General features: G+C 60.1%; 52 protein-coding genes and 7 pseudogenes (2 of these 59 cut by a window edge). 33 read left to right on the top strand and 26 right to left on the bottom strand.

Annotated elements, in window-relative coordinates:
• The 3 genes in view from IB248_RS02370 to IB248_RS02360 are tightly spaced (at most 19 nt apart) and all read left to right on the top strand, a layout consistent with a single transcriptional unit that may run on beyond the window.
• Positions 1 to 479, top strand: the 3' portion of a protein-coding gene (locus IB248_RS02370) for a sugar ABC transporter permease (RefSeq protein WP_025658536.1). 412 nt of this gene lie to the left of the window's left edge; 479 of the gene's 891 nt are visible here — the last part of the coding sequence; its start codon lies off the left edge, out of view; it ends in the stop codon at positions 477 to 479.
• 2 nt (positions 480 to 481) lie between these two features.
• Entirely contained in the window at positions 482 to 1,360 is an 879-nt protein-coding gene (locus IB248_RS02365) for a carbohydrate ABC transporter permease (RefSeq protein WP_192240194.1), read from the top strand.
• A 19-nt stretch (positions 1,361 to 1,379) separates the two neighbouring features.
• Complete coding sequence (locus IB248_RS02360; RefSeq protein WP_169679726.1) at positions 1,380 to 1,892, top strand: GNAT family N-acetyltransferase; 513 nt, start codon at positions 1,380 to 1,382, stop codon at positions 1,890 to 1,892.
• A 26-nt stretch (positions 1,893 to 1,918) separates the two neighbouring features.
• On the opposite strand, the gene IB248_RS02355 is transcribed toward IB248_RS02360, so the two are convergent.
• The 4 genes from IB248_RS02355 to IB248_RS02340 all read right to left on the bottom strand — a co-directional run bounded on the left by IB248_RS02355 (position 1,919) and on the right by IB248_RS02340 (position 7,194).
• The gene (locus IB248_RS02355) at positions 1,919 to 3,433 is read right to left on the bottom strand and encodes an aldehyde dehydrogenase family protein (protein WP_192240259.1); all 1,515 of its coding nucleotides are present in this window, start codon (positions 3,431 to 3,433) and stop codon (positions 1,919 to 1,921) included.
• A gap of 112 nt (positions 3,434 to 3,545) precedes the next feature.
• Positions 3,546 to 4,571 carry an ABC transporter permease gene (locus IB248_RS02350; RefSeq protein WP_192240193.1) on the bottom strand — a complete coding sequence of 342 codons (1,026 nt, stop codon included), beginning with the start codon at positions 4,569 to 4,571 and terminating at the stop codon, positions 3,546 to 3,548.
• Between the two features lie 39 nt (positions 4,572 to 4,610).
• Positions 4,611 to 6,152, bottom strand: coding sequence for a sugar ABC transporter ATP-binding protein (locus tag IB248_RS02345; protein ID WP_192240192.1), 1,542 nt, complete (start codon positions 6,150 to 6,152; stop codon positions 4,611 to 4,613).
• Positions 6,153 to 6,231: 79 nt separating this feature from the next.
• Positions 6,232 to 7,194, bottom strand: coding sequence for a sugar-binding protein (locus tag IB248_RS02340; protein ID WP_025658530.1), 963 nt, complete (start codon positions 7,192 to 7,194; stop codon positions 6,232 to 6,234).
• A 437-nt stretch (positions 7,195 to 7,631) separates the two neighbouring features.
• On the opposite strand from IB248_RS02340, the gene IB248_RS02335 reads away from it, so the two are divergent.
• The gene (locus IB248_RS02335) at positions 7,632 to 8,681 is read left to right on the top strand and encodes a LacI family DNA-binding transcriptional regulator (RefSeq protein ID WP_246733568.1); all 1,050 of its coding nucleotides are present in this window, start codon (positions 7,632 to 7,634) and stop codon (positions 8,679 to 8,681) included.
• A gap of 75 nt (positions 8,682 to 8,756) precedes the next feature.
• On the opposite strand, the pseudogene IB248_RS31495 reads toward IB248_RS02335, so the two are convergent.
• Positions 8,757 to 8,867, bottom strand: a pseudogene (locus tag IB248_RS31495) (N-alpha-acetyl diaminobutyric acid deacetylase DoeB); the annotation flags it as partial.
• Positions 8,868 to 8,939: 72 nt separating this feature from the next.
• Positions 8,940 to 11,906 (bottom strand): Tn3 family transposase, encoded by a 2,967-nt coding sequence (locus IB248_RS02325; RefSeq protein ID WP_169680757.1) that lies wholly within the window; start codon positions 11,904 to 11,906, stop codon positions 8,940 to 8,942.
• 164 nt (positions 11,907 to 12,070) lie between these two features.
• On the opposite strand from IB248_RS02325, the gene IB248_RS02320 reads away from it, so the two are divergent.
• The 3 genes from IB248_RS02320 (at position 12,071) to IB248_RS02310 (ending at position 13,645) form a co-directional block, all read left to right on the top strand.
• A complete protein-coding gene (locus IB248_RS02320) occupies positions 12,071 to 12,673 on the top strand; it encodes a recombinase family protein (RefSeq protein WP_192240258.1) in 603 nt (200 codons plus the stop codon).
• 324 nt (positions 12,674 to 12,997) lie between these two features.
• On the top strand, positions 12,998 to 13,147 hold the full coding sequence (locus IB248_RS02315; protein ID WP_169680755.1) for a hypothetical protein: 150 nt from the start codon (positions 12,998 to 13,000) through the stop codon (positions 13,145 to 13,147).
• Between the two features lie 234 nt (positions 13,148 to 13,381).
• Entirely contained in the window at positions 13,382 to 13,645 is a 264-nt protein-coding gene (locus tag IB248_RS02310; RefSeq protein ID WP_113515276.1) for a hypothetical protein, read from the top strand.
• Positions 13,646 to 13,700: 55 nt separating this feature from the next.
• Here IB248_RS02310 and IB248_RS02305 read toward each other — a convergent pair whose 3' ends face one another.
• From IB248_RS02305 to IB248_RS02285, 5 genes and pseudogenes are all read right to left on the bottom strand, one after another.
• Positions 13,701 to 14,201, bottom strand: coding sequence for an Hsp20/alpha crystallin family protein (locus IB248_RS02305; protein ID WP_169680753.1), 501 nt, complete (start codon positions 14,199 to 14,201; stop codon positions 13,701 to 13,703).
• Between the two features lie 25 nt (positions 14,202 to 14,226).
• The gene (locus IB248_RS02300; RefSeq protein WP_169680751.1) at positions 14,227 to 14,631 is read right to left on the bottom strand and encodes an Hsp20/alpha crystallin family protein; all 405 of its coding nucleotides are present in this window, start codon (positions 14,629 to 14,631) and stop codon (positions 14,227 to 14,229) included.
• A 10-nt stretch (positions 14,632 to 14,641) separates the two neighbouring features.
• On the bottom strand, positions 14,642 to 15,076 hold the full coding sequence (locus tag IB248_RS02295; protein ID WP_169680748.1) for an Hsp20/alpha crystallin family protein: 435 nt from the start codon (positions 15,074 to 15,076) through the stop codon (positions 14,642 to 14,644).
• Between the two features lie 1,033 nt (positions 15,077 to 16,109).
• Positions 16,110 to 16,396: pseudogene (locus IB248_RS31490) on the bottom strand (sensor histidine kinase); the annotation flags it as partial.
• Positions 16,397 to 16,428: 32 nt separating this feature from the next.
• A pseudogene (locus IB248_RS02285) lies at positions 16,429 to 16,539 on the bottom strand (response regulator); the annotation flags it as partial.
• Positions 16,540 to 16,794: 255 nt separating this feature from the next.
• On the opposite strand from IB248_RS02285, the gene IB248_RS02280 reads away from it, so the two are divergent.
• Positions 16,795 to 17,097, top strand: coding sequence for a DUF982 domain-containing protein (locus IB248_RS02280; protein WP_246733610.1), 303 nt, complete (start codon positions 16,795 to 16,797; stop codon positions 17,095 to 17,097).
• Positions 17,098 to 17,439: 342 nt separating this feature from the next.
• Positions 17,440 to 17,641 (top strand): annotated as a pseudogene (locus tag IB248_RS31485) (hypothetical protein); the annotation flags it as partial.
• A gap of 81 nt (positions 17,642 to 17,722) precedes the next feature.
• On the opposite strand, the gene IB248_RS02275 reads toward IB248_RS31485, so the two are convergent.
• Positions 17,723 to 18,025 carry a DUF982 domain-containing protein gene (locus IB248_RS02275; RefSeq protein ID WP_169680744.1) on the bottom strand — a complete coding sequence of 101 codons (303 nt, stop codon included), beginning with the start codon at positions 18,023 to 18,025 and terminating at the stop codon, positions 17,723 to 17,725.
• A 402-nt stretch (positions 18,026 to 18,427) separates the two neighbouring features.
• Here IB248_RS02275 and IB248_RS02270 point away from each other — a divergent pair, with 402 nt between their 5' ends.
• Positions 18,428 to 18,790 (top strand): SPW repeat protein, encoded by a 363-nt coding sequence (locus IB248_RS02270; protein ID WP_169680742.1) that lies wholly within the window; start codon positions 18,428 to 18,430, stop codon positions 18,788 to 18,790.
• Between the two features lie 381 nt (positions 18,791 to 19,171).
• Here the strand turns inward: IB248_RS02270 and gatC are convergent, their stop codons facing one another.
• Positions 19,172 to 19,459, bottom strand: coding sequence for an Asp-tRNA(Asn)/Glu-tRNA(Gln) amidotransferase subunit GatC (gene gatC / locus IB248_RS02265; RefSeq protein WP_060585941.1), 288 nt, complete (start codon positions 19,457 to 19,459; stop codon positions 19,172 to 19,174).
• 86 nt (positions 19,460 to 19,545) lie between these two features.
• Between gatC and IB248_RS31480 the strand changes: the two are divergent.
• The 5 genes and pseudogenes from IB248_RS31480 to IB248_RS02240 form a co-directional block, all read left to right on the top strand.
• Positions 19,546 to 19,659: pseudogene (locus tag IB248_RS31480) on the top strand (protein usg); the annotation flags it as partial.
• A gap of 150 nt (positions 19,660 to 19,809) precedes the next feature.
• On the top strand, positions 19,810 to 20,286 hold the full coding sequence (locus IB248_RS02255) for an Hsp20 family protein (RefSeq protein ID WP_169680740.1): 477 nt from the start codon (positions 19,810 to 19,812) through the stop codon (positions 20,284 to 20,286).
• Between the two features lie 69 nt (positions 20,287 to 20,355).
• Positions 20,356 to 20,655 (top strand): DUF982 domain-containing protein, encoded by a 300-nt coding sequence (locus IB248_RS02250; protein ID WP_113472162.1) that lies wholly within the window; start codon positions 20,356 to 20,358, stop codon positions 20,653 to 20,655.
• A 9-nt stretch (positions 20,656 to 20,664) separates the two neighbouring features.
• The gene (locus IB248_RS02245; RefSeq protein ID WP_060585934.1) at positions 20,665 to 20,946 is read left to right on the top strand and encodes a hypothetical protein; all 282 of its coding nucleotides are present in this window, start codon (positions 20,665 to 20,667) and stop codon (positions 20,944 to 20,946) included.
• Positions 20,947 to 21,172: 226 nt separating this feature from the next.
• A pseudogene (locus tag IB248_RS02240) lies at positions 21,173 to 21,316 on the top strand (SPW repeat protein); the annotation flags it as partial.
• A gap of 130 nt (positions 21,317 to 21,446) precedes the next feature.
• Here the strand turns inward: IB248_RS02240 and IB248_RS02235 are convergent.
• Positions 21,447 to 21,713, bottom strand: a complete 267-nt coding sequence (locus IB248_RS02235) for an NADH dehydrogenase ubiquinone Fe-S protein 4 (RefSeq protein WP_113472164.1) — start codon at positions 21,711 to 21,713, stop codon at positions 21,447 to 21,449.
• Between the two features lie 65 nt (positions 21,714 to 21,778).
• A pseudogene (locus IB248_RS02230) lies at positions 21,779 to 22,171 on the bottom strand (Hsp20/alpha crystallin family protein); the annotation flags it as partial.
• A 344-nt stretch (positions 22,172 to 22,515) separates the two neighbouring features.
• Between IB248_RS02230 and IB248_RS02225 the strand changes: the two are divergent.
• The 3 genes from IB248_RS02225 (at position 22,516) to IB248_RS02215 (ending at position 26,070) form a co-directional block, all read left to right on the top strand.
• Positions 22,516 to 22,830, top strand: a complete 315-nt coding sequence (locus IB248_RS02225; RefSeq protein ID WP_058325139.1) for a co-chaperone GroES — start codon at positions 22,516 to 22,518, stop codon at positions 22,828 to 22,830.
• Between the two features lie 53 nt (positions 22,831 to 22,883).
• Positions 22,884 to 24,512 (top strand): chaperonin GroEL, encoded by a 1,629-nt coding sequence (gene groL, locus IB248_RS02220; RefSeq protein ID WP_169680736.1) that lies wholly within the window; start codon positions 22,884 to 22,886, stop codon positions 24,510 to 24,512.
• 205 nt (positions 24,513 to 24,717) lie between these two features.
• The gene (locus IB248_RS02215) at positions 24,718 to 26,070 is read left to right on the top strand and encodes a Do family serine endopeptidase (RefSeq protein WP_246733609.1); all 1,353 of its coding nucleotides are present in this window, start codon (positions 24,718 to 24,720) and stop codon (positions 26,068 to 26,070) included.
• A gap of 143 nt (positions 26,071 to 26,213) precedes the next feature.
• Here IB248_RS02215 and IB248_RS02210 read toward each other — a convergent pair whose 3' ends face one another.
• The 7 genes from IB248_RS02210 to IB248_RS02180 all read right to left on the bottom strand — a co-directional run bounded on the left by IB248_RS02210 (position 26,214) and on the right by IB248_RS02180 (position 32,709).
• On the bottom strand, positions 26,214 to 26,981 hold the full coding sequence (locus IB248_RS02210; RefSeq protein ID WP_192240189.1) for an ABC transporter permease: 768 nt from the start codon (positions 26,979 to 26,981) through the stop codon (positions 26,214 to 26,216).
• Positions 26,982 to 26,983: 2 nt separating this feature from the next.
• Positions 26,984 to 27,802, bottom strand: a complete 819-nt coding sequence (locus IB248_RS02205; protein ID WP_192240188.1) for an ABC transporter permease — start codon at positions 27,800 to 27,802, stop codon at positions 26,984 to 26,986.
• A 24-nt stretch (positions 27,803 to 27,826) separates the two neighbouring features.
• Positions 27,827 to 28,903: an ABC transporter substrate-binding protein gene (locus IB248_RS02200; RefSeq protein ID WP_192240187.1), complete on the bottom strand. Its 1,077-nt coding sequence runs from the start codon at positions 28,901 to 28,903 to the stop codon at positions 27,827 to 27,829.
• 23 nt (positions 28,904 to 28,926) lie between these two features.
• On the bottom strand, positions 28,927 to 29,757 hold the full coding sequence (locus IB248_RS02195; protein WP_192240186.1) for an ABC transporter ATP-binding protein: 831 nt from the start codon (positions 29,755 to 29,757) through the stop codon (positions 28,927 to 28,929).
• 11 nt (positions 29,758 to 29,768) lie between these two features.
• A complete protein-coding gene (locus tag IB248_RS02190) occupies positions 29,769 to 31,124 on the bottom strand; it encodes an LLM class flavin-dependent oxidoreductase (protein ID WP_192240185.1) in 1,356 nt (451 codons plus the stop codon).
• A 215-nt stretch (positions 31,125 to 31,339) separates the two neighbouring features.
• Positions 31,340 to 31,483, bottom strand: coding sequence for a hypothetical protein (locus tag IB248_RS02185; RefSeq protein ID WP_192240184.1), 144 nt, complete (start codon positions 31,481 to 31,483; stop codon positions 31,340 to 31,342).
• Between the two features lie 197 nt (positions 31,484 to 31,680).
• The gene (locus tag IB248_RS02180; protein ID WP_192240183.1) at positions 31,681 to 32,709 is read right to left on the bottom strand and encodes a LacI family DNA-binding transcriptional regulator; all 1,029 of its coding nucleotides are present in this window, start codon (positions 32,707 to 32,709) and stop codon (positions 31,681 to 31,683) included.
• A 182-nt stretch (positions 32,710 to 32,891) separates the two neighbouring features.
• Here IB248_RS02180 and IB248_RS02175 point away from each other — a divergent pair, with 182 nt between their 5' ends.
• From IB248_RS02175 to IB248_RS02140, 8 genes are all read left to right on the top strand, one after another.
• Entirely contained in the window at positions 32,892 to 34,817 is a 1,926-nt protein-coding gene (locus IB248_RS02175; protein WP_025658522.1) for an ABC transporter substrate-binding protein, read from the top strand.
• A gap of 94 nt (positions 34,818 to 34,911) precedes the next feature.
• On the top strand, positions 34,912 to 37,020 hold the full coding sequence (locus IB248_RS02170) for an alpha-amylase family protein (RefSeq protein ID WP_192240182.1): 2,109 nt from the start codon (positions 34,912 to 34,914) through the stop codon (positions 37,018 to 37,020).
• A gap of 102 nt (positions 37,021 to 37,122) precedes the next feature.
• A complete protein-coding gene (locus tag IB248_RS02165) occupies positions 37,123 to 38,109 on the top strand; it encodes an ABC transporter permease (protein WP_192240181.1) in 987 nt (328 codons plus the stop codon).
• Positions 38,110 to 38,119: 10 nt separating this feature from the next.
• Complete coding sequence (locus IB248_RS02160; protein WP_169679762.1) at positions 38,120 to 39,310, top strand: ABC transporter permease; 1,191 nt, start codon at positions 38,120 to 38,122, stop codon at positions 39,308 to 39,310.
• Positions 39,311 to 39,320: 10 nt separating this feature from the next.
• Positions 39,321 to 41,030, top strand: a complete 1,710-nt coding sequence (locus IB248_RS02155) for an ABC transporter ATP-binding protein (protein WP_192240180.1) — start codon at positions 39,321 to 39,323, stop codon at positions 41,028 to 41,030.
• A 10-nt stretch (positions 41,031 to 41,040) separates the two neighbouring features.
• Positions 41,041 to 41,841 (top strand): 2-oxo-tetronate isomerase, encoded by an 801-nt coding sequence (otnI, locus tag IB248_RS02150; RefSeq protein WP_192240179.1) that lies wholly within the window; start codon positions 41,041 to 41,043, stop codon positions 41,839 to 41,841.
• Complete coding sequence (locus tag IB248_RS02145; protein WP_192240178.1) at positions 41,838 to 42,713, top strand: 2-hydroxy-3-oxopropionate reductase; 876 nt, start codon at positions 41,838 to 41,840, stop codon at positions 42,711 to 42,713. Before otnI ends, IB248_RS02145 begins: the two co-directional genes overlap by 4 nt.
• A gap of 106 nt (positions 42,714 to 42,819) precedes the next feature.
• On the top strand, positions 42,820 to 44,949 hold the full coding sequence (locus tag IB248_RS02140) for a beta-galactosidase (protein ID WP_192240177.1): 2,130 nt from the start codon (positions 42,820 to 42,822) through the stop codon (positions 44,947 to 44,949).
• A 158-nt stretch (positions 44,950 to 45,107) separates the two neighbouring features.
• Here IB248_RS02140 and IB248_RS02135 read toward each other — a convergent pair whose 3' ends face one another.
• Both IB248_RS02135 and IB248_RS02130 read right to left on the bottom strand, forming a co-directional pair.
• Positions 45,108 to 45,899, bottom strand: coding sequence for an aldolase (locus IB248_RS02135; RefSeq protein WP_192240176.1), 792 nt, complete (start codon positions 45,897 to 45,899; stop codon positions 45,108 to 45,110).
• A gap of 28 nt (positions 45,900 to 45,927) precedes the next feature.
• Positions 45,928 to 46,632 (bottom strand): haloacid dehalogenase type II, encoded by a 705-nt coding sequence (locus IB248_RS02130; protein WP_192240175.1) that lies wholly within the window; start codon positions 46,630 to 46,632, stop codon positions 45,928 to 45,930.
• A gap of 90 nt (positions 46,633 to 46,722) precedes the next feature.
• Here IB248_RS02130 and IB248_RS02125 point away from each other — a divergent pair, with 90 nt between their 5' ends.
• Positions 46,723 to 47,622, top strand: a complete 900-nt coding sequence (locus tag IB248_RS02125) for a LysR family transcriptional regulator (protein ID WP_192240174.1) — start codon at positions 46,723 to 46,725, stop codon at positions 47,620 to 47,622.
• A 180-nt stretch (positions 47,623 to 47,802) separates the two neighbouring features.
• Here IB248_RS02125 and IB248_RS02120 read toward each other — a convergent pair whose 3' ends face one another.
• Positions 47,803 to 49,731: an adenylate/guanylate cyclase domain-containing protein gene (locus IB248_RS02120; protein ID WP_192240173.1), complete on the bottom strand. Its 1,929-nt coding sequence runs from the start codon at positions 49,729 to 49,731 to the stop codon at positions 47,803 to 47,805.
• A gap of 142 nt (positions 49,732 to 49,873) precedes the next feature.
• Positions 49,874 to 50,551, bottom strand: a complete 678-nt coding sequence (locus IB248_RS02115) for a GntR family transcriptional regulator (RefSeq protein ID WP_169679779.1) — start codon at positions 50,549 to 50,551, stop codon at positions 49,874 to 49,876.
• 319 nt (positions 50,552 to 50,870) lie between these two features.
• On the opposite strand from IB248_RS02115, the gene IB248_RS02110 reads away from it, so the two are divergent.
• The 6 genes in view from IB248_RS02110 to IB248_RS02085 are tightly spaced (at most 18 nt apart) and all read left to right on the top strand, a layout consistent with a single transcriptional unit that may run on beyond the window.
• Positions 50,871 to 51,995, top strand: coding sequence for a BMP family ABC transporter substrate-binding protein (locus IB248_RS02110; RefSeq protein WP_192240172.1), 1,125 nt, complete (start codon positions 50,871 to 50,873; stop codon positions 51,993 to 51,995).
• A gap of 18 nt (positions 51,996 to 52,013) precedes the next feature.
• Entirely contained in the window at positions 52,014 to 53,144 is a 1,131-nt protein-coding gene (locus tag IB248_RS02105; RefSeq protein WP_192240171.1) for an ABC transporter permease, read from the top strand.
• Complete coding sequence (locus tag IB248_RS02100) at positions 53,144 to 54,070, top strand: ABC transporter permease (RefSeq protein WP_192240257.1); 927 nt, start codon at positions 53,144 to 53,146, stop codon at positions 54,068 to 54,070. The genes IB248_RS02105 and IB248_RS02100 overlap by 1 nt, the downstream gene beginning before the upstream one ends.
• Positions 54,071 to 54,080: 10 nt before the next feature.
• On the top strand, positions 54,081 to 55,097 hold the full coding sequence (locus tag IB248_RS02095; RefSeq protein WP_192240170.1) for a formamidase: 1,017 nt from the start codon (positions 54,081 to 54,083) through the stop codon (positions 55,095 to 55,097).
• Between the two features lie 9 nt (positions 55,098 to 55,106).
• Positions 55,107 to 55,808, top strand: coding sequence for an isochorismatase family cysteine hydrolase (locus IB248_RS02090; RefSeq protein WP_192240169.1), 702 nt, complete (start codon positions 55,107 to 55,109; stop codon positions 55,806 to 55,808).
• Positions 55,808 to 56,082: the start of a ring-opening amidohydrolase gene (locus IB248_RS02085; protein ID WP_192240168.1), read on the top strand. Its footprint extends 787 nt past the window's final position; 275 of the gene's 1,062 nt are visible here — the first part of the coding sequence; it begins with the start codon at positions 55,808 to 55,810; its stop codon lies off the right edge, out of view. The genes IB248_RS02090 and IB248_RS02085 overlap by 1 nt, the downstream gene beginning before the upstream one ends.

Genomic DNA, 56,082 nt, shown 5'->3' with positions numbered 1-56,082 from the left:
ACAAGCTACTGGAAGCCCTTGGGTTCATCGACCATGGTGTGGCATGGACTGCGAGTGGTTCGCTGATCATGGGGGTGGTCATTTTCATTGACGTATGGATGACGACCCCTTTCATGGTTTTGCTCATTCTCGCGGGCCTGCAGATGATCTCCCAGGAAATATTCGAAGCCGCCGAAGTGGACGGCATTCCGGCCTGGAAACGCTTCTGGTCGATCACCCTCCCGATGCTGCGACCCGCGATCGGAGTAGCCGTGTTGTTTCGCACACTCGATGCCCTACGCATGTTCGACCTTTCCTACGTTCTGGCGGCCAGCAATGAAAAGGTCATGACAGTGTCGATCTACGCACGCGACCGTCTGATCAGCTTCCAGGAACTCGGTGTCGGCTCCGCGGCCTCGACTTGGGTTTTCCTGTTGGTTGCGCTCGTCGCGATCATCATCATCGGTGCCTTGCGCCTCGACAGGGCAGCGGGGCATTGATCATGACCGACCTTTTTCTCGTACGCCCGGCCCGAAAGTCGAGCGCCTATTACAGGGTCCGGCGCCAGGTGTTGCGGGTACTGCAAATCCTTGCCCTATCGCTGGTGCTGATCTACACGCTGTTTCCCTATTACTGGGCCTTCGTTTCGTCGACGAAACAGGGCGCGGCACTCTACCGTTCGGTCCTGCTGCCAGCGCTCGACTTCACCTATTACCGGGAGTTGATCAACAACCCGGTGTTCATCGGATCACTCCTGAACTCCGCCTATGTCGCCGTGGCGACGACCTGCCTGTCCCTTGTGATCGGTATCAGTGCGGCCTATGCGCTCGGACGCATCGACTTTCCGCAGCGTCGGGCTGTTTTGATGATTATCCTGATGATCTCGATCTTTCCGCAGGTGGTCGTGCTTTCGGGCATGTTTGAGCTCATCAACTGGCTCGGGCTCTTCAACCGTCCAAGCGCGCTCATTCTGACATACCTTCTGTCAACGGTGCCGTTTACGACGTGGATTCTCACAACCTTCATTCGCGAGTTCCCGCGCGAGTTGGAGGAGGCCGCGATCGTTGATGGTTGTTCGCACCTTCGTATCCTCCTGAAGATACTGCTGCCGCTGATGGGACCGTCACTTGCAAGCACGGGCATCCTCGCCTTCATTCTTGCATGGAACGAATTCCTCTTTGCCTTGACTTTCACGCTGACGGACGAAAATCGCACCGTGCCGGTCGCGATCGGATTGATCGCCGGCACCAACCGTTACGAATATCCCTTCGGACAGATCATGGCTGCCTCGGTGACAGTCACGTTGCCGCTGATCGCGGTCGTGCTCATTTTCCAGCGGCGCATCGTTGCGGGGCTGACGGCCGGTGCCGTGAAGGGATGACGATAAAGGGACCAATTACATGGATATGCTTGTCAAGCTCTACGATCTCAAGCCGGACACCTCCCTCGATGCGAAAATGGAACGGCAAGGTGTCACGATCCGTCGCGTCTTGCCGCCTGAACTGAAGGCTTTGACCGATTGGATTACGCCCCGCTTTGGAGCCGGGTGGTCTTGCGAAGCGACCACGGCTGCAATGCGGCAGCCGCCGACGTGCTTCATCGCAATCCAGAACGGAAGACTGATCGGCTTTGCCTGCCACGACGCCACGGCGAAGGGCTTCTTCGGCCCGACTGGCGTCGATAGTGCAGTCCGTGGCCAGGGGGTTGGCCATGCGCTGCTTTTGACGACGTTACTTGATATGTATGCACAAGGGTATGCCTACGGCGTCATCGGTGGGGCAGGACCCATGGACTTCTACCGCCGAAGCGTCGGCGCCGTTCCGATCGAAGGATCCGTCCCTGGAATATACAGGGGCATGTTGGCCGAGGCAGAGCCAGATGAAATCTCGCAATCGCACGGCCAACCTTCATAGATACGCGCCCAAAGTCCTTGAGCGGCTCATGCAAGCCAGGGTGTGGGCCGCCCCAAGGTTACATGAACTCCCTTGAACTGGGAATATTCGTCGAAGCCATAGCGGCCAAGTTCGCGTCCCAGTCCGCTCTTCTTATAGCCCCCGATCGGCAGCTCCGGCGTCCCGTCGATAACACTGTTGATCCAGCAGCGACCAGCGCGAATGCGGCGGATACTTTGCAGCGCGTTTTCGAGGTTGGTTGACCAGACGCTCGCTGACAGGCCGAATTCGGTACTATTGGCAAGTGCGATCGCCTCTTCGGCTGTCTTGAAGGTCAGTGTTGAAAGCACGGGCCCAAAAATCTCCTCACGAGCGATCGACATGTCCGGCTTGACGCCTGCAAAGACCGTCGGTGGGTAATACAGTCCAGTCCCCATGCCTACCCTTTCGCCGCCAAGAAGAAGTTCCGCGCCGGAGGCAATCCCTGCCTCGACGTAAGCATGCACCTTTTGTGCATGCGCCTCCGAAATCATCGCGCCGATCTTGGTGCGCTCGTTCAACGGATCCCCGAACGCTACCTTCCGTGAAATGCCGAGCAACCGATCCATCAAGGCATCCCGGATATCCTCCTGAACCAGCAGCCGGCTCCCGGAAATGCAGCATTGGCCGGCATTGTGATAGACGCCGTAAGCGATGCCGTCGGCCGCCGCCTCGAGGTCCGCATCGGCAAAGACAATCTGCGGCCCCTTGCCGCCAAGCTCCAGCCCCACCCGCTTGACGCTACGAGCGGCGATTTCGCCGAGCTTCGTGCCAACGCGCACGGAACCAGTAAACGCCACCATGTCGATGCCTGGATCCTCCGCGAGCACCTGGCCAGCCGGATCGCCAAAGCCTGTGACAACATTGAAGACCCCGTCCGGAATGCCAGCTTCGCGCGCAAGTTCCGCCATGCGGATCGAGGTGCCGGAGGTGAATTCCGAGGGTTTCAGGACGACCGTGCACCCAGCGCCGATCGCCCATGGCACGCGCTCCGAGGCAATGATGAAGGGGAAGTTCCATGGCGTGATGATGCCGACGACACCTGCCGGTTCGCGCAAGACGAGGCCAAGCCGGTCGTCGCCAATATTGTTGTGCGTCTGTCCCTCAAGCGCCCGGGCCTGGCCGGCTGCATAGGACCACAGATCCGCGCAAAATCCGATCTCGCCCCGAGCCTGGACGATTGGCTTGCCGACCTCGAGGCTCTCGATCAGCGCAAGTTCTTCCTGGTGGGCAAGAATGAGGTCCGATACCTTGAACATCAGTCGCGACCGCTCGGCGCCCGACATGCGCGGCCAAGGTCCGGTGTCAAACGCCCGCCGCGCTGCTGCGATTGCCAAGCGAACGTCGTCCGCCGACGCATCCGGCCATGTTGCGACCACGATACCGGCATGGCCGGGGCTCACCCGATCGATGGTCTTGCCCGAGGCAGCATCAACAGACTTGCCATCAACGAGCATGCGGTAACGATATTTGGATCCCAGCCGCGGATCACTGGAATCAGGCACGATAAAGTTAGACAGCATCATTTCTCCCCGGCCAGACATCACGGTCGGCCTTTTCATCCGCTTCCGGTCTTCAATGACCCGGACGCATTGGTTTAAGTCGTATGGCGCAGCATGGAATGGCCCCGCTGGTCTAGTCCTGACGTGCAACCACCGGCAGCGAACCTTCGTCGTGCAGGCGGCCTTCAGTCTGTCGAGCTGCCGACACGAGGCGGCGCTGTGCCCGGATCGCATGCCATTGCTGGTCGATAAGGACGCCGATGAGGATCACGCCACCCATCACGGCAAAGTTCAACGACGACGGGATGCCGAGCAAGTTCACAAGGTTCTGCAATTCCTGAAGCAAGACTGTACCAAGCACGACACCGACGATCGATCCCTCGCCGCCGCGCAGCGAAAACCCGCCAAGAACGGCAGCGGCGATCGCATAGAGCTCGTAGAACTGTCCATGGCTCGCCGGTGAGATCGAGCGCGTGTACATGGCAAAATAGATCGCCGAGAGCGCCGTGAGCAATCCGCAGATGACATAGGCCGACATGATCATTCGGCCGGTGCGGATGCCTGAATAACGGGCCGCTTCCTCGTTCTTGCCGATTGCGTATAGATAGCGCCCGAAGACAGAGCGGTGCAACACCACCCACATGACCACCGTGATGATGGCGAGCGCAATGAAGGTGTTGGGAACGCCGTAGAAGCGGCCCGCGGTCAGGAATTCGAGGTCGGGGAAATTCTGGCCGAAGGCAAATCCCGCCGTCCCGTCGGCAGTATAGAAGCGCGCGGCCCCACGATAGATCAGCAAGCCGCACAAGGTGACGACAAAGGGTTGCAGATTGAGCCTGGTAATCAGCCAGCCATGAATGGCACCGATGACCGCCCCAAGCACGAGGATGAGCGGCAGCGCCAACATCCAGGACATGTCCTGGACAGCAATGAAATCGATGAAAAGGACGCCAAGAAGCGCGACGAGCGAACCCACGGAAAGCTCGATGCCGCCGGTAATGATGACAAAGGCCTGGCCGATCGAAAGGATGCCAAACAGTCCGATCAGGTTGGCGGTGTTCGCCAGATTGATCGGCAGCAGGAAGCGCGGATTGATGATGGCGACGACGATGCCGACGACGACAATCAAAAGCAGCAGTCCAAGGTCTTTCTTGATCATTCGAGATCCGTTCCCCGATACCTATGATGGCCGCAGCCGCTATTTTACTCTCTTGCCGACGGCAAGCAAAAGGACGCTTTCCTGGCTGAAGTCATCCTCTTCCAGAATCCCGGCGATCTGGCCCTCATGCATGACGGCAATGCGGTCGGAAACGCCGATCACCTCTTCCATGTCGCTTGAGATCATCAGGATGGCGACGCCAGCATCGGCAAGGGCCCGCATCAGCCCGTAAATTTCATTCTTCGCCCCGATATCGATGCCGCGCGTTGGCTCGTCGAAGATCATCACCTTCGGGTTCATCGATAGCCATTTGGCAAGCACCACCTTCTGCTGATTGCCGCCCGACAGTGTGCCTGTCCGGGTCGAAACCGAGGGCGCCTTGATGCCGAGGCGAGCGCGTTGCTTTTCAGCCGCCGCCGTTTCCCGGTCGGCAGACAGCATGTGGCGGTTGGCAAGATTTGGAAGGTCGGCAAGGGTAATGTTCTGGGCAATCGGGAAATCAAGAAGAATGCCGTTGCGCTTGCGATCCTCCGGCACCAGGAAGATCCCGCGAGCCACGGCAACACGCGCGGAGCCGACCGCGATTTGCTGTCCGTCCTGCAGAATGGCTCCGCCGTAGCTCCGGTCAATGCCGAAGAGCACCCTTGCAAGCTCGGTGCGCCCCGAGCCGACAAGGCCGGCAAGTCCGAGGATTTCTCCATACCTGATGTCCAGATCGACAGGGCGGGATGGATAGGCCTCGGTGCGCACGCCGCTTGCCGTCAGCGCAACCGAGCCGGGCGCGCGTTGCGGTTTGGCGGTGCGCGCCGCAAGCACCCGGCCAATCATCAGCTTGACCATCTGGTCGTGCCCGATCTCGGCCTTTGCAAGCGTACCGACGAGCGTGCCATCGCGTAGCACGACCACGCGGTCGGCGACGCGCTCGACCTCGTGGAGGCGATGCGAGATGAAAATGACGCTGATGCCATCTGCTTTCAGCGACTTGATGATGCTCAAAAGCCGCTCGGTTTCGGCCAAAGGAAGGCTGGATGTGGGCTCATCGAAGATGACGAGCCTCGCGTTGATCGACAATGCCTTGGCGATTTCCACCATCTGCTGCTCGGCAAGCGAAAGCGACGCCACGGGCGTGTCGGCGGAAAAATGCGCCCCCACACGCTTCAGGAGCGGCCTTACCATCTCCCTCAGTCGATCACGATCGACGAGCTTGAGAGGCCCGGCCTTCAGTGGTTCGCGGCCCAGGTAGATATTGGCGGCGACGTCGAGGTTTTCGAAGAGATTGAGTTCCTGGTGGACGAAGGCGATGCCGGACGAGATGCTCGATTCCACGGTAAGCGAACGAAGCTCCGCCCCGTCGAGCAGGATCGTGCCCCGGTCGGGCGCGATCACGCCGCCGAGGATCTTCATGAGCGTCGACTTTCCTGCCCCGTTCTCGCCGACGAGGCCGATCACCTCGCCCGGCATGATGTCCATTGACAGGCCGTCAAGTGCGACGACGCCCGGATAAGTCTTGCCCACACCGGAAAGCGAAAGGAACGGTGTCGCGGGCGCGTCCGGTGACGGGATATCGGAGCTGTGGTTCATCGCCTGTCCATGGCTTCTAATGCTGTCGGCACAACACGTCACTTGCGGCGGCGACTGGCGCCACCGCCGCAAGGAAGGATTACTTGCCGGCCATGGCCTTCAGGTTGGCAGCATACTTGTCGACATCATCCTTGCCGATGATGACGGTCGGGATGATGATCAGACCGTTGGCTGGAACGCCAGACTTGTCGCCCTTGAGATAGGCTGCCATCAGCTTCATGCCCTGATAGGCCCATTCGAACGGCTGCTGCACGACGGTCGCTGCAATTGTGCCTTCCTTGACGCCACCAAGCGTGATCGGATCGTCATCGAAGCCGACGACGGTGATCTGGCCGAGTTTGCCTGCGTCACGCAGCGCCTCATAGATGCGCGGCGTGTTGTAGGAATAGAAGCCGACCATGCAGGTCACGTCGGGGCTGGCAACCAGCGCATCCTCGACGTTCTTCTTGGCACGGGTCTGGTCGATGTCGTCGCCGCGAACGTCCGTCAGCTCGATCTTCGTCCCCTTCAGCCCGTCCTTCATGCCCTGGATGCGTTCCTTGGCATTGTCGGCGCCAAGAAGTCCGACGAAGCCGATGCACTTGCCGCCATCAGGCATTGCCTTCTTGGCGATTTCAGCGGCCTGCTTGCCAGCATCGACGTTGGACGAGCCGATATAGGCGACACGGTTGGTCTGGGGCGCGTCGCTGTCGGTGGTAAAGAGTGCGGTCTGCGAACCGATCTTGTTCAGGCCGTCCGTCTGGGTCTTAGGATCGACGGCGGAAACCATGACGCCTTTGACACCAGCGCTCACAAGGTCTTCCATCAGGCGCTGTTGAACGGCGACTGACGCCTGTTCAGGATATTTCAGCTGCATGTCGTAGTCTGGCATCTCGCCCTGAGCCTTCTTCACGCCGGCCTCGGCAGCCTTCCAGAAGTCGGAAGCCCCGTTGACGACGAACGCGAGCGTGGGCTTGTCGGCAGCATGGGACACCGCCACAGGCGCGGCACTCAGCATCAATCCGGCGAAAAACAAGGCTGCATTGCGTTTCAGCTGATTCATAATACACCTCCCGAAGGGCCGCAGTAGCAAGGGCCCGATTGCAACTTGCGGCCGGCCGGATGCGCGCCCCCTCCTAGGGCGGTCGCGAAGCGACGAATGGCATAGGGTTCCGATCGCTCCATGACGGTATACAAGAATTTTAATTAGTAAATAGTATTATCAATGCAGATCAAAACATTTCATAGAATGGCAGCGGAAATGCATTTTCGCGTTCGGATATGGCCACCAGCGGCGCACAAGTATGTCACTTCATGCGATTGCTAACGCAGACTGATCAGTGGTAATATTAATTACCAATGGTGAGCAAATGAACACCTTGACCAAATATGGGTAACGGACCTCCGCGGATGCGAAAAACCAGGATCTTGGACGAACACGAGCCCGCGGCAAGGAAGCCTGCACGCAACCGAAAGGCCTCTCGCCCCGAGCGCGTGACAATGATGGATATTGCCAAGGCGGCCGGTTGCTCGCAGGCGGCCGTTTCCTTCGTGCTCAACAACACGCCCGGCACCCGCATCTCGCAGTTGACCCGCGAGCGCGTGTTTGAGGCAGCGCGGGCACTTGGCTATATGGGAGCGACATATGCAACGCCGACATCTTACTCGGGCCTGGACAATGTGATCGGGTTTGCCGTCGACCAGCTCGCGACCAGCCCGGAAGCGATCGTTGCGATTGAAGGCGCGCGGCAAGCCTCATGGAACGCCGGCAATGTCCTGTTGGTGACGCAAACGCTGAGCGATCCCGTCATGGAGCCGAAGGCCATAAAAGCGTTGACGAGCGGCGGCATATCGGCGCTCATCTACATGACGATCTATACGCGCGAGGTTGAGCTTCCCGCCTATTTTTACAAGCTCAACATCCCGACGGTGCTGCTCAACTGTTATACGGCGGATTACGCCTTCCCTTGCGTTGTGCCGAGCGAGATTGCGGGAGGACAGAGTTCCACCCGACATCTGATCGCCCATGGACACCATCGCATCGCCACGATCACCGGCGAAATCTGGATGCAGGCTGCGCAGGATCGTCTTACCGGATATCGCCGCGCGCTCGCGACAGCCGATATTCCCTTCGATCCCGAACTGGTCATCGAAGGTGACTGGTCGGCCAGCGCCGGCTATGCTGCGACAATGAAGCTGCTGGCTTTGAAGGAGCCACCAACAGCGATCTTCTGCCAGAATGACAGAACTGCGATCGGGTGCTACGAAGCCCTCAAGGATGCGGGTCTTCGCATTCCCCAGGACATGTCGGTTGTGGGTTACGACGACGAAGACATATCGCGACATCTCGTTCCCCCGCTGACGACGTCTGTCCTTCCCCATCTCGCCATGGGCCAATGGTCGATCGAACATCTCAATCCGGAAAGCCTTCCTGGCAAGAAGCGGTATCCGATTACGAAGCTCGAATGCTCTCTCGTCAAACGTCACTCTGTCGCGGCACCTCCGGTCAAAAGGCCAAAAATCCACCACAGCGAGCAAAATGCGCAATAGTGCGGTCGGCGGTGCAATCCTAGCAAATGTGATCAGATACCTTCACCCACTCACATAGGCTCCTCATCGAGGCGGTTATTGCGCGACGACAGCCGCGCAATCCCCCGGTTTGAGCAACCCTTTAAAGTGGCGGGCGATGAGGATGCCATCCATCTTCGCGACGAGCTCGACAGGCGCTTCGCCGGAACTGGCAAGTTCCTGTCCGGCATCACGACACGAAAGTGATGAATCTGTCCGACATTTGAGAACATACGGTGATCACGCTGCGAGGATGGATGTTTCGCGCCGCAGTGGCCTGAGATCGATGCTGTCCGTCGGGGTCCAGATGTAATCGCCGGTGAGACTGATATGCTGCCACCCGAGCGGGGTGATGTGTTTGATAATGTCGGGCGGCGTGGCGATGCCTTCCCGGTTGAGCTCGGCGAAAGCCGGTTCGAGATAAAGCGTGTTCCAGTAGACGATGGCATTGATCAGAAGGTTCAGTCCTGACGCCCTATAGAACTGGCTCTCGAAGGTCCTGTCCCGCAGTTCTCCGAGACGGTTGAAGAACAGCGCGCGGGCCAAGGTGTTCTGGGCTTCGCTCTTGTTGAGTCCGGCGGTCGCGTTCCTGCGCATTTCGGGGCTCTGCCACCATTGGGGCAGGAAGATGGACCGATTGATGCGCCCGATGTCGCGTAACGCAAGCGCCAATCCGTTCTGGCGCGGGAATGCGGACAGCTTCGCCAGCAGGGTCGAAGGCCGGACCTGGCCGGAGCGGATCGTCGTGACGAGGCGCAGGATGTCATTCCAGTTTGCCTTGATCCGCTCGACATTGATGGGTTCGCCGACGAGCGACGCCAAGTTTTCGGGAGGTGTGTCGCCTGGGAAGAGATAAAGCCTGCGATCCTTGAGACCACGTAGCCGAGGCACGAGCTGGAAGCCGACGAGATGGCAGAGGGCGAAGCTCATATCGCTGACCCCGCCGGTATCGACATAGTGGGTTTCGATGGCGAGATCGCTACCATGATAGAGAAGACCATCGAGGACATAAATGGCCTCGCTCGCATTGGCGTTCATGGCGATGATGTAGAAAGCGCCATACTGGTCGGAGGTGAACCGATAGAATTTCGCTCCGGGATTGGGGCCATAGCGGGCGTTGAGGTCGCCGATCGCCTCGGCGTGCCCTCCTGCCGGAAAATACTGACCGTCGGAGGATGACGTGGTTCCGTCGCCCCACAGCTTTGCGAGAGGCAATTGCCTCTGGGCGTTGACGAGAATGGCGTGCGCGGCGGCGTAACCCTCCTCGCGAATATGCCAGTCGTGCGCCCAGGCGAGCTGGCGCATGGTTATTCCGGGGGAAACATCCGCCATTCTGGTGAGGCCGAGATTGATGCCGTCCGCCAGAATGGCGGTGAGGAGCGCAAGCTTGTTGTCAACCGTCCGACCGCTGCGCAGATGGGTGAAGGTGTTGGAAAATCCCGTGCGGGCGTCCACCTCAAGCAACAGATCGGTGATGCGGATCGCAGGCAGACGGCTTTCCACCTTCGGCTTCAGTGACTTCGCGATGTCAGGAAACATGGCCTTGTGCGGCGTGACGCTGAAGCCCGCCCCGGTCAATTCGACATCGTCAAGTTCGCCGGCTGTGGCCAGACGGGAAAGGTCGCTCAGTCCGTCGTTCAGGATCTGCCGTTGCTGGTGGAGGTAGGTTTCCACGTCGGTATCGACGGCAACCGGAAGCGGGCCTTCCTCGCGCATCAGCTCGAATGTCGGCGTGGGGATGAGGAAGCTTTCAAAGGACTGGAAGCGCTTGGCTCCCTCGACCCAGACATCACCGGCATCGAGCCGGCGTTTCAGCTCGCTGAACAGGCAGAGTTCGTAAGCCCTGCGATCGATCTTGCCATCCTGCAGAACAAGGGTCATCCAGCCTTTCGGTGCGAAGGAAATGGGAGCGTTGTCCGGTATCGTCCGTTTGCCGGTACGATAGAGATCCGCGACCACGGAGAGCGCCCGCAAGAGATTCGCCGCCACGGCGTGACCGCGGAACACGAGGGTCGAGAGAAATTCCGGCGCCATTTTCCGGATCGTCGGATAGCGCTGGAGCATTTCGATTTTACCGTCGATGACATCCGGCGCGATCAGCGTATCGACCGCCCGGACACTGGTCGCGAAGACCGGCCATTGAATGACCTGTTCAAGCGCTTTGGCGATATCTTCGCCTTTCTCCCTGGCCTCGATGATCGCATGGCAAGCTTTCGAGACGTCCTTCAGCGGCTTCTGCACCTCCCGGACAGATCGGGTGACGCGAGCGGCTGCCTGGTTGTCGGCTCGCCGAGTCAGGATGCCTATGAGTTTTTTGAACATGTCGATGGCGCAGTCGGTCAGATGGCGGGAAAGGTGCAACACCGTCGCGGCCAGGACGGCATGCCGGCGTTCGGTGTTGAGGTCGCGCAGATGCTGCGCGCTCATCCGCATCCCCTCTGCGGCGAATTCATTGAAGACCTTGACCGGAATGCGCTCCATCAACGTCACCGGCAGGGCCAACGACCGAAGAAGGCGAATGCGCTCGGCGATCCTGTCGAGGTTGACGGCGGCTGGCGACAATGCTGGTGACCTCGCCCAGGCAAGAACTGTCACACCCGTCCCCTCACGCGGGTCGAGAAGTTTATCCAGTTCGACCTTCTGGACCTCTGACAGTCCGCCAGCCAGGGCCCGGTGAGCGATGCGAACACCGCGCCTTATCGCCACATGCGTGATGGCTTCGAGTGCCGCGCGCGCCGGCATAAGGATACATCGGCGTCGTAATTCCTCCACCACCATGTCCGCTAACGCATCGGCCTGGCGCAGGGTTTGGGCGGCAGGCGTCAGCCAGCCGGTCAGCGCCCGCACATCCGAAGGCGCGAACGGGCGAATCTTCATCCTGTCGAAAAGCAGGGTGAGATGCTCGCGTCGTGTCTGCGGACGCTCGAAATAGCGATCTATCTCGCGGTGATCGACGCCGATTTGCCGCGCCAGAAAACGCGAGAGGCCAAGCGGCAGAACTTCGCCATCCGCAAGCGGTCGCCCCGGATATCGCAGCATGGCCAGAACACAGGCAAGTCCCAGCCGGTTGGATGCCTTGTTCTGTCGCATGATCAGATCGAGGTCCTGCCGGTCAAGCGTGTAATGTTTGGCGATCTCCCTTTCGTCATCCGGGATGGTTGTCGCTTGTTGCCACCATGCCTCGCTCAGCAGTGCCCTTCGTGCCATTCCTTGATCCTCCAATTTCGTTGCGGTAGCTGCACCGAACTGGAAAATGCATGTCCGACAAACGACCGTTTCGCGGCTTCCACAGATTTTGTCCGCAAACCTTGCTCTGCGACGGCAAATCGGACATTGTCCGGATCCAACGACAAAACGGACAAATCACCTACATGACCGCTATCGGCTACGCGAGGGTCTCAACCGGGGATCAGGATACGGCACTGCAACTCGACGCTTTGCGCAAGGCTGGTTGCGAGAAGCTGTTCGAAGACAGGGCGTCGGGCGTGAAGACCGACCGTCCGGGGCTGGCCGAAGCGATTCGCTATGTTCGGGACGGCGATACGCTCACGGTCTGGAAGCTCGACCGCCTCGGCCGATCGATGAAGCACCTCATCGAGATCATCACCGAACTGGAAGCCAAGGACGTCGGTTTCCGATCCATCACCGAGAATATCGACACCACGACATCCGGCGGTCGCCTTGTCTTCCATCTGTTCGGGGCGCTGGCTCAGTTCGAGCGTGATCTGATCCGGGAACGAACCCGCGCCGGCCTTCAAGCCGCAGAGGAGCGGGGCCGGCGCGGCGGCCGACAAGCGGTGGTAACGCCGGAAAAACTCGCAAAGGCCCAACAGCATCTGGCGGCCGGTCTCAATGTTCGCGAAGCTGCCGCTCGCGTAAAGATCGGCAAGACAGCGCTCTACGAAGCGCTCAAAGCCGAGAAACTATGTGAAATTCAGAAGACAAATGGAGCGAGCAGAATAGAAGTGGAGTGAGCCTCGGCAAGCACGGCGAGCGCAGCGTCGCAGAAGGGTGGAAAACTGACGATGTTGCCGCCTCCATTTGCCGGGCATGACCCGGAGCGGACTGTCGCCTGATCCGGGCCGGAAGAACGATCGCGCTATTTTTGCGGATCCCCTGAGACGGCACCTCCGAACTGACGCCGCAGCGTAGGCTTACCGCTAAGGCGTCTCATGCCCGCGCATGCTGGTTTTTTCGGGTATTATTCCGTTAGCTGCAATTATGAACTGCGAAACTCGGCCGTTCTCACAGGCGGCTAACCGCTCCTCCCTTCACCTATTAGAGGCAAAATTGCTCTCATGCAGCAAAACAACACCCTCGACCTGATCATCGGCGGCCTGGTTGTCGCCGTCATAGTCCTCGGCGTCTACCTCTATCGCGAGGAAACGAAGCCGGCCGGCGTTGAAGTCCCGCTTGACCAGAATGGCGTGTCCGTTCAGGAAAACTGATGTTGAAGGCAGAGGGGAGAATTGGCAGTGAACCACCGTTCATGAGCCGTTTCCATGGCCGCGACTATCACCCTTGATGCCTCTAGCACACGTCCATCGGCGCCCACCGGTTCGGCGTTTCTCACCCATTTTCGATCCTATCGTTGCCACGCTGACTGTTTAAAATGAGCGCTCTTGGTGGTAGTTTTGCCATTCGAGCATGCACAATGGACCGGTGTGGCCGGAAAAAGATCGATGACCGGGGACAATTCGCGAATAGTCTCCGAAGAGGAGATTGCTCTCTACGATGCCATTGAACGAGCGATCGCGAATGTTCGCGCGGCTCTTGCTGAAATCGATCGCGCCTGGGTTCGCATCACTGCGGAACGGCCCAATCCGACTGCGGCTGCTTTCGCGGCTCTGGATACGGCAGACGCGATGCTGACCGTCGCCCGCGAAGATCTCGCCCGCGCCCGCGCTTCGCTCATGGCGTATCCCCGGACGAGACGCATCCAGTAATCGTAAGAGATGCGACGGATTTCGTCCGCCGCATCTCACGACCGTGAAGTCGATGTCAGGTCGCCTTCACCTCGATCTTCCTCACGCGCGACAGCGCTTCCTCCGTTTTTGGGAGCGTCACAGTCAGGACACCATTCTTGAATTGCGCGGCGGCCTTGTCCGTATCGACGCCCGACGGGAGCGGGATCGAGCGGTAGAACGACCCGTATGAGCGTTCCAACAAGTGATACCCCTTCTTGCTCTCTTCCTGCTCACTCTTTTTTTCTCCCTTGATCGTGAGCGCGCTGTCCGTCAGGGAGACATCGACGTCCTTCTGATCGATTCCAGGAAGTTCCACCGAAACCTCGAGCGCACTCTCGGTTTCGGCGATGTCCGTTCGCGGCCCACCGGTATCCCAGCGCCCGAAAGCGCCGAACGGTTGATCGAACCGCTTCCAGAAGTCCTCGAAGATACGGTTCACATCGCGCTGCAAAGAAAAGACGGGGTTTCCATCGTCTGACTTCGCAATTTCGCTTCCCTTGTTGTTGCCCCAGGGGATCAGATCTCTAATCTGCATGGTCAACCTCCTTTCTCCGGACGAACTACGCCATCTTCAACTGGATCTTTCTCGCCTTGGCCGGCGCGGCCTTCGGGAGGACCAGCCGCAGGACGCCGTTCTTCTGCGATGCCTCGATACTGTCCCGATCGATATCCTCGGACAGCGTGAAGACGCGCTCATAATTGCCCGCGCCATATTCGGCGTAAATTTGGCGATAGTTGTCATGCTGCTGGTCCGTCGCGTAGCCGCGAATCGCCAGCGTCCGCTTCTCGAGGGTGATGTCGACACCCTCCGAGGCGACGCCGGGCATGTCGACGAGAACAACGACATTGTCCTCTGTCTCATAGATATCGGTGCGCGGGACAAACACCGGGCGCGAACGGGTCGGTTCGCCACCGTCAAGCTTGCTTGGGACCCGGCGCTCGGTCGTTTTCAGTTCCTGAGCCATGTTTGCCTCCTTATCCTTTGATCTGGATCTTCTTCGGCCGATCCGTCTCAGGCCGGTGCAGTTCAACTTCGAGTAGCCCGTTGGCGAAACGCGCCTCGACCTGTTCCGGATCGACGCGGAAAGGCAATTGCACCGTTCGAGAGAAGTTTCCGTATACTCGCTCGCGCCGGTGCCAAACGGATTTCTCGTCCTCTGCCGGCGATCCGCGTTCGCCCGTCAATGTCAAGGTGTTCTCGCGAACCGTGAGATCGACATCGTCAGGCGCGATCCCAGGCAATTCAGCAGTCACCGCCACGCTGTCCTCACCCATCCAGAGGTTGACGGGTGGAAACTCCTGGGCGGCTTTGGCTGTCATGTCGGACAAGCGCTGATTCATTTCCTGCTGCATGCGCCGCATTTCCAGAAACGGGTCGAACCCGATGCGGCCAAAATCCGATACCAGCATGTGCTTCCTCCTTCGTTTCCTAATCAGCGATGTTGCTTGCGACGTGCCAAGCACGTGCAGGCCGGGGGCCGAATGGATCGGAGGCTGTCGGGACGAGACGATGAGAAGACCGAGACGGTCGAGCGCACAGCGCGCTACGCAAGTAGGTGGGGGGTCGGGCAGACGCCGGACCATATCCTCCTTGCGAAGCGATATGAACCGAACCCGGTCCAACGCATGAGTGGACCATCGTTCCCGTGCCAGGATCCGAGAGGGGCATCCGGCAAGAATGAGGTAGGTGAGCAAAACGCGCGTTTCAAGGGCCGACGTTGCTTGAGAGTGGATCAATCTTTGCTCGGTCGGCCTCTGATCTCACTGAAACGAGCGGCCTGGCTTTTTGCGCTTTGATCGCTTCCTGGCCGGTGCCTGGACCAGCTTCTCCGTGGCTCGCGGAGACGTGTTCGAGCGCTCGGGCAAGGCAGTTCTGGTGGATGCGCAGTTCGGGCTCTTGCCTCTCGGCGAAGGCTATGGGCGCCTCCCGTCAGGGAAATTTAAGCTCGACCTGGACGTATGATGATCCCCTCCTGTGTAGCCCACCAATGAAGGGTGCGTTCAAACACCAACCCTCGGTTGCCGACGCGTGCCGAAGTCATGACGGAGCGCCAAGCCGGAAAATTCGTGCCGAAATTCGCCCGCTCAGCGATGCCCGATTGGCGGGAAACCTCATCGGAAGGTTGGCGTTCGCAGCCAGCCAGCAATTCAACCGGCTAAGGTTCGTCTCCTCGTTTTGTGTCAGCAGCTCCGTTATCGACCCTTCTCGTTTGAAAGAGGCCGGTCGAGGCCTTGGGGCGCAGAATTCATCGAGCCGGCGAAGCGCATCCATGACGGCATCGAAAGTCACAGGAGCCGCGAGGGGCTTGGAAGAGCAGACGGTCCACTTGAAGACCGGTTCCCTGTCGTGATGCCAGCCTCCAACAAATATGGCCGTCATGCCGTGTGAAGACGTGTCAGCGAGACGCGTGCCGGGGTCGAGCCTACCCCGGAACGAGATCAATCACGGGGAAAAGTCAAGGCTTGCGCGCGTGCCAGCGGATAAGGGCTCGTAGCGCACGATGCTTCCAAGATTCGTCGCCATCGCGCGAACGATCTTGCTGCCCAGGCCGGTCCCCTTCGCATCTCCTTCGCCATTCCAGCCTATCCCGTCGTCCTCGACGACCAGCACGGCGATGTCCTCCCTTCGAACGAGGCGAACCCGATTTCGCCAACGGCTCGCGATTCGTAGGCATACTTGAATGCGTTGGTCACAAGTTCGGTCACAACAACACCAAGCGAGACGGCCTTGGAATCTGCATCACCGAAAAGAACAAGCCGAGCTAGCGGATCGCATGGGCGAAACCGTCGTAGTCGACGGGCTTGGTGATGTAGACGTTTGCGCCAAGATCATAGCAACGTTGGATTTCGCGCTGATCGTCCGTGGTGGCCATGGTGGGCTTCCTTCGTCAGGGTTCGTCCCGATCGGTTCCTCTGTGCGAAGATCGTCGACTGTCAAGGCGCAGGCAAGGATACCCCGTGCCTACACCGTGAACCGGGTGTGTTGAGGGGGGCAGACGGCGATCTGTTCGCTCGGATCGTTAATCGACGTCGACAAGTGGTGGGTTGGAAGACTTGAAATCTGCTCTGTCTGCGCCGATATTTTCTTCACTTCTTTTCATCCGGTTTGAATGCGAAAGGAGGACATCATGCTCAACCCGGAATTGGTTTGGATGACTCCCGTCACCGTTCACATGAAGGACGGGGCGTCCCAGGTCTTCGCTTCTGTCAACGACGTGCTCGATTTCCTCGAAGGGGATTGGGCCATCTATCGCGGCAGAAAATACAATCGGGCGGTTCAAACGTGCCGCCGTGCTCTAAACCGAATGACGCCAGTCGCCATCGCGCGCGAAGCGTTTATGGACGCCTGCCGAGACGCGGGCATGTCGATAGGCGCGGATGGACCGCCCGGGGCGAAAACAGGTACCGGCGGTCAACGCTCGCTTACCTAGAATGGCTGGGCTGGGGCACTTCTTAGTGCCCCAGCCTTTCGAGCATTCGCTCCGGCGCACCGGAGCAATTCGCCATCACCCTTAAAGCGTTCTGATAGAGCCGCCAGACGCGATGTCCGGGCATTTCGGTTGATCGTGTCAGGCCCACGTTCGCCTTTACGGCCCCTGGGCCACCGTGCGGACGGAGGGTGCGGGGCGTAGATCTCGTCACTCATGGTTGGCTGCCCCATCACAGTGACAATCGGGCTCTTGAAGATCAGTTTCCGCAAAAATACGTCGTTTCGACGCCGCCCTCGACGGGTGCGGCCTACCTGCCTGCCGTGCGACCACCTGGGTCCGCTCGTGAAGAAAGGACGGTTGATCCAGGCACTAGCGGACTGGTGTCCCTCGTCCTGGAGATCACCTCTACTATCCGAGCCGCCGCTTGGCATCGCCTGCCTTCGCGCTGCTGCTACTGGTTGAAGCTCTGCGCTATCGATGGCTTCCACGGGAGGAAGGCGGTTTCGGAGGCGGGCTCACTGCCGCCCGCGCCAGCCTACCTTGAAAACCACGCAACAAGCGCTGCTTACCGCGCTAGCTTAGCTAGAGAGGCCGCGAGCGCGGCCCCCCACTCCAGAAAGCCGGTTTACGGGTGTACTCGACCGCCGCCCGGCTTGGCCTTGATCATCCACGGCAACACCGCAGGAGCTTTCACAAGGATGCCCTTCTTGTGCGCAAAGGAGCGGAGCGCGTCGCGCGCCACCTGAACTGGTTTGTGGCCGTCATGTGCCAGGTAGCAGGTCTTCAGCGTCGCGTCATGAATGATATCGCGATCTCCTTTGGACCACTCCTCGAGGAAATCGATCGCGTCGTCCAGGTTTGTGATTTCGAGGATCAGATCCTTCCTTTCACGCAGGTAAACTGGTCGGTCAAACATCTTCGTGTGCATTTCCACCTCACTGAATTCGTTGGTTTTCAACAAGGAAAGCGCTTTTGGATGGCGCCCGTCAAAGATTTATTCTCGCGGCTTGGCGAGTTCAAGGGGTGGAGCGTGCATTATGCATCCACGCTTATATGCAAACTCAAAGGTCCGGGGCGGACCGCGGGTTCGAGAGCATGGCCGCGCTCTTTCGTCGCGGGCTTTCCTCCAAGGGTGTTCCGCCACTATTCGCCTACGCAAAGATCGTCGATCTGCCGAGACAGTCGATCACAATCGCCTTAGTCGTGGTAGCTGCAGCCCACGGAGATAATCGGGCTCTTGAAGATCGTATTTCGCAAAATTACATCGTTTCGCGCAGCGTGCACAGCACGCGAGAACACCGTCGATCAAGCTTCATTCGTGGAGGTTGTCATGGAAAATGGACTGATGGAAAGCAAGAAAGCACAGGATTGGCTCAATCTGGTTCTCGCAGTCGCCCTGTTCGTTTCACCTTGGGTGCTCGGCTTCGCCAGCGAAACCATACCGGCGTGGAACGCATGGATTGTCGGAATCTTGCTCGCCGCTCTGGCGGTCGCCGCTCTGTCGGCGTTTGCTGAGTGGGAAGAGTGGTTGAGCCTGGTGCTCGGGGTTTGGCTGATCGTCTCGCCCTGGCTGCTTCAATTCGCGGCGAACATGAACGCGATGTGGACCCACGTGGTCCTTGGAGCGTTCGTCGCCGCCGTGTCGGCCTGGGCGCTTTGGGACAATCGGCAGAACCCGCATGCCCACGCATGATCGAGAATTGGAGTACGGCCCGCCGTCTCAGCGGCGGGCTCAGACTGCTGACAAACCCGTCGATATTTTCGGCGGGTTTTTGTTTTGGGGTTTGCGCTGTCGAGTGGATTGCGGCGGCTTGTATGTGTCGTCGCGGGGCGCATGACGTTTGCTCAGGCGGGGCTTGGGTTCGGGGCCCTGGTCAGAGGAAGAACCTGATTAAGTGCAAAACGACAGGACCTTCGCCATGACACATCATTCGATCACAAACGAGATCGGCAAGCTTTCGAAGCATCGGATGTGGGCCGGAAATCTCAAGCCGCTAACACGCGCCACGCAAAGGGGCGCATCGTTTGGCGATCGCCGGCCGTGAAATGCTCCAAGGCCCGAGGCTGTCTGTGCTTACTCGAGAATCTTGGGGACCAGGAAGAAGTTGCGCTCACTGAGAGGTGCATTCGCCACGATCTCTTCGGCATGATTGCCTTCGGTCACCACGTCCTGGCGCATTTTCATAGTTGTTGGCACAACCGAGGTCATCGGAGGGATGCCTTCGACATCAACCTCCAAAAGTTGCTCGATGAAGGTCAGAATTTCGTTCAGCTCGCCACACATTTTTTCAGCCTCGTCTTCGCTGAGTGCGAGACGGGCAAGGCGGGCAATACGTCTAATGGTCGCGATATCTATCGACATAGGCTCCGTCCGATTTGATGGCTTCCGTCGCTTGCGCAAGATTTTGCCGATCTGAGCCTTCTGCCGCTAACACTGACTGCCTACCAGAAATCTGGCAAGTCAATCTCGACGGCCCGCTGCATTCCGTTCGCTATACGCATCAGTGCCTGATCCGGCCGAACGAATGGCGCCGTATTGAAGGTGAGTTCAAGCTGCACTGAGATTTGCGAAAATTCTCCAAGGCGGCACTTGAAGCCGGATTTCACAAATACCAGATCATCTGCCGCCAGCCGCTGACAACAGGGCCGGCAATGCTGGAAGCGCCGTCTTTCGGCGCTCCATACCCATGTTGCTTTCAGGAGGATATGGCTATGGCAACATCTTACGACTACACACCTCTCTTCCGATCGAGCGTTGGCTTCGACCGGCTCTTCAATCTTCTGGAAAACGCCCAGCGCGACCGTTCGATCAGCGATTGGCCGCCCTATGACATTGTCAAGACGGGTGACGACAGCTACCGCATCTCGATTGCGGTTGCCGGCTTCGCCGAAGGCGACCTCGACATAACGTTCCAGACCAATCTTCTCACCGTTATTGGCAAGAAGCAGGGTTCTCCGTCCGAAGCCTACCTGCACCGAGGCATCGCCGGCCGCCCGTTCGAACATCGTTTCGAGCTTGCCGACCATGTCAGGGTGAGTGGAGCGGGATTGAACAATGGTCTGCTGACCATCGATCTCGTCCGGGAGATTCCGGAGGCATTGAAACCGCGCAAGGTCAGCATTCAAAGCGGTTCCGCTCTCGGACGGCCGGACGCCGCGCCGCAGATCGAAGCCCAGAGCGCCGCTTGAGCAAGTTTCCACCGGAGGGCGACGCTGTAGTGGCGTGCTGCAACATCGCGGGTTGGAAAGGAGAGAGTTATGAAACCCGATATGTTCGAGAACCCTGTGCGTATTCTCGTCGGCCTTGGATTTCCGACGGAAGTGAGAAGCGTGATGGACGCTTACCGCCATCTGGTCGAGTGGCCGATATCACTCAGGGATGGTCCGCATTCGGTTGCGCTCAAGGCGTGCCGCGCCGCCTTGCGCGGCGAGATCGAAGCTGAGACCGCACGTGGGTTGTTTGCCGCCTTCGCGGAAAAACACGATCTGCTGGCGCCGGAAACTGACCCGGTAACGGCGACTTATCCGAGGTGGAGTCGGGATCCACACGTAAGCTGAGGTGAACCGATGATGGACGATATGTTTAAGCAGATTGCCGCAACTGCCGTGAACATCGGACCGGAAGTTCTAGCATCTCACTGGTCGCCGTTTCGACGTCCAATGGATGTGGTGAAGGCTCCTGCACTTTCTGTCGATGATAAACGGGCCATTCTCGCCGCGTGGGCTTCGGACTTTTACGCGATAGATTCGAAGCCAGCTCTCCGTCATATGCCAGGAACGCCTGAGCCGGTTTCAATCGATGAGGTTCGGTCTGCCCTGCGAGAGCTCGATTCGCGGTACGATATCTGACGGAGTTATCTGGGCGCCTGCTTCAAAGCCTTGCCAGCTTTCCGACGGGCGGTTCTCATATGAGGCGGCCCGTCAAAGATATACGGACTGGGAATTCAGTTCACATTGAGAGAATGCCTTCTTCAGACGGCACGGTGCCAGCTTTCGCTTTTCATTATTGTTCCGGCGGCCGCTTTTAGGCCTGGAGGAGCGGTAGGCTGTGGTGCGGTTGAGCCGCACCTTCTCCTGGCTGATGGTCTCGCCCTGGCTGCTTCAATTCGCGGCGAACATGAACGCGATGTGGACCCATGTGGTCCTCGGCGTGCTCGTCACCGCCGTGTCAGCCTGGGCACTCTGGGACTATCGGCGGAACTCGCATGCACATGTATGATCGAGAAAAGGAGAGCACGGCCCGCCGCTTCAGCGGCGGGCTCTTCCGAAAATTGGCGATGCCGATCGATGCGCCGATCGCGCAGCAACGGGGATTGAATGGTAGAGCTTGCCGGCGATATCAACGAAAACTAGGGACGGCGGCTCCTGTCGTCTACGACGGTGCAATTCAGTTTCTGTCGCTTTGCGTAGGCAATGGCGGCATCGCGGGTTGGGAAATGCAGTTCAACCTGAGTCAGCGTGTCACTCCCGCCAGTGTAGCCCATCAGATAGTCGATGACGGGTGGGGCTTGCCGTTCGAATACCAGCAGCCAAGGTCGCCCCGAGACGCGCGCCGAAGTCATCACAGAGCGTGACGGGCGAAAAATGCGTGCAAGGGGTTCCGTCAACCACGTCATCGGTTTTTGCCACGCGAATAACCAGCCGGGCACGTTGGCACCCGGCTGGCTTGCGGCGGTCGGTATTATTTGGTGCTGTCGATCGTGATCCGCTTGACGTTGGCTCGCGCCTTTTCGGTCTTCGGCAGCGTCAAGGTGAGCAGACCGTTCTTGAACGTTGCGGCGACCTTGTCCTCATCGACTTGGCGACCAAGGGCCAGCCGCCGTTCGAGGCGCCCGTAGTAGCGCTCGCTGAACCGGCGATCCTTGTCCTCAGTCTCCGATTTGTTCTCGCCGCGAAGCGTAAGCACGCCATCTTCCAGCAGCACCTCGATGTTGTCTGGTTCGACGTCTGGTACCTCCGCGATCAGGCGGATTTCGTTGTCATTCTCCTCGATTTCCTCGTGCGGCCACGAACCATTGAAGGGCGACGTGCCACCGAGCAACGATGGCGGGCCGAAGCCGCGGAAGACTTCGTCTCAACATAGGTACGAGGGAGCGCCAAGAAGCTTGGGGCTCCCGGACTGGTGTCGACCCACTTGGGCGTCGATGAGAATGAGGTGGGGATCATGATGCCTTGCGTCAAGAGGCAGCCACACCATCCAACCACCAGCGACGTGAAATAGTCTCATGAATTCATGCCGGTAGCACTCGACCTGGTGGAGTGCTAAAAAATTTCTGATTCCCTCTTGAAACTCGAAAAGACAAAAACCAGATCGATTTGCGCGCGATGCCGAAAGGGTCGGCGCGCCCCGCGTCGGTTCGCTCCGAATGCGGCGCCGAGGACCCGTTGAAAAATCTGTTTGTCGATGAGGAGAGCGAAATGACGTTCCGTCCGTTGCATGACCGTATCCTGGTTCGCCGCATCGAGGCCGAGGAAAAGACGGCCGGCGGCATCATCATCCCAGATACGGCGAAGGAAAAACCACAGGAAGGTGAGGTCGTTGCCGCCGGCCCGGGTGCGCGCGACGACAGCGGGCAGTTGCGACCGCTCGATGTGAAAGTGGGTGACCGCATTCTGTTCGGCAAATGGTCGGGCACCGAGATCAAGCTCAATGGCGAGGATCTCCTGATTATGAAGGAATCGGACGTGATGGGCGTGGTCGAGATCGACGCCGTAGCGAGAAACGCAGCCTAGTGCCGATCCGGACTTGCCAGACAAGGAATGCTGCCTGAGGAAGGAGTAGAAAAATGGCTGCCAAGGAAGTGAAATTCCATTCCGACGCCCGCGAAAGGATGCTGCGCGGCGTCGACATCCTCGCCAATGCCGTCAAGGTTACGCTCGGTCCCAAGGGCCGTAACGTGGTGATCGACAAGTCATATGGCGCGCCCCGCATCACCAAGGACGGCGTGACCGTCGCCAAGGAGATCGAGCTTGAGGACAAGTTCGAGAATATGGGCGCACAGATGGTGCGGGAGGTTGCCTCGAAGACCAGCGACATCGCTGGTGACGGCACCACCACCGCGACTGTTCTCGCTCAGGCGATCGTCAAGGAAGGTGCGAAGGCTGTGGCGTCGGGCATGAACCCGATGGACCTCAAGCGCGGTATCGACAAAGCAGTCGAAGCTGTGGTCGAGGAACTGCGGCGGAACGCCCGTAAAGTCACCAGGAACGACGAGATCGCCCAGGTTGGCACCATCTCGGCCAATGGCGACACCGAGATTGGCCGCTTCCTCGCAGAAGCGATGGAAAAGGTCGGCAACGAAGGGGTGATCACCGTCGAGGAAGCCAAGACCGCGGTGACGGAGCTGGAAGTCGTCGAAGGCATGCAGTTCGATCGCGGTTATCTCTCGCCGTATTTCGTCACCAACCCCGAGAAGATGCGGGTTGAGTTCGAGGAACCCTACATCCTGATCCACGAAAAGAAGCTCTCGAACCTGCAGACATTGCTGCCGGTTCTCGAAGCGGTCGTTCAATCTGGAAAGCCGCTGCTGATTATCGCCGAGGATGTCGAAGGCGAGGCGCTGGCGACGCTCGTCGTCAACAAGCTGCGCGGCGGCCTGAAGGTGGCTGCCGTCAAAGCGCCGGGCTTCGGCGACCGCCGCAAAGCGATGCTGGAGGACATAGCGATCCTCACTGGCGGAACCGCGATCTCTGAAGATCTCGGTATCAAGCTCGAGAACGTGACCCTCAATATGCTTGGCCGCGCCAAGAAGGTCGTCGTCGAAAAAGATAACACGACGATCGTCGACGGCTCTGGCTCGAAAACGGAGATTGAGGGCCGCGTCGCGCAGATCAAGGCGCAGATCGAGGAAACCACGTCGGACTACGATCGCGAGAAGTTGCAGGAGCGCCTGGCCAAGCTTGCTGGTGGCGTTGCCGTCATCCGCGTCGGCGGCTCAACCGAGGTCGAGGTGAAGGAACGCAAGGACCGCGTCGACGACGCGATGCATGCCACGCGGGCGGCCGTCGAGGAGGGCGTGCTGCCGGGCGGTGGTGTCGCTTTGCTGAGGGCCGTCAAAGCACTGGACAACACGCAGACCGAGAATACCGACCAGAGGCACGGCATCGACCTCGTTCGCCGCGCGATCGAAGCGCCGGTGCGCCAGATCGCCGAGAACGCGGGTGCCGAAGGCTCGATCATCGTCGGCAAGCTGCGCGAGAAGACCGATTTTGGCTATGGCTGGAACGCCCAGACCAACGAATTCGGGGATCTTTACGCTCAGGGCGTGATCGACCCGGTCAAGGTCGTTCGCACCGCGCTGCAGGACGCGGCCTCGGTCGCCGGCCTGCTGATTACCACCGAGGCAATGGTCGCCGAGAAGCCGAAGAAGGATGTACCGCTTCCGCCGATGCCGGGAGGTGGCATGGACTTCTGACTGCAACGATAAGTCCGCGCCCCGACGGGGCGCGGGCTTTGGGTAGACTTGTGAAGTAAGAGATGCATTGCGCCTGAATCGGCGCGGCGTTTCGATATCGGACTGGTGCTGGTTTGGCAGGAGCCAAAATCGTGGCTCCGATGAGGCTGGCCCCGAGGGCCCGCCCCCTGCACCGAAGGAGGATCTGAAGAATTCGGGGCCAAAAATGACCACGCGTTCGTCGAAATATGTTGGCGTATTCGCCGCACTCGTCCTCATCCTGGTTCCTGCGCCGTTACCGGCGGCGCGGCCGCAGTCGGCGATGTCGGCAAGCACGCAACCCCCGCTCGCTGATGTCTTGGAGAAGGTCACGCCGGCGGTCGTCAACATTGCAGTAAGGTCTCGCGTTTCCGCCGAAACCAATCCTCTTTACAACGATCCCTTCTTCCGCCGCTATTTCAACCTGCCTGAGCAGGAGCAGCGGCTGAGCGCGGGCTCCGGCGTCATCGTTGACGCCGACAAAGGCTATATCCTCACCAATCACCATGTCGTCGCGGACGCCGGCGAGATTGCGGTAACCCTGAAGGACCGCCGCCGCTTCACGGCCGAATTGGTCGGCACCGACAAGGCAACGGATATAGCGTTGCTGAGGATCGACGCTGACAAGCTGACGGCGCTTCCGTTTGGCGATTCCGGTGCGCTGCGGGTCGGCGACTCCGTTGTCGCGATCGGCAATCCGTTCGGGCTTGGCCAGACCGTCACCTCCGGCATCGTCAGCGCCCTTGGCCGTGGCGGCATCAATCTCGAGGGCTATGAGGATTTCATCCAGACGGATGCTTCGATCAATCCCGGCAACTCGGGAGGCGCACTGGTGACAACAGACGGCATGCTGGTCGGCGTCAACACCGCAATCATCGCGCCCACCGGCGGCAATGTCGGCATCGGCTTTGCGGTTCCGATCGCGATGGCGTCGGCCGTGATGGAGCAACTGATCGAGCATGGCGAAGTGCGGCGCGGCCGGATCGGCATCTTCGTCCAGGACCTGACGCCCGACCTGGCCGAGGCGCTGAGCATTGCGGAAAGCTACGGCGCCGTCGTCGGCAGCGTTGAGCAAGATTCGCCCGCGGCACAGGCGGGCCTTCGAGCTGGCGATGTCATCATCGCCGTCAACAATCGCAAAATCACGGGCTCGGCAGATCTCCGCAATCGTGTCGGCCTGGCTCAGGTCGGATCGGAAGTCGAAATCGAATTTCTGCGCGATCGGGTTCGCAAAACGGTGTCAATGCACATCGAGCCGGACGAGGCAATTGCCAAGCCTGGAGCCATGCCCGCTCGCCTTGAGGGCGCTGAGTTCCAGGATGCGGCCGGCAACGTGGTTGTTTCCAGCGTTGAAGATGGAAGTGCTGCGGCCCGAGCCGGTCTGCGCATGGGCGATGTGATCGTTGCTGCCAATCGCCGGCCTATCGCGACCGTCGGACAGCATCGATCTCAGGCCACTGCGGCGCGAAACATCCATCCTCGCAGCGTGATCACCGTATGTTCTCAAATGTCGGACAGATTCATCACTTTCGTGTCGTGATGCCTGTCCGGTTATGGACCGTCTGCCGGTCCCGGTCCGGATCCGGCTTCGCCGTTGCCGATCTCGACCGGTTGAAACAGGTTCCCAATCTCGTTGCCGACACCACCACTTAAGCCGTACACCAACATCGTGAGGTTTCCGGCTCAGGCCCGCCAGCGCAGCAGCCTGGCTTCTGCCGCACCGGCGAGCCTGTTGAGTGAAAACCCGACAAGGCCGAGAATGATGACCCCGACCATGACAAGTGCCATGTCGAAGCGCTCGCGTCCAGCAATGACTAGGCCGCCGATGCCTGGACCGACCGCAAGAAAATACTCCGCCCCGACGGTCGCCAGCCACGAATAGATGAGGCCGAGATGGATGCCGGTCGCGATCGCCGGGAGAGCTGAAGGCAGGTAGATCCTGGCAACGCGCTGCCAGGGTCGAAACCGCAGCGCCCGACCGACCTCCACCAGCTCTGAAGGCGCGTCCTTGATACCGTCATAGGTGTTGAGGGCGATGGGAATGAAAGCTGCAAGAGCGACAAAGACCACCTTCGCCTGCTCGCCGAAACCGAACCACACGGAAATGAGCGGTATCCAGGCAAGCAGAGAAATTTGCTTCAGGCCGTTGAAGGTCGGCATGACCAGCCTGTCTCCGATCCTCGTCACGGCAACGACCGTGCCGAAACCGACACCGAGGATGCAGCCAATCAGAAAACCTGCGATATTGCGCAACAGACTGGCTGTGAGCTGGCCCGTCAGACCATTGTCGATGATCTCGCGCTTGGCGGTCAGGACGACATCTTCGATCCCCGGCAGAAAGCGGGGATCAACGAGCCCGAGGCGGCTGGAGGCCTCCCACGCGGCGAGAAGAAGAAGAGGAAGGGTGAGGCCACGTCTTATACGGACAAGCCTCGTTGACGCTTCGGCCATCGTCAAAGTCCTTCTTTCTTCCAGCGCTGGATGAAGACCTCGGCGCCATTCAGGCCCTTGTCCATGGCAAAGCCTATGAGGCCGATCACGATCATCGCGATGATCACGGTATCAAGCCAGAACATCTGTCTTCCCCACACGAGCAGGTAGCCGAGCCCTTCGGATGACGCCAGGAGCTCGACCCCGACAAGCGAAGTCCATGCGTGCGTAAGGCCATAGCGGATGCCGGTAAAAATGGAAGGAATTGCGCCCGGCAGGACGATCAGGCGAAGCGTCTGCCACCGGCTGAAACGCAGTGCCTTGCCGACTTCCACGTATTTGCCGGGAACACTGCGGATGCCGGAGAAGGTATTGAGCGTGATCGGCACGAGAGCGCCCTTGGCGATGATGATGATTTTCAGTGTCTCCTCGATGCCGACCAGCAGCATCAGAAGCGGGATCCATCCAAGCGTCGGGATCTGTGCGAAGGCTAGGAACGTCGGCTTAATATAGTCTTCCAAGCGCGCAGACAGGCCCATGGCGATGCCGAGACCCAATCCCAACCCCGCGCCGATGGCGAAGCCGAAGACAACGCGGCGCAAGCTGACTGCGGCATGGTAAAGCAGCTCCCCGCTCATGATCATGTCACCGGCGGTCTGCAGTACATAGGACGGCGCCGGAAGGATCTGCTCTGGCAGCCAGCCTCTCGCGGAGGCGAGCCACCAGAGGGCAATCAACAACATGGGAAGAAGCAAGGCCGAGAGCGAAGAGAACCGTCCCTTGAAAAACCTGCGCCCGTTCGGGATGCCGTCATCACCGGCGATTTCAAGAGGGATTGCCATCAGCCTGCTGCTCCAATGCTCTGCTTACGAGGAGACCGGCTTGCCGTCAGCGCCATAGGCTTGCCAGAAGTGCTGCAGGTTGAGCCGTTCAATGGCGCTTTTGAGGTAGCGAGGCTCGAACCAGCCCTCAAGATCGACATCACGGCGGATGAGGCCGAATTCCTTGCTCTTCGCCGCCTGCTCCTCGTATTGCGACACAAGCAGGTCATCGATCAGCGGCGAGTTGCGGTAGGCGAGCGTGTCACCCTTGAAGTACTCCTCCAGAATTGGAACTGGCGTTCCCGACTTGTGCCACAGCTCGAGAAGTGCGGTGCGGTTCGGCTCGTCCGACGACCATTGCGCCGCCTTGACGAAAGCATCGACGACCCGCTGGGTTATGTCGGGATGGGCATCGATGAACGCCTGGCGGCCGATGACGCCGGCATTGCGGCCGAAGCGCGGATCGTCCCCCTTGGTGGTATAGATGATATCGGCTGCACCCTTGGTGGCGAGGTTGATCAGCTGCGTATCGCCGAATGCGGCGTCGATGTCCTTGCTGGTCAAAGCAGCAACCGTGCCTGCGCTGTCGAGATTGACGACCTGAACGTCGCGCTCCGTCAACCCATTAGCCTCCAGCACCTTGATGGCAGCCAGATGACCATTCGTGCCGCGCTGGAGGGCTATCTTGCGGCCCTTCAGATCCGCGATAGATTTAATACCGCTATCTTTGGCGACGGCGAGATAGAGCGGCTTTCTCGCTCCGCTTGCCAGGAGATACCTGGTCTTCAGCCCGTTGGCACGGCCGATCAACGAGGGAAGATCACCCTGGTAGGCGAAGTCGAGCTGATCATTCGCAAAGCCTTCGTTGACGGCAGGGCCCGCGCCCTTGAAGAAGGTCCATTCAATCTTGATGTCCGGATCCTTGGCAAATTCCTTCTCCAGAAATTCGCCCGCCCGGGCGGTCGCGGCAGACGTGCCTTCCGCGTAAGGACGATTGTCGACGCCAATCGCGGCATAGCCGACATGAATGACCAGCGGTTCCACGGCGTGGACCGTGGCCGGGGCGGTCGCGAGCATCAGTGCGAGGCCGGCGACCACGCGTGGCAGAAATGCGCGTTTCATAGTTTCTCTCCGTTTTTTGAAGCTTATCTGGCGAGTGCGACTGCACGTTCGACGTGGCTGCCGTCATCGGCTGATTTCAACCCCTTGGGCTGCGTGCTTTCGCCCGTCGCATGAAGGCTCTTCAGGACACGATCGCGCACGTTGGCAATATCGCTGGATGTACGCCGGCGTGGGCGCGCCAGCTTGACCGGAACCACTTCGCGGATGCGGCCAGGACGCGGCGACATGACGACGACGCGATCCCCGAGATAGACCGCCTCTTCCACGTCATGCGTCACCAAAACCATCGTGATGTTTTCCTTCGCCCAGATCTCCTGCAGCTCGTCCTGCAGGCGTGCCTTGGTGATGGCGTCGAGTGCCCCGAAAGGCTCGTCGAGCAGAAGGACGTTCGGCCGGCTGACCAGGCCACGGGCAATGCCGGCACGCTGCGCCATTCCCCCGGACAATTGATGCGGGTAGACATTGGCAAAACGGGAAAGTCCGACAAGCTCCAGATGTTCGCGCACAAGCTCTGCCTTTCGCGCCTTGGTCAGCTTGCTGTTCAGAAGGCCAAGAGAGACGTTTTTCTCGACCGTCAGCCAGGGGAAGAGGCGCGGTTCCTGGAAGACGATGCCCCGATGAAGGCTGGGTTCGACCACTTGCTCGTCCGCATGGCGGATGGTGCCGGATGTCGCGATATCCAGGCCTGCGAAGAGACGCAACAGCGTCGACTTTCCGCAGCCGCTGGCACCGACAACAGTGACAAACTCGCCCTGGGCAATATCCAGATTGATGTCGTCGAGCGCGATCAGCGGCTCCCCGTCGATCTGGAACTGCCGGGTTATGTGCTCGGCTGTGAGATGGGGGCGGTTCATGTCGATCACCCCTACTCTGCCGCGGCCTGAACGCGCGCCGGGTGCCGGGGTGTGCTAAGGCCAAGATTTTCGCGCAACGTCCTGCCCTGGTATTCGGTGCGGAACAATCCGCGGCGCCGCAGTTCCGGCAACACGAGCTCCACGAAGTCCCTTAGTCCGACGGGCAGATGCGGCGGCATAACATTGAAGCCGTCTGCCGCCCCGGTCGTGAACCAGTGCTCCATCTCATCCGCGATCCTGCTCGGCGTGCCGACGACCTGCCAATGGCCACGCGCGCCTGCGATCCTCAGATAGAGCTCGCGGATCGTCAGGTTTTCGCGCCTGGCAAGATCAAGAAGCAACTTTTGCCGGCTCTTGCTTGCGTTCGTGTCCGGGAGGTCCGGGATGGGGCCGTCCAGGGGATATTTCGAGAGATCAACGCCACCGGTCATGCCGTTCAACATCGACAGGCCGACCACCGGATGTATGAGATCCTGAATTTCCTGGAATTTCGCCTCAGCCTCTGCCTGTGTCCGGCCGACGACCGGGAAGATCCCCGGCATGACCTTCAACTCTTCCGGCCCGCGTCCGTATTTGGCAAGTCGGTTTTTGAGATCCTTATAGAAGCCGCGAGCATCCTCGATTGTCTGATGCGCGGTGAAGACAACCTCAGCGGTACGCGCGGCAAGCTCCTTTCCCGGTTCCGACGAGCCTGCCTGTACGAGCACTGGCTGACCCTGAGGCGCACGGGCGACGTTCAGTGGCCCGCGTACCTTGAAGAATTTGCCCTTGTGATTGAGGATATGCTGCTTGTCCGGATCGAAGTAGACGCCGCTTTCCTTGTCGCGCAGGAATGCGTCTTCCTCCCAGGTGTCCCACAGTCCGCGCACTACATCGGCAAACTCTTCGGCCCGCTCGTATCGTTCCGCATGTGCATAATGCTCATCGCGACCAAAATTATGCGCTTCGTGCTCACTGGACGAAGTGACCAGGTTCCAGCCCGCTCGGCCGCCGCTGATGTGATCGAGCGAGGCGAATTTCCGCGCGATATGGTAGGGCTCGTTGTATGAGGTGGAAGCTGTAGCGACGAATCCGATGTGCTTGGTCACCGCCGCCAGAGCCGACAGCAAGGTAATCGGCTCGAACTGCGCCACATAGCGGACAGCTGTCCTGCTCAATGCCTCTATGTCCGTCCCGCGCGTTCCAACGCCGTCAGCCATGAAAATGAGATCGAATTTCGCCGCTTCAGCCAGCTGCGCAAGCTCGATATAGTGAGCAATATTGGAACCGGCGTCCGCCTGCGCCTCCGGGTGCCGCCACGCGGCCACGTGATGGCCCGTCGGATAGAGGAAGGCGCCAAGTTTGAGCTGTGGTCGCGCGGCACTCATGTGTGTCTCCTTGGTGAGGGAGACGATAGGCTAGCAGCAACAATTAATATCTATAGAAATAGTATTCTATTTCCTGTGTCGATGCGAGATTTTTGCCGCGTGCAATGGCGCCTATTGAATGACGATGTTCTGCCGTGGCACCGGTCGGAAAGATATTGCGTCGATAGCGCCGCTGGCGCAATTGTCGCCTTCGAAAAGAATTTCTCTACGTAAAATCAATCAGATATTTCTGGACCGAAAAGCCAGCCTGCGGCGAGCGGGCGCAGAAGTACCTGCGCCTGGGCCATTGCGGCGCTCTCGTGGGCTTCGAGTTGACGCACGGCAGCGAGGCCGGACGCCGCTTCGTTGACAGCCTTCAACTGCGCTATCCCGTCGCCGATACGGTGACGCGCGCGCTTTTTTTGCGACAGGGAGCGGGGCTATTTCCGTGCTCGGCAGGTTCGTCCATGAACCATCAGCCATGTGTAGGAGGTGGCGTCCCTGCCCCTGGACAGATCCGGACCAGCATCCATTTTTGCATCTGACGTGCAACTGCGATGGCTTGGAAGCCGGTCGTTTAGCGTGACGACTTCGCAGTATCTTCCGAAATGCGCATGTCCTTGCAGGGACCGGCCGAGCGGCGCTCGATAATGCGCGAGGCGATATTGATGCGGCGAGCGGGGTCGCCTGGTCGCCGCGGCGTCTCGATGCGCTCAAGCAGGAGGCGCAGGCCGACCGCCCCACACTCCTGACCCTCCATTCGCACGGTGGTTAGCGGCGGCGAGATTTGTGTTGCCGGGGAAAAGTCACCGAAACCGATGACAGAGACGTCGTCGGGAATGCGATAACCCTGACCGAGCAATTCGGAGACAACGGTCAGGGCAAGACCGTCATGGGCACAGAAAAACGCCGTCGGCCGCACGCCGCTCTCCTTCAGCGCGCGAAAAGCATCGGCGAAGGCTCCCTGTTCGTCGAACTGCATCACATGAAGCGCGACATCGGGATGACTTTCGGCGATCTCGCGAGCGCCGTAGAAGCGCTCACGGCGTCCCCTGTATCCGGGCGCACCGGACACGTAGGCAATCGAGCGATGGCCGAGATTGATCAGGTACTGGATGACCGCCTGGCCTGCCTCATGGTCCGTGCCAGTGATCTGATCGGCCTGCTCCAGCGGGTCGATCCAGCCGAACCGGACGATCGGAATGCCGGTTGCCGTGGCAGCCGCAATCGCATCGCGATCATGGGGGCCGACGAGAAGCAGCCCGGCGCAGGCACGGGCCAGATCCTCCAACTGACGAGCGCTATGCGTCCAGTGCACGCGCAAACCCATGCCGAGCCTTTGGGCCTCACCCTGCATTCCATTCTGGACCTGCATGTAGAGCTCGCTGTTAACTGGATCGAGATCGTGAAAAACAACGGCGATATCGTTGGAACCCGCCTGGGCCGCCGGTTTGGCATAGCCAAGACGTACGGCCATCTCGCGAATGCGCTCGCGCGTTTCCTCGCTAACGCCGCTCTTGCCCGCCAGTGAACGCGAGACCGCATATTTCGAGAGGCCTACCTCCCGCGCGATCGTCTGCAACGTCACTCGTCCCCTGCTCCCCACTCCGCACCTCTGCGTTGTCGTTCCATCTTCGCTTCGCCTACACTGCCTCAGCTGAAAAAGCAAACTTCATTGATAACGAAACATAACGCTTTACCTAACAGTATCCAAGTGTAATCTTCCCGTCATCCAAGCCTGGGAGCAAAACAACAATAAAGGGGCGCGGATCTTTGGAGGAGATATCCATGATCAAGCTGAAACGTCGTGCGTTTCTGGCCGGGACCTCGGCCGTTCTGATTTTGCCTGCACTGCCGGCGCTTGCGACCGGCTACACGGAAGCGGACGTCCTCAAGGAAAAGGTTTCGAGCGGCGCGCTGCCACCGGTCACGGATCGGCTGCCGGCAAACCCGCTCGTCGTCAAACCGGTAGAAAGTGTCGGAAAATACGGCGGCGACTGGAATATGGCACTGGTCGGCGGCGGATCGCTCTCCATGCTCTTCCGCTATCAGGCCTATGAGCCGCTGCTTCGTTATACGCCGGATTGGTCAGGCGTCACCCTCAACGTCGCGGAAGCCTTCGATGGCGATGCCGAATCCAAGGTCTATACGATTCGCCTTCGCAAGGGCATGAAGTGGTCGGATGGCCAGCCCTATACGACGGCCGACGTCAAGTTCTGGTATGATACAGTCCTGACGGACAAGCGCGTCGCCGTTACCAGCCAGGGCCACTGGAAGACAGCCGGCAAGCCGGCCAAGCTTGAAGTGGTCGACGAACAGACCTTCAAGGTGATCTTTGAAAAACCTAACGGTATGTTTCCGCTCCAGGTGGCCTGGGCCAACAACGACCACACGACCCGCTGTCCGAAACACTATCTCGAACAGTTCCATATTGACTACAATCCGAAGGCCGACGAACTCGCCAAGCAACGCGGTTTCGAAAGCTGGATCGCAGCCTTCCAGGCGGCGTCCGGGTTTCAGGATGACAACGCATTCTTCCTCAATTCCTCGAAGAAGCCCTGCCTCAACGCCTGGATGTTCACAACCGCGCCCGGCGAAAATACCGAACGCGTCATTGCCGAACGCAACCCCTTCTATTGGAAGGTCGATACCGCGGGCAATCAACTGCCCTATATGGATCGGATCGTCTACCAGATGGTGGCGGATCCGCAGGTATTGCTTCTCAAGGCCATGCAGGGCGAGATTGACCTGATGGACCAGTATATCGCGACGCCGAATAATAAATCGGTGCTTTACGATGCCCGTGAGCAGGGCGGTTACGACTTCTACACGCTTTCCTCGACAGAGGCCAACGTGATGAACTTCATCTTCAACCTGAACCATAACGACGCGACCAAACGGAAGCTTTTCCGGAACAAGGATTTCCGCGCGGCTCTTTCGACGGCGCTTGATCGCCAGACGCTGATCGATGCCGTCCTCGTCGGCCAGGGTGCGCCGGCCCAGCCCTCGATCAAGCAGGGAGATCCGCTCTATAACGAGCAGCTCGCCACGCAGTTCACCTCGTATGATGTCGACAAGGCGAATGCCATGCTCGACCAGATCATACCGAAGCGCGATGACCAGAACTTCAGGTTGGACGACCAGGGTCGGCGCCTGACGATCATCTTCGAGATCGACCAGGCTCGTGCGATCTTCCTCGATCTCTTCCAGTTGGTCATCCCGATGTTCCAGGCAGTCGGTATTGATGCGCAGATGCGCACGATGGACCGGTCGCTTTGGGAAACACGCGTCCGCCAGGGCCGCGATTTCGATGCCACGGCCCACCAATTCGGCGCCAATGGCGGTGTCGCCGCAATGCTCGACCCGCGCTACTACGTGCCGACGGATTCAAACGCGATGTATGCCCCGGCCTGGCAGCTCTGGTATCTCGACCGAAACAATGAAAATGCGGAAGAACCGCCGGAAGAGACCAGGAAGCTGCTCGAGCTTTACGACAAGCTGAAGGCGACCGCCGACCCCGCAGGTCAGCAGGAAGTCATGAAGAAGATCCTGCAGGGTGCTGCCGACAACTTCTACGTCTTCGGTATTTCGCAGCCCCCGGACGGCTACGGCATCGTCAAAAACAACATGAAGAATATCACGCGGACGATGCCGAATTCCTTCGGTTGGCCCACACCCGCTCCCACCATGCCGGAGCAATTCTACAAGGCCTGACGGTCTTTCAGGATCAGACATGTATCCGACGCCGGCCGGCCTGGGCCGGCGGCAGATCCCTCGTTGACTTTTTGCCAAACGATTGGATGAACCGATGCTCGACGCCAGAAGACAAAACACCGGAACGCTCCGGACACCGGACTGGTTCAAGGACGCGACCCGCTGGACCCAGCTGACCTTCGTCGAGGACGACCCGGAGAAGTACGACCCCGCCTTCTGGGTCGACGTCTTCAAGCGCACGAGATCCAATGCAGTCTGCCTTAGCGCCGGCGGCTACATCGCCTACTATCCGAGCGAAGTGCCCTATCACTATGTCAGCAAATATCTCGGCGACAAGGATATCTTCGGCGCGCTCGTCGATGCGGCCCGCAAGCTCGACATGCATGTCATGGCTCGTGTCGACCCACACGCAATCCATGACGATGCCGCCAGGGCCCATCCGGAATGGGTGATGATAAATGCCGACGGGACACCGCGCCGCCATTGGGCCTATCCCGATGTCTGGGTGACCAATGCCTATGGCGACTACAATACCGTCTTCATGCCCGAGGTCGTCAAGGAGATCGTCCGCAAATACGATATTGATGCGGTCTTTGCCAATCGCTGGCAGGGGCATGGCGTCGACTATAGCGAAGACAGTGCCCGCCGCTTCAAGGACATGTTCGGCCATGACCTGCCAAAAAAATCGGATGCGGAAGATCCGGCTTGGCAGGCCTGGGTACAGTGGCGCCGCCGGGTCCTCACCGACATGATCGCCCAATGGGACGATGCGGTAAAGGCGATCCGCCCGCATGCGAGCTTCATTCCGAACATGGGCGGTGCTTCGCTGATGGAATTCGACCTGTCGGTCATTGCCCGCCATTGCCCCTTCCTCGTTGTTGACCACCAGGGCCGCAAGGGCCTGGAACTCGGCTGGTCGGCCGGACGCAACGGCAAGCGCATCCGCGCCACCTTTCCGGATCGTCCTGTCGTCCTCATCACCTCGATCGGTCCGGAGGAGGAATATCGCTGGAAGGATGCCGTCACGTCCGGCGAGGAGATGCAGCTCTGGATCAATGACGGCACAGCGCATGGCCTCTATGCCTGGTTCACCAAGTTCAACGGGGTGGTCCCGGACGAGCGCTGGGTCGAGCCTGTCGCCGACGCCTTCGCCCTGCAGGCGGCAGTCGAGCCGGTGCTCGAAAGCATGAAGCCCGCCGCCGAAATCGCCGTCATCGACCCCTCCACGACGTTGCGCCACTGGGCACCGGAGGAGCGGCCCAACGCCGAAAAGCACGATCTCGGCTTCTACCACGCCCTGGTCGAGGCCCGCCTGCCCTTCGAGCTTCTCTCGGACCAGGTTCTGACGAAGGAAAATCTCGACCGTTTCAAGCTCATTATCCTCGCCAACGCCTCCTGCCTGTCGGACGAGCAGAACGCTGCGATCCGCGCCTATGCCGAACGCGGCGGCAGCGTGATCGCTTCCTACGAGACCTCGCTGCGCGACGAAACCGGCAGGCAGCGCCAGGAATTCGGTCTCTCCGAGTTGTTCGGCGCCAAATTCGTCTCCGGACCGCGTGGCATCGTCAAGAACACTTATGTGGCTCTCTCCGGTGATCATCCGATCAACGAAGGCTACGAAGGCGCCGAACGCATCATGGGCGGTACACGGCTTCTCCACGTCGAGGCCACGAACGGCTCCAAGACCCCGTTCCTCTACGTGCCCGACTTCCCGGATCTGCCGATGGAAGAAGTCTATCCGCGCAAGGCGCCGGAGGGTGCCGCGGTCATTGCGCGCGAGACAGGCACGGGTGGCCGCGCAGTCTATATTCCCTGGAACATCGGCGAAATCTTCTGGGAGGTCTTTGCCGTTGACCATGCCCGGCTGATCGCCAATGCCGTCCACTGGGCACTCGGCAAGACGCCGCGCGTCACTGTCATGGGTCCTGGTGTCGTTGATCTGGCCCTTCGTGAAAATTCCGACGGCATCGCGCTTAGCCTCTTCAACCTCACCAATCCGATGATGATGAAGGGACCGATCCGCGAAAATTACCCTCTGGCGGCGCAGACCGTTTCGGTGAAAATTCCTGCCGGCAAGTCAGTGGCGCGCGCCTGGCTCGTCGTTGCCGACCGTGCCGCAAACGTCAGCGTCAAAGATGGCCGTGCACAGGTGGAGGTGCCGGGAATCGAGCGGCTGGAGGTGCTGCACCTCTCCTGGAAATGAGGTGCAGTGCGCAGAGGAGCGCTTTCGGCCGCTGCCGGCCGAGAGCGGATGAATATCCGACGAAGGCGCAGGGGCGCTCTCAACGGGAGGAGATACATTCCGATGCTTGGCTATATCTTCAGGCGCGTGCTCTACATGATACCGACCCTGTTCGGCATGTCGCTGATCTCGTTTCTGATCATCCAGCTACCGCCGGGTGACTATCTCACCTCGATGATCGCGACGATGAGTGACAGCGGCCAGGCCGTCGATCCGGCGCAGATCGAACGGTTGAAACAGATCTACGGCTTCGACGACCCCTTCTACGTCCAGTACCTGAAATGGATGTGGGGAATTGTCAGCCGCGGCGACTTCGGCTGGTCCTTTGAATGGAACCAGCCCGTCTCGGGCCTGATCTGGGCGCGCATGGGCTCAACGCTGGTCATCTCGCTGCTGAGCCTCCTCTTCGTTTGGATCGTATCACTGCCGATCGGAATCTATTCTGCCGTGCGCCGCCATTCCATCGGTGATCACGTCTTCACTTTTTTCGGCTTCATCGGCCTTGCCGTGCCAAACTTCATCCTGGCGCTGACGCTGATGTATATTGCCTACAAGTATCTTGGCCTGAGTGTTGGCGGGCTGGTCTCGCCCGAATATGCAGAAGCACCCTGGAGCCTCGCCAAGATCGGCGATTTTCTCACCCATCTCTGGATCCCGATCATCATCATCGGCGCATCCGGAACGGCGGCGATGATTCGCATCCTGCGCGCCAACCTGACAGACGAACTGCACAAGCCTTACGTCATTACCGCCCGCGCCAAGGGCCTGCCGGAATACAAGGTCATCCTCAAATATCCCGTTCGCATCGCGCTGAACCCCTTCGTGTCGGCGATCGGTTGGGTGCTGCCGCATCTTGTCTCGGGCGTGACGATCACGGCTATCGTTCTCAACCTGCCGACCTCCGGCCCCCTGCTTTTCCGGGCGCTGGTCGCGCAGGACATGTACCTCGCCGGCAGCTTCATTCTGCTGCTCTCCGCGCTGACCCTCGTCGGCATGCTTTTGTCGGATCTGCTGCTTGCGCTGCTCGATCCGCGCATCCGGTTCGATTGAGGAGAGGCCGATGAGCACGCACGAAACGTTCGGAACCCATACCGGCCCTCTTCATATCGTTGCCGATGGTCCGTCGATCAGCCCACTGAAGCAGGGCAAGACGGTCTCGACCGCCGCAGTCGGTCCCTGGCGGTTGATCGCCGGCAAGCTGATCCGCCAGAAGGTGGCGATGGTCGCCGGCGTTATCATTCTCCTGCTTTATCTCGTCGGCCTCTTCGCCGAATTCCTGGCCCCCGGGCTGCCTTCGACCTCCAAGCCGCAATTTACCTATGCGCCGCCGCAGGGCCTGAGTTTCTTCGTGACCAGGCCCGACGGCAGCTCCGAGTTCAACTTTCATGTGAAGGGCTACAAGGTCGAGATCGACAAGGTGGCGCTCAGGCGCACCTTCGTCGTCGACGATACGAAGGTCGTGCCGATCGGCTTCTTCGTCAAAGGCCCGGCCTACAAGCTCTGGGGCCTCATCCCGATGAGCAGACGCCTGATCGGCCCGATCAACCCGAACGATCCAATGTATCTCCTCGGCGCCGACCGCCTCGGCCGCGACGTGCTCTCGCGGCTGATCTACGGCACCCGCGTCTCCATGTCCATCGGGCTTGTCGGCGTTGCCATGTCGCTGATCCTGGGCGTCGTACTTGGCTCGATCTCCGGCTTTTTCGGTGGCTGGGTCGATACACTGATCCAGCGCATCATCGAGGTGGTAAGTGCCATGCCGACCATTCCGCTCTGGCTTGGGCTCGCGGCGGCGATCCCGCTGACATGGTCGCCGGTCAGTGTCTATTTCGTCATCACGATCATCGTCTCGCTGCTCGGCTGGACAAGCCTTGCCCGCGAAGTGCGCGGTCGTTTCCTGGCCCTGCGCAGCGAGGATTTCGTGACTGCGGCAAGGCTCGACGGATCAAGTGAAGCGCGGCTGATCTTCCGCCATATCCTGCCGTCGCTGACGAGCCATATCCTCGCCGTCGTGACGCTCGCCGTGCCGACGATGATCGTCGCGGAAACATCTCTCTCCTTCCTTGGCATCGGTCTGAAGCCGCCTGTGGTCAGCTGGGGCGTGCTGCTGCAGGACGCTCAAAACATCCGCACGGTCGCCACCGCACCCTGGCTGTTGATCTGGCCGTCGCTGGCAGTGGTCGTCGCGGTGCTCTCGTTCAACTTCTTTGGCGACGGCCTGCGCGACGCCGCCGACCCCTATGACAATTGAGGAGGAAGCAATGACCGACCTTCCCGATGACGTTGTCCTGTCCGTCGAGAATCTCTCGATCGATTTTCGGCTGCGCACCCATATCCTGCACGCCGTCGAAAATGTGAGCTTCCAGCTCAAGCGGGGCCAGACACTTTGCCTCGTTGGTGAAAGCGGCTCCGGCAAGAGTGTCACCGCCCGCTCGCTGCTGCAGATCGTCGACAGCCCCGGACGCGTCGTCGGCGGCCGGATCCTGCTTCGCAATGGCAGCGCCATCACCGATATCGCGACGCTTTCACCTGCCAGCAGCGCCATGCGGGCAATTCGCGGCCGACGCTTCGGCCTGATCTTCCAGGAGCCGATGAGTTCCCTGTCACCGGTCCACACTATCGGCTCGCAGATCGTCGAAGCCGTACGCCTGCACAGCAACCTCGACAAGGCGGCGGCGCGCGCCCGTACAGTCGAACTGCTGCGCCAGGTCGAAATCCCGAATCCCGAAAAGATGGCCGATCGCTATACGTTTGAATTCTCGGGCGGCATGCGCCAGCGCGCCATGATCGCCATGGCACTTGCCGGCAATCCCGATATCCTGATCGCCGACGAGCCAACGACGGCGCTCGACGTCACGACCCAGGCTGAAATCCTCGATCTCATCAAGCGCCTGCAGGTGGAGCGCGGCATGGCGATGCTGCTTATCACCCATGACATGGGCGTGGTCGCCGAAGTCGCCGACGAGGTCGCTGTCATGCGTTTCGGAAAGATCGTCGAGCGCGGCCCGGTCGACCCGATCTACCACGCGGCCGAACATCCCTATACGCGCCAGCTCCTCGCCTCGACAGTCAAGCTCACCCATCACGTCGAAGGCAGGTCGCCGGCAATCGCGCTGTCGGCTGAGGCGCCGAAGGCGGTCCTTTCGGTGCGCAATCTCGGCAAGACTTTTGGCTGGCACGGCAACGCCAACACGCTCCGTGCCGTCGACGACGTCAATTTCGATCTCTATCCGGGCGAAAATCTCGGCATCGTCGGCGAAAGCGGCTCCGGCAAGACAACGCTCGGCCGGCTCATCCTGCGCACTGTCGAACCGACCACTGGCAGCGTCATCTACCGCGGCAAGGGCGGAGAGGAGGTCGAGGTCACGAAGCTCGGCAAGAAGGAACTGCGCGGGTTCCATCGCGAGGTACGGCTGGTCTTCCAGGACCCCTTCGCCTCGCTCAACCCGCGAATGACGGTAAAGGAGGTGATCGGCGATCCCCTCATCGTCAACGGGCTCGCCAAGGGCAAGGCGTTGGAACAACGGGTCGCCGAGCTCATGCGGCTTGTCGGTCTCGATCCATTGGGCATGGAGCGTTATCCGCATGCGTTCTCCGGCGGTCAGCGGCAGCGTATCGGCATTGCCCGCGCACTGGCGCTCGATCCACGCATCATCATCGCCGACGAGGCGACATCGGCGCTCGATGTCTCCATCCGCAGCCAGATCCTCGATCTGCTGCTCGATATCCGCCAGCGCCTGAACCTCAGCTTCATCTTCATCTCGCACGACATTTCCGTGGTTCGCTACTTCTGCGACCGCGTCGCCGTCATGCATCGTGGCAGGATCGTCGAACTCGGCGAAGCCGAGCAGATTTGCACCGCACCGCAGGAAGCCTACACCAAGAGCCTCATCTCCGCCGTTCCCAATCCCGATCCGCGCGACAAGCGCATGCTGCACCGGCATCGCTTCATTGCGCCTGCCAATGCATAAGGACCTTCCAGTGCCGAAATTCTCCGCCAATCTCTCCTTTCTCTACCAGGACCTTCCCTTCCTCGACCGCTTTGCCGCCGCCGAAAAAGACGGCTTCTGCGCGCTCGAATATCTCGGTCCCTACGCCGAGCCGAAGGAGAAGGTCGCAGACGCCCTGAAGGCAAGCGGTCTGAAGCAGGCGCTCTTCAACGTGCCCTCCGGCGACTGGGCTGGCGGCGAGCGCGGCATTGCCTGCCTGCCTGATCGCATCGACGAATTCCGCAACGGCGTCACGCTCGCACTCGACTATGCCAAGGCCCTCGACTGCCCGCAGGTCAACGTCATCTCCGGTCTCGTGCCGAAGGGCGCCGATCCCCAAGTGCTGGAGAGGGTTCTGGTCGACAATCTGAAATATGCTGCCGCACGCGCCGCTGATGTCGGCGTGAAGCTGCTGATCGAGCCGATCAACTTGCGCGACATTCCCGACTTCTTCCTGTCGACGACGGAACATGCCGAACGGATCCTCGACCAGGTCGGCTCCGGTAATCTCTACATCCAGTACGATTTCTACCACATGCAGATCATGCAGGGTGACCTGATCCCGACCTTCACGCGCCTGCGCGACAGGATCGCGCATGTCCAGATCGCCGACAATCCCGGCCGCAACGAACCGGGCAGCGGGGAGATCAACTACCGTTTCATCTTCTCTGAACTCGACCGCCTTGGCTACGATGGCTGGGTCGGCTGCGAATACAAGCCGAAGGCCGGCACCAGCGAAGGCCTCGGCTGGATGAAACCCTATCTCGAGTCAGCCGAAGTGGACATGATATGAATATCGGATTTATCGGACTGGGTGTCATGGGCCGCCCGATGGCGGAGCACCTGATCGATGCCGGCCATACGCTGCATCTGAGCCGAGTGAAGGAAAACTCCCAGCAGCTCGTCGCCAGGGGTGGCAAGTCCGCAGCCAGCGCAAAGGCGGTGGCGGAAGCCTCCGACATCGTCATCCTCATGCTGCCGGATACGCCCGATGTTGAGGCGGTACTTTTCGGTCCAGACGGCGTGGCATCAGGCCTGACCGAGGGCAAACTCGTCATCGACATGAGCTCGATCTCGCCGGTGGCCACCAAGGCTTTTGCTCGTCGCATCGAGGCACTCGGCTGCGACTATCTCGACGCGCCTGTTTCCGGCGGCGAAGTCGGCGCCAAGGCCGCCTCCCTGACGATCATGGTCGGCGGTCAGCAGCATGTCTTCGAGCGCGCTCGACCGCTGTTCGAGAAGATGGGCAGGAATATCACACTGATCGGTGGTGTCGGCGATGGCCAGACGGCCAAGGTCGCCAACCAGATCATCGTTGGACTGACAATCGAGGCGGTTGCTGAAGCCCTTCTCTTTGCCCGGTCCGCCGGTGCCGATCCGGCCAAGGTTCGCTCTGCTCTGATGGGCGGCTTTGCTTCCTCACGTATCCTCGAGGTACATGGCGAACGCATGGTCACGGAAGCCTTTGAGCCGGGGTTCCGCATCCGTCTGCACCGCAAGGACATGACACTGGCCGTCGACGCTGCCCGCGCCCTTGACCTCTCGCTACCCAACACCGCTGCAACGCAGCAGCTGATGAACGCCGCGATTGCCAATGGCGACGGCGAGCGTGACCATTCCGCCCTCATCCGAACGCTCGATCTTCTTGCCGGAGGTCCGCGCTAAAGGAACCGCTCAAAACCAACCCCGGACATCATCGTCGTTTGCCCTGACCGGAGCGGGTCTCCGGACGCCGAAGGCATGTCCGGACGTGATTGAAAAGGACAGGACAATGCTCAGAAACGATATCCAGTTCCCTTATGGCGCCGTCTATTTCCGCAAGTCCAACCCGCCCCCCGAAGATTGGGAGCGCGACTACACGACGGCCCGTGAAGACGGCCTCAATATCTTCCGCCACTGGTTCATGTGGAGCGCGATCGAAACCGCACCCGGCATCTACGACTGGGAGGAATACGATCGCCAGATGGACCTTGCCGCAAAGAACGGCATCAAGACGGTCATTGCCGAACTGATCCATGCCGTGCCCGACTGGGCGGTGCGGAAATACGCCGATGCTCTTCAGGTCAATGCCGACGGCACGAAACTCGGATCCTACATGGGCGTCTCGGCGGCAACCGGCGGCTTTTCCAACAATGGCGGCGGCGCGGGCGCCTTGACGCTCAATTGCCCGGAGGTGAAGGAAGCGGCCGGCAAATTCCTGACGGCGCTTGCCTCCCGCTACAAGGATCATCCAGCGATCTACGGCTACGATGTCTGGAACGAGTGCAACTATTCCGCCGATGTCGATTACAGTTCCTACGCCAAGGCTGCCTTCCGCATCTGGCTGGAGAAGAAATATGGCAGCCTGAAAGTGCTGGCGAAGGCCTGGAATCGCTACAGCTATGCCGATTGGTCGGATATCGAGCCGCCGGCTCATATGGCGCCCTACCCCGAATGTATCGACTGGCTGCAGTTCAAGCGCGACAATTTCTACGACCAGATGCAGTGGCGCATCGACACCATCCGCGCCGTCGACCAAAAGAACGTCATCGCCGCACACGGCATCTCCGGCTCGATCCCCAACATGGCGTCGAACGGCTGCGACGACTGGCTTGCCGCCTCCAAGGTCGAGGTCTACGGCTTCACCTGGATCCAGGCCCGCAAGGGCACTGAGCCCTGGAAGACCTGGTACGGTGTTGACATCAATCGGGCTGCGGCCCGCGGCAAGCCCTTCTGGCACGCCGAGCGTCAGGGCGGGCCGCTCTGGCTGCAGCCCCAGGTGATCGGTCGCGACAAGGAGGACGGCCGCGTTGCCGAGCCCGAGGATATCCGCATCTGGAGCATGACTTCGCTTGCCGGAGGCGCGCGCGGCGTGCTCAACCTGCGTTGGCGCCCACTGCTCGACGGTCCGCTGTTCGGCGCCTTCGGCGCCTATGGCATGGATGGTTCGCGAACGTCCCGCTCGGACATGCAAAGCGCCATAGCAAAATGGGCGAACGACCCGGCGCGGGCCGCCCTCTGGGAAACCAAACCTATACGCGGCGAGATCGGCATCCTCGTCGTGCGCGAGACCCAGGAATGGGACTATCTGCTGAACTACGACCGCAAGGAAAAGCCCTATCCGGAGGCCATGTGGGGCGCCTATCGCGCCTTCCTCGACAGCGGACTCCAGCCGGACTGGGTACACATCGACGATATCGACGCCTATGATTTCCTCTATTTCCCCTACCCCATCATGTTCACCGCGAAACAGGCGGAGCAACTGAGAGCCTGGGTGGAAAAAGGCGGTACGCTGATCGCCGAGGCGTGTCCCGGTTATTTTGGCGATCGCGGTCGTGTGGGCACCGTGCAACCGAACCTTGGCCTCGACGCGGTCTTTGGTGTGCATGAGGAAACAGTCGAGTTCATGCCCGATATCGGGGACCGCATCCATTTCGACATGGACGGCCTTCCGGTTGACGGCGGCGGCCTTCTGCAATCCTACCGCCTGACCGGCGGGACCGGCCGCGGCCATTTCACGGACGGCCGCCTTGCCATCGTCGAGAACAGATATGGCAAGGGCCGCACGCTGTTGATCGGTACCAATCCCTCGGTCGCCTATTACCGCACCGACGGAAAGAAGAACGGCGCATTCTTCGCCGCCCTGCTGGCCTGGAGCGGCCGCGCGAAGCACGTGACACTCGATAACAGCAATCTTTTTGCCAGAGTACACAAGGGTGAGAAAGGCAGCTTCCTCTGGCTGGTCAATCCAACACGGACATCTCAGTCAACGAAAGTGAAGCTCGCCGAAGGCCTGGGCCAGCCCGACTTCGCCGGACCTGTCTGGCCGGTCGACCATATCCATGGCGACGGCAATATCGAGGTGTCGGCTCGCGACGTGTTGATCCTCCCTCTCCGTCCGAAGTCCGTTTCGCAATGGTAGCCGGGTCTTTGGCTGCCGCGGGTCGGCCAGCAGTTCGAGGAAGTCGCACGGTGGGCCTGTTGTATATCGGCCCATGACGATCTTGCCCCCGCGTCTTTTCGCTGATCGGAAGGACGCGCCGGTGCCCTATCGAACATCGGCGCGATCGCCGTCCTTCTCTACGACCTATAGTCTGGCGCCGTCACATCAAGTCTGCGCTTGAGGCTTTCCAGGTGCAAGCGGGCGCTTTCTGGGTCGCCTTCCCGCATCTGCTTTGCAGTGGCAGCGGCAATTTCCGGCTTCACCGGCAGCAAGGGTCGTCCTGTGCTCATGGCCTTCAACTGAGCCTCCGCCGCCCGCTCGAGATAATAGAGATCGTCCCAGGCCTCCGCGATGTTAGGCGCGCAGACCATGACGCCATGGTTTTTCATAAAGAGAATATCCTTGTCGGCAAGAACGGTTGCCAGACGATCGCCTTCCCGCTCATCGAGCGCAAGGCCGTGATAGTCCGTGTCAACCGCGGTGCGTCCATAGAACTTCAACGCGGTCTGTCCGGCCCAGATAAGCGGTTCCCCCTCGATCATGCTGAGCGCCGTCGCATTCGGCATATGGGTGTGAAATGCCGCGCCAATGCGCGGCGCCATCTTGTGCAGGCGGGCATGAATAAAGAAGGCAGTCGCCTCCGGTTCACCATCGCCGGACAGCACATTGCCGTCGAAATCGCAAATCAGGAGACTGGAGGCCGTTGCCTCCTCGAAGGCCCAGCCGAGCCGGTTGACAAGAAAGAGGTCGGCATGTCCCGGCACAAGAGCGGAGAAATGATTGCATATCCCCTCTTCGAGGCCATGCCGTGCGGCTGCCCTCAGACAGGCGGCCAAATCCACGCGTGCCTGCCATACCTCCTGCGTGTCGAGGTCGGTGTTTCGCAGTATTGCCGGCGCCGACTGTCCGCGCTTGAGTTCATGGGCCATTACAAAATCTCCCTAAAAACAATTGGCCCTATTCCATCCAGCCTGCGGCGGAAAGCAAGTCGGGAAGCTCGTCAAGTCGAGCAATAATTGCGTCCGGCGCGTAGTCGGCAAGCGGCTTGCGGCCGGTTCCGCGGTCGACCCAGACCGTTCTGAAGCCAAGCTCCCTCGCCGCAGCGAGATCGAGATGAGGGCTCGCACAAACATGAACCAGTTGTTGCTTTTCGACGCCAAGCTCTTGCCAGGCATATTGGAATATCTGTTTTGTCGGCTTGTAGGCTCCGGCCTGCTCCGCCGTGATCACCCGATCGACCCAACCGCCGAGTTGCGCGACATTTCCGGCTATGATCGCATCGTCCGTATTGGAGATAATGGCAAGTTTGAACCCCGCCGCCTTCAGTCTGGCCAATGTCTCAACCACCTCTGGAAAGGGCGGCATGCGGCTGATGGATGAGGTGAGAAGATCCGCGTCGCCGGGCGATACCTCGAGGGAGAATTCCTTCATCGCGAGCGCAAGTGCGGCCGCGCTTACATCCTGGAACGAACGGTGTGGACGCTCCGCCTCGAGCCGATGCTCGTGCCGGTCGTACACGGCAATGAAGGCATCCCGGTCGATCGAATGCTTATTTCCCGCGAGAATCCTGTCCATTGCCGCAAGCAACCCTTCGTCCCACTGGATAAGGGTGCCATAGCAATCGAAGGTCAGCCATTTCGGGTGCGGTCCTGAAAGTGTCATCTCGGTCTCCTGATTGTTTCCACGCAGGATTGACATCGGGCGCGATCATTTGGAAATTAAATGTCACCATATTTATTATTGGAAAATCAAATGAGCTTCGGTTTCGACCTCGACCTTCTGCGCACTTTTGCCGCCGTCGTCGAGACAGGCGGGTTTACACGGGCGGCTGAGCGCGTTCACCTCACGCAATCAACGATCAGCCAGCAGGTCAAGAAGCTCGAGACCAATCTTGGACGCACGCTTCTCATCCGCGACCGCGCTTCGGGCCGTGTGCGAACGACGGAGGAGGGTGAACTGCTGATGAGCTACGCCCGGCGGATACTGTCGATCTTGGCGGAGGCAGACGAAGCTCTGGGCCGCTCGGTCCCGGTTCCGAAGACCGTGCGGCTCGGCGTTCCGGAAGACTTTGCCGGGCGGCGGATGATTGACCTGCTCTCCGGCTTTGCGCGGACCACTTCACATACGAGGCTCGATACGATCAGCGGCTGGAGCTTCGAGTTGCGAAGGCTTCTTCAAGCGGGAGAGCTCGATCTAGCCCTTATCAAGCGCGAGCCGGGCGATGGTAGCTGTATCGCCAAGTGGGAGGAACCGCTAAGTTGGGTGGGTAGCCGAACCCTTTCCGGCGGGACCGATCCGATTCCGCTTGCGGTGTTCCCACCCGGGTGCATCTATCGCGAAAGGGCCATCCGGGCAATTGAGGAAAGCGGACGACGTTGGCGTATCGCCTATTCGAGCCAAGGCCTGATGGGAGTTCAGGCGGCGGTTGCATCCGGCCTCGGCATCAGCTTGCTTCCGGTCGATGCGATACTGCCCGAGCATCAGCCGTTGAACGGTGCTGACGGTTTTGCGGAGGAACCTGCGTCCGAACTTGCGCTGATCGCGGCCACAAGGAAGCTGGAACCGGCGGTCAAGGAGACGGCCGATTTTCTGATAGCGAACCTGACCGCGCTGAGGCGAAGCTCCAAAACGCCGATCGCCCGCGTGAACTGATTTCGGCCTGACTACTGTGAGCACACACAAGGCCGTTTCGCGCACTCGGACCGAAACATCGGGCTTCACCCGCCGGGAAAGACGATACCGTATAAGACCTGGCGATACCGGCAAACACGGGATCGAACACCGGCCAACGGCAACGTCGCACTTTGCTGCGCAGGATCGACGAGCTTTCAACTAGCAAACAAGCTCGAACACCTCGATCTGTTCGAAGCGGCCCTTGGCTTGAGCCAGTCCCAGAGACCGAAAACGGAATGCGTCTCCTGCCTTTGCGCTGATCGCCCCGCTTGCGAGGATAGAGGTGCCGAACTGCTTGTTCATGCCTTCCAGACGGGACGCCACGTTGACCGTATCGCCCATAGCCGTGTACTGGCGACGGGTCCGCGCACCAACACTGCCGACAACCGCCGGCCCGGTATGAAGACCGAACCGTGTGATGAATTCCGGGCGCCCCGAGGCTCGGTTAGCCATATTGAATTCATCGATCGCCGCCTTTAGTGCCAGGGCGCAACGACAGCCGTTCTGCACGTGTTGAGGATCCGGCACCGGTGCGTTCCACATGCCGAAAATCGAGTCACCCAGATATTGGACGATAACTCCGTTGTGCTGCTCCACGATATCGTTCATCAACTGGAAATAGGACGAGAGCAGCGCAGTAACGCTTTCCGGGGAATACTGCTCAGAAATTGTCGTAAAATCCCGGATGTCGGTAAAAAGCAGGGTGACGTCCTGACGCGAGGCAACCGCGGTTTCGACTTTCCCGGCGCTGACGATCTTGCGTACAAGTTCCCGCGGCACATAGAGAGAAAAATTACGGATCGCGTCACGTGCTGCGGCAAGTGCGTTTGCGAGAATGTTGATCTCGGCGATCATGGAGCGGTAGGCTCCTTGTCCCTTGAAATCCAGATCCCCAATCTGCCTGGCTTCGGCAGCCAGAGAAAAGAGCGCATTGCTGATGAGCCGCGCGACCACGAGCGCTGCCACAATAGCCGCAACAAGAACGGCACCGGCAATCATCAGCGTCTTGATCAGCAAGCGGTTGCTTGGGCCGACAAAATCGTCGACAGGTGCCGCAATGACGAGCGTGTTGCCCTTGAGCAGGCCGGAAAACTCGACCGGCGAGATCTGGGCCATGTATGGCACCCCCGCAACCGAAAAATGCGCCACGCCTCCCCTGGTGCCGGCTTCCGTCAGCAGCAGTTGCCTGACTGCGTCGAAAGCCGGATCCCCTGAATACGGTGCAGCAACTTCATCGCGCGACGTATTGGAGAGCGTTTCGAGGATTAGAGCCATGATCGTCGGGTCGGAGTGGACGATCAGGCGCCGGTGATCGTCGAAAACATAGCCACGTGCATGTGCCGATATTGCTTCCTCGTTCAGCAGGCTGCTGATGGTTTCCAGAAGCACGTCTGCGCCCGCCACGACGCGCCTGTCCTTTTCCATCGGCGTGGCGAGCGTCAGGCTCAGTGACTGCGTCGCGGCGGTGACATACGGGCCAACCGAGGCGGGCCCATCTTTTGCAACGGCAGCGCGATACCAGACCCGTTGCCGAGGATCGTAAGTCACGTTTTTGCTGTCGCGCTCGGCGAGCAGGTTGCCGTTGACATCCAGGAACCGCCAGGCGGACGTCATCCCTTCAGCGGATTGCCCAATGGTGATCAGCGCAAATGCTGTGCCGGACGGTGCTGAAAGGACTTGGCTCCATTTCGGATTGGTGAGGACACTGGCTGCCTGAATAAAGGAACCGTCCGGATAGCCGGCATACAAGCTGTCCAGTTTCGGTGACCCCTGCAGCGCCTTCAGCAGGAAGTCGCGCTTTGCGTCGAGCTCCGCCGGCGGCGCCGATACCATTGGTGCCAGGGCGGAGCTTGTCTCAATGGCGGAATAGCCGCTGTCGAAGACGCTGCGATAGTGATCGAGCGCATGCAAGCTCAACAGCCGCATCTTCTCCTGCGCGGCATCGATCGCGGATGATCGCCCATGTTGGTATGTAAGCCACATCAGCGGCGTGCAGACGCTTACGAGCAGGAGTACGATCACGATGCTGAGGTGCAGGCGTAGCGGCTGGGACCAGGGCATCTCGGCATCGCTTCGCGAGGAAGACACTTTCACTTCCTCCACCTCAGGCCAACCTTTCTAAATCCTGTCGTGTCTTTGCCCTTGGCCATTTCTGAGGTCGCTGTATCCGTTTCACGGCCTTATCTTTCACCGATTTCGGGCCTGAGCAAGATGGATCGGCCACAGCTTCTCAGGCGTTCTTCGCTGTGGCGAATGTTATGCTCGCGTCACTCACATTAGCAACGTGCGAATAGGCTGCCTGACCGGCTGCCGCCACATCTCCACGCATGATCGCCGTCACGATGACATCGTGCTCGTCATAGGATTTGGCCAGGCGGCCGGGCAGGCGGAACTGCGCCCGGCGGAACGGTGCCAGTCGTGCGCGGGTTTGCGTCGCCAATTCGAAGATGTGCTCGTTATGGGCCCCACGATAAAGGCGAGTGTGAAACTCCGTGTTGTGCGCAGCATAGCCTTCTTCGGCTCCAGCGTGCACCAGTTTTGCCGAGGCTCGATGCTCGAGTTCGAGGGAGCGTCGCTCATCGACCGTCATGCGTTCGGCCGAGAGCCGTGCGCAGATGGCCTCCAATTCCGACATCGCCTCGAACATCGAATGCAGATAAGTCTCCGTCACGTTCGCGACGACGGCACTGCGGTTGGGCTCACGATCGACCAGCCCCATGGCGCCAAGTTCGCGCAGCGCCTCCCGGACCGGCGTGCGGGAGACATCGAAGCGGGCGGCCAGCGAGATCTCATCCATCCTCTCGCCGGGAACGAAAAGGCCGGTCACAATCATATCCGCGATGGCGCGAACCATCTGCTCGACGGTCGTGCCCGCCCTGATTACCTGCCTGCGCTTGATCTCTGTCACAATCCTGATTCTTGCTGCGTCAACTGCATACAGATGCCGCCAGTTGGCCGACAAGTCAATTATCTTCTTGTTTCTAGAGGCATTGCGTTGCCCCAGCGAGCTTTTGTGAAGGGCTCGACGACAAGGCTGATGATTGAATAGTAATCAAAGACTAAATTTTGGTCATTCTGGCGGTAAAACTGCATACAGTTTGGACAAGCAAAACAGTGCGGCTAATATTGGTGTGATAATTCAATTACTTAGAATATGGCACGGTCATTGCATACACTTTTCTGCAACGTTTTTTTTCGAACCGGCCCTGGCCGCAAGGAGCATTCCGATGACCAAACTCCTTTCCATGAACCGCCGCCACTTCCTGCAGGTTTCCGCCGCCGGAGCACTCGCCTTGACGCCAGGCCTGCTGTCGGGCCGCGCTCTCGCCCAGACCGCACTCACCGTCGGCTTCATCTATGTCGGCCCCAAGGACGACTACGGCTACAACCAGGCCCATGCCGAAGGGGCGGCGGCGCTGAAGGCCCTGCCGGGCGTCACGATCGTAGAAGAAGAGAATGTCCCCGAAACCGTCGATGTCCAGAAGACGATGGAGTCGATGATCAACCTCGATGGCGCGACACTGATTTTCCCGACGTCGTTCGGCTACTTCGACCCGCATATGCTGGCGATGGCGGCAAAGTACCCGGATGTGCAGTTCCGCCATTGCGGCGGCCTCTGGCAGGAGGGCAAGAACCCTGCAAACACGGGTTCGTATTTTGGCTATATCTTCCAGGGCCAATACCTGAACGGGGTCGCGGCTGGCTACACGTCGAAAAGCAAGAAGCTCGGCTTTGTCGCGGCCAAGCCCATTCCGCAGGTGCTGCAGAACATCAACGCCTTCCTGCTCGGGGCACGCTCGGTCGATCCCTCGATCACCTGCCAGGTCATCTTCACGGGCGAATGGTCGCTTGCCGTCAAGGAAGCCGAAGCGACCAACGCGCTGATCGACCAGGGCGCGGATGTTATCACCTGCCATGTCGACAGCCCGAAGGTTGTTGTCGAGACGGCAGCCGGTCGCGGCGCCTTCGTCTGCGGCTACCACGCAAACCAGAGCCCGCTTGCTCCTGAAAAATATCTGACCGGCGCCGAATGGGCGTGGGGCAACGTCTACACCGATTTTGTCAAGAAGGCGCAGGCCGGCGAAAAGCTCGGCAATTTCGTGCGCGGTGGCCTCAAGGATGGCTTCGTCAAGATGAGCCCGCTCGGACCTGCCGTGCCAGCCGAAGGACGGACGAAGTTCGACGCAACGCTTGCCGAAATGATGACCGGCAAGTTCTCCGTCTTCAAGGGGCCGATCAAGGACAACAAGGGCAACGTCGCCGTCACGCCCGACAAGAGCTATGCCGAAGATGCCATCGAGCTCGAGAGCATGGCGTATCTCGTGGAAGGCGTCGTCGGATCCACGGCCTGATCCGGAGGGAGAAGCGTCATGACAGTCGAGGCGAATACCTCCGCAATAGCCATCGCTTCCCAACGATCGTCCGTTGTTAGACCTATCCTTGAGTGGGTCGCACGGCGCGCAGAACCTGTCGCCATCAGTTGCGGCGCGATCCTGATCGGGCTGGCGCTCTTCTCCATCTTCATTCTCGTGATCGGCAAATCGCCGGTCACCTTATTCCAATTGATGTACACAGGCGGCTTCGGCAGCTGGTTCTCGATCCAGAACAGCCTCAGCCGGGCCGCCCCCCTTCTCCTGACGGCGCTTTGCGTCGCCTTGCCGGCGCGACTCGGGCTCGTCATCATCGGCGGCGAGGGCGCGGTCGTATTGGGTGGCGTTGCTGCGGCGGCGGCCGCATTGCCGTTCGTCGGAACGCTGCCCGCCTTCCTCGTTCTGCTGCTGATGGCGGCGGCGGCGATGCTCGTCGGCGGCATCTGGATCGGTCTTGCAGGCTTCCTGCGGCACTATCGCGGGGTCAACGAGACCATTTCTTCGCTGCTGCTCGCCTATATCGCCATCGCCCTCATGAACCAGTTCGTCGAAGGACCGCTGCGCGATCCGGCGAGCCTTAACAAACCCTCCACCACCCCCCTGCCCGCCGAATACATGCTCGGCAAGATACCCGGAATGGATGTGCACTGGGGGCTCGCAATCGGCGTCGTCGCCTGCATCATCTCGTGGGTGCTGATCGAGGTCACGAGCTATGGCTTCGCGGCGCGCATCGCCGGCGGCAATGTTCGCGCCGCGCAGATACAGGGGTTGCCGGTCGGCCGCCTGATCGTCGGCTTCACGGCGATCGCCGGCAGCTTCGCCGGTCTTGCCGGCATGATCGAGGTCGCCGCCGTCCAAGGCAGCGCCAATGCCTCGCTGGCGGCGGGCTACGGCTATACCGGCATCCTCGTCGCCTTCCTGGCGCGGCACAATCCACTGGCGATCATTCCGGTCGCCTTCCTGCTTGGCGGCATCGATGCGTCGGGCGGCCTCATCCAGCGCCGGATGGCCTTGCCTGACGCAACGGTCCTGGTGCTGCAAGGCACGCTCTTCGTCGTCATCCTCTTTTGCGAGACCTTCTACGGTCGCTTCAAGATCTTCAATCCCGACCTCTGGAAAAGGAGCCCATGATGGAAGCGAGCGGCATCGGCATCTGGGGTGTACCCCTCGCCATCTTTGCGGGCGCGATCCGCGTCTCGACACCCTTCATCTTCGTCAGCCTCGGCGAGACCATCACCGAACGCTCTGGCCGCATCAACCTTGGCCTCGAAGGTACGCTGGTCTTCGGGGCCATGACGGCCTACGCGGTCGCCGTGCTTACCGGCCCGCCCTGGCTCGGCGTGCTGGCGGCCATGGGCTCCGGCACCGTCTTCGGCCTCGTGCACGGATGGATCTGCAAGTGGCCGAAGGTGAACGACATCGCGATCGGCATCGCCATGATGCAATTCGGGCTGGGACTGGCCTTCTTTCTCGGCAAGCCCTTCATTCAGCCGGCAGCACCGCATCTGCCGTCGATCCCGCTCGGTGCGTGGTCCAACCTTCCGCAGGTTCAGGCGGCACTGAACATCAATGTGCTCTTCATCGTGGGCGGCGCGCTGGCACTCTTCCTGTGGTGGGGGTTCAAGAACACCCGTGTCGGTCTCGTATTGCGCGTTGTCGGCGACAGCACCGATGCGGCGCGGGCGATGGGGATCAATCCGGATCGTGTCCGGCTGCTCGCCACCGGCGTCGGCGGGTCGCTCGCCGCCTTGGGCGGGGCCTATCTCTCGCTCTACTATCCCGGGTCCTGGAACGAAGGCATTTCTTCCGGACAGGGCCTGATGGCGGTGGCGCTGGTGATCTTCGCGCGCTGGAACCCGATCGGCTGCTTCCTGGCCGCCCTTCTCTTCGGCGGCGCCGGCGCACTGGGTCCTGCCTTGCAGTCGGTCGGCGTCACGCAGGGCTACTACCTGTTCTACGCGGCTCCCTACGTCCTGACGCTCGTCATCCTCATTGCCACGTCCTCACCAACACGTTCGCTCGCCGGTGCCCCCGGCGCATTGTCGCTCACGAAATAGGGGATCTGCCATGAATGGTCTCGGCGGCCTTAACAAATCCGAACATGGCGTCGGTATCGGCCTCGTTCAGCTTCAGCTACCCGTTACGGTCACCAGGGAGGACCTTGCAAGGCAGACAGAGGTTATCGTCGACCTCGTCGGCAAGGCCCGTCGCAACCAGGCAGGCATGGATCTGGTCGTCTTCCCCGAGTATGCGCTGCATGGCCTGTCGATGGACATCAATCCCGAGATCATGTGTTCGCTCGACGGGCCGGAGGTTGCTGCCTTCAAGAGAGCCTGCCGCGAAAACCGCATCTGGGGCTGTTTCTCGATCATGGAATTCAATCCGGATGGGATGCCGTACAATTCGGGCATCGTCATCGACGACAGTGGCGAACTGAAACTCCATTATCGCAAGATGCATCCATGGGTGCCGGTCGAGCCCTGGGAGCCCGGCAACTTCGGCATTCCGGTGATCGAGGGACCGAAAGGCGCGAAGCTCGCACTGATCATCTGCCATGACGGGATGTTTCCGGAGATGGCCCGGGAGTGCGCCTACAAGGGCGCGGAGATCATGATCCGGACAGCGGGCTATACCGCTCCGATCCGCGACAGCTGGAAGTTCACCAACCAGTCAAACGCCTTCTGCAATCTGATGGTGACCGCCAGCGTCTGCATGTGCGGTTCGGACGGCACGTTCGACTCCATGGGCGAAGGCATGATCTGCAATTTCGACGGCACGATCATCGCCCACGGCACGTCCGGTCGCCCGAACGAGATCATCACCGCCGAGGTCCGCCCTGACCTGGTGCGTGAGGCGCGGCGCAGCTGGGGCGTCGAGAACAATATCTACCAGTTCGGCCATCGCGGTTATGTCGCCGTCGCCGGTGGCGCGGGGGACGCGCCTTACAGCTACATGCACGATCTCATCGCGGGCCGGTACCGGTTGCCCTGGGAAGATGAGGTCAAGGTCGTCGACGGCACGTCCTGCGGCTTCGACAAGCCGGCGCGGCGCTATGGCGAGACTTTCAAACTTGCGGGCGAATAGGAGAAGACGATGGATGCGATGGTCGAAAACAAGGGACGCTACATCAATGCCGATCCCTATGCCTGGCCCTACAACGGCGCGCTGAGGCCGGACAACACGGCGCTCGTCATCATCGACATGCAGACGGATTTCTGCGGTCCAGGCGGCTACGTGGATCATATGGGTTATGATCTTTCGCTCGTGCGCGCACCGATCGAGCCGATCAAGAGGGTCCTTTCGGCGATGCGCGCCAAGGGCTATCACATCATTCACACCCGGGAGGGTCATCGGCCCGATCTCGCCGACCTGCCGGCGAACAAGCGCTGGCGCTCGCAGCGTATTAGCGCTGGCATCGGCGACGCCGGCCCTTGCGGCCGCATCCTTGTTCGCGGGGAGCCGGGCTGGGATATTATAGACGAGCTGAAACCGATCGAGGGCGAGACGATCATCGATAAGCCCGGCAAAGGCTCTTTCTGTGCCACGGATCTGGAGTTGATCCTCAACCAGAAGCGGATCGAGAACATCATCCTGACAGGCATCACCACCGATGTCTGCGTTCACACGACGATGCGCGAGGCCAACGATCGCGGCTTCGAGTGCCTGCTGCTCGAGGATTGCTGCGGCGCCACCGACTATGGCAACCACCTCGCGGCCATCAAGATGGTGAAGATGCAGGGCGGCGTATTCGGATCTGTGTCCAACGCGGCTACCCTGATCGAGGCCCTTCCCTGATGCCCTCCTTGCGTGCTCATGTCTTTCGCGTCCCGGCAGGCAGTCCGGACGATGTCTCCGGTGTCGAAGCCCTGTTTGCCGGCCGAATTGACGCTTCCGACGTGGTCGCCGTGCTTGGCAAGACCGAGGGCAACGGCTGCGTCAACGACTTCACCCGCGGCTACGCCACACGCAGCTTCGAGCGGCTGTTCGATGAACAGAATGTAGAAGGCGTCTCAATCGTCATGTCCGGCGGCACGGAAGGCGCGCTCTCGCCTCACTGGACCATCTTCAC

The sequence above is a fragment of the Rhizobium sp. RHZ01 genome (assembly GCF_014851595.1).
Lineage (GTDB): Bacteria > Pseudomonadota > Alphaproteobacteria > Rhizobiales > Rhizobiaceae > Rhizobium > Rhizobium altiplani.
This window is presented reverse-complemented; position numbering and strand designations above follow the sequence as displayed.

What these genes read in the sequence shown, in the direction of transcription:
- IB248_RS02235 (WP_113472164.1), bottom strand. Translation starts at nt 21,713, where the DNA reads ATGACGTGGTTGACGGAACCCCTTGCACGCATTTTTCGCCCGTCACGC.
- IB248_RS02170 (WP_192240182.1), top strand. Translation starts at nt 34,912, where the DNA reads ATGCTCGACGCCAGAAGACAAAACACCGGAACGCTCCGGACACCGGAC.
- IB248_RS02300 (WP_169680751.1), bottom strand. Translation starts at nt 14,631, where the DNA reads ATGGCTCAGGAACTGAAAACGACCGAGCGCCGGGTCCCAAGCAAGCTT.
- IB248_RS02270 (WP_169680742.1), top strand. Translation starts at nt 18,428, where the DNA reads ATGGAAAATGGACTGATGGAAAGCAAGAAAGCACAGGATTGGCTCAAT.
- IB248_RS02200 (WP_192240187.1), bottom strand. Translation starts at nt 28,903, where the DNA reads ATGAAACGCGCATTTCTGCCACGCGTGGTCGCCGGCCTCGCACTGATG.
- IB248_RS02255 (WP_169680740.1), top strand. Translation starts at nt 19,810, where the DNA reads ATGGCAACATCTTACGACTACACACCTCTCTTCCGATCGAGCGTTGGC.
- IB248_RS02355 (WP_192240259.1), bottom strand. Translation starts at nt 3,433, where the DNA reads ATGCTGTCTAACTTTATCGTGCCTGATTCCAGTGATCCGCGGCTGGGA.
- IB248_RS02215 (WP_246733609.1), top strand. Translation starts at nt 24,718, where the DNA reads ATGACCACGCGTTCGTCGAAATATGTTGGCGTATTCGCCGCACTCGTC.
- groL (WP_169680736.1), top strand. Translation starts at nt 22,884, where the DNA reads ATGGCTGCCAAGGAAGTGAAATTCCATTCCGACGCCCGCGAAAGGATG.
- IB248_RS02165 (WP_192240181.1), top strand. Translation starts at nt 37,123, where the DNA reads ATGCTTGGCTATATCTTCAGGCGCGTGCTCTACATGATACCGACCCTG.
- IB248_RS02210 (WP_192240189.1), bottom strand. Translation starts at nt 26,981, where the DNA reads ATGGCCGAAGCGTCAACGAGGCTTGTCCGTATAAGACGTGGCCTCACC.
- IB248_RS02295 (WP_169680748.1), bottom strand. Translation starts at nt 15,076, where the DNA reads ATGCTGGTATCGGATTTTGGCCGCATCGGGTTCGACCCGTTTCTGGAA.
- IB248_RS02195 (WP_192240186.1), bottom strand. Translation starts at nt 29,757, where the DNA reads ATGAACCGCCCCCATCTCACAGCCGAGCACATAACCCGGCAGTTCCAG.
- IB248_RS02245 (WP_060585934.1), top strand. Translation starts at nt 20,665, where the DNA reads ATGATGGACGATATGTTTAAGCAGATTGCCGCAACTGCCGTGAACATC.
- IB248_RS02325 (WP_169680757.1), bottom strand. Translation starts at nt 11,906, where the DNA reads ATGGCACGAAGGGCACTGCTGAGCGAGGCATGGTGGCAACAAGCGACA.
- IB248_RS02130 (WP_192240175.1), bottom strand. Translation starts at nt 46,632, where the DNA reads ATGACACTTTCAGGACCGCACCCGAAATGGCTGACCTTCGATTGCTAT.
- IB248_RS02090 (WP_192240169.1), top strand. Translation starts at nt 55,107, where the DNA reads ATGGATGCGATGGTCGAAAACAAGGGACGCTACATCAATGCCGATCCC.
- IB248_RS02110 (WP_192240172.1), top strand. Translation starts at nt 50,871, where the DNA reads ATGACCAAACTCCTTTCCATGAACCGCCGCCACTTCCTGCAGGTTTCC.
- IB248_RS02275 (WP_169680744.1), bottom strand. Translation starts at nt 18,025, where the DNA reads ATGCACACGAAGATGTTTGACCGACCAGTTTACCTGCGTGAAAGGAAG.
- IB248_RS02320 (WP_192240258.1), top strand. Translation starts at nt 12,071, where the DNA reads ATGACCGCTATCGGCTACGCGAGGGTCTCAACCGGGGATCAGGATACG.
- IB248_RS02345 (WP_192240192.1), bottom strand. Translation starts at nt 6,152, where the DNA reads ATGAACCACAGCTCCGATATCCCGTCACCGGACGCGCCCGCGACACCG.
- IB248_RS02340 (WP_025658530.1), bottom strand. Translation starts at nt 7,194, where the DNA reads ATGAATCAGCTGAAACGCAATGCAGCCTTGTTTTTCGCCGGATTGATG.
- IB248_RS02335 (WP_246733568.1), top strand. Translation starts at nt 7,632, where the DNA reads ATGATGGATATTGCCAAGGCGGCCGGTTGCTCGCAGGCGGCCGTTTCC.
- IB248_RS02190 (WP_192240185.1), bottom strand. Translation starts at nt 31,124, where the DNA reads ATGAGTGCCGCGCGACCACAGCTCAAACTTGGCGCCTTCCTCTATCCG.
- IB248_RS02095 (WP_192240170.1), top strand. Translation starts at nt 54,081, where the DNA reads ATGAATGGTCTCGGCGGCCTTAACAAATCCGAACATGGCGTCGGTATC.
- IB248_RS02145 (WP_192240178.1), top strand. Translation starts at nt 41,838, where the DNA reads ATGAATATCGGATTTATCGGACTGGGTGTCATGGGCCGCCCGATGGCG.
- IB248_RS02125 (WP_192240174.1), top strand. Translation starts at nt 46,723, where the DNA reads ATGAGCTTCGGTTTCGACCTCGACCTTCTGCGCACTTTTGCCGCCGTC.
- IB248_RS02140 (WP_192240177.1), top strand. Translation starts at nt 42,820, where the DNA reads ATGCTCAGAAACGATATCCAGTTCCCTTATGGCGCCGTCTATTTCCGC.
- IB248_RS02155 (WP_192240180.1), top strand. Translation starts at nt 39,321, where the DNA reads ATGACCGACCTTCCCGATGACGTTGTCCTGTCCGTCGAGAATCTCTCG.
- IB248_RS02310 (WP_113515276.1), top strand. Translation starts at nt 13,382, where the DNA reads ATGACCGGGGACAATTCGCGAATAGTCTCCGAAGAGGAGATTGCTCTC.
- IB248_RS02225 (WP_058325139.1), top strand. Translation starts at nt 22,516, where the DNA reads ATGACGTTCCGTCCGTTGCATGACCGTATCCTGGTTCGCCGCATCGAG.
- IB248_RS02305 (WP_169680753.1), bottom strand. Translation starts at nt 14,201, where the DNA reads ATGCAGATTAGAGATCTGATCCCCTGGGGCAACAACAAGGGAAGCGAA.
- IB248_RS02250 (WP_113472162.1), top strand. Translation starts at nt 20,356, where the DNA reads ATGAAACCCGATATGTTCGAGAACCCTGTGCGTATTCTCGTCGGCCTT.
- IB248_RS02175 (WP_025658522.1), top strand. Translation starts at nt 32,892, where the DNA reads ATGATCAAGCTGAAACGTCGTGCGTTTCTGGCCGGGACCTCGGCCGTT.
- IB248_RS02280 (WP_246733610.1), top strand. Translation starts at nt 16,795, where the DNA reads ATGCTCAACCCGGAATTGGTTTGGATGACTCCCGTCACCGTTCACATG.
- IB248_RS02105 (WP_192240171.1), top strand. Translation starts at nt 52,014, where the DNA reads ATGACAGTCGAGGCGAATACCTCCGCAATAGCCATCGCTTCCCAACGA.
- IB248_RS02315 (WP_169680755.1), top strand. Translation starts at nt 12,998, where the DNA reads ATGCAGCAAAACAACACCCTCGACCTGATCATCGGCGGCCTGGTTGTC.
- IB248_RS02160 (WP_169679762.1), top strand. Translation starts at nt 38,120, where the DNA reads ATGAGCACGCACGAAACGTTCGGAACCCATACCGGCCCTCTTCATATC.
- IB248_RS02100 (WP_192240257.1), top strand. Translation starts at nt 53,144, where the DNA reads ATGGAAGCGAGCGGCATCGGCATCTGGGGTGTACCCCTCGCCATCTTT.
- gatC (WP_060585941.1), bottom strand. Translation starts at nt 19,459, where the DNA reads ATGTCGATAGATATCGCGACCATTAGACGTATTGCCCGCCTTGCCCGT.
- IB248_RS02135 (WP_192240176.1), bottom strand. Translation starts at nt 45,899, where the DNA reads ATGGCCCATGAACTCAAGCGCGGACAGTCGGCGCCGGCAATACTGCGA.
- IB248_RS02360 (WP_169679726.1), top strand. Translation starts at nt 1,380, where the DNA reads ATGGATATGCTTGTCAAGCTCTACGATCTCAAGCCGGACACCTCCCTC.
- IB248_RS02205 (WP_192240188.1), bottom strand. Translation starts at nt 27,802, where the DNA reads ATGGCAATCCCTCTTGAAATCGCCGGTGATGACGGCATCCCGAACGGG.
- IB248_RS02350 (WP_192240193.1), bottom strand. Translation starts at nt 4,571, where the DNA reads ATGATCAAGAAAGACCTTGGACTGCTGCTTTTGATTGTCGTCGTCGGC.
- IB248_RS02365 (WP_192240194.1), top strand. Translation starts at nt 482, where the DNA reads ATGACCGACCTTTTTCTCGTACGCCCGGCCCGAAAGTCGAGCGCCTAT.